At 45.7% G+C, this 55,747-nt stretch carries 63 protein-coding genes and 12 pseudogenes (1 of these 75 cut by a window edge); 14 read left to right on the top strand and 61 right to left on the bottom strand.

Annotated elements, in window-relative coordinates; all coding sequences use genetic code 11:
* Positions 1–37: 37 nt before the first annotated feature.
* Positions 38–319, bottom strand: a complete 282-nt coding sequence (locus JCM10519_RS26290) for a hypothetical protein (protein WP_347843097.1) — start codon at positions 317–319, stop codon at positions 38–40.
* Positions 320–803: 484 nt separating this feature from the next.
* Here JCM10519_RS26290 and JCM10519_RS26285 point away from each other — a divergent pair, with 484 nt between their 5' ends.
* Positions 804–1,076 carry a putative sulfate exporter family transporter gene (locus JCM10519_RS26285; protein ID WP_347843217.1) on the top strand — a complete coding sequence of 91 codons (273 nt, stop codon included), beginning with the start codon at positions 804–806 and terminating at the stop codon, positions 1,074–1,076.
* Here JCM10519_RS26285 and JCM10519_RS26280 read toward each other — a convergent pair.
* The gene (locus JCM10519_RS26280) at positions 1,062–1,472 is read right to left on the bottom strand and encodes an OST-HTH/LOTUS domain-containing protein (RefSeq protein ID WP_347843096.1); all 411 of its coding nucleotides are present in this window, start codon (positions 1,470–1,472) and stop codon (positions 1,062–1,064) included. The genes JCM10519_RS26285 and JCM10519_RS26280 overlap by 15 nt on opposite strands.
* Positions 1,473–1,524: 52 nt before the next feature.
* Entirely contained in the window at positions 1,525–1,956 is a 432-nt protein-coding gene (locus JCM10519_RS26275; RefSeq protein ID WP_347843095.1) for an NYN domain-containing protein, read from the bottom strand.
* A gap of 413 nt (positions 1,957–2,369) precedes the next feature.
* Here JCM10519_RS26275 and JCM10519_RS04375 point away from each other — a divergent pair, with 413 nt between their 5' ends.
* From JCM10519_RS04375 to JCM10519_RS04365, 3 genes and pseudogenes are all read left to right on the top strand, one after another.
* The gene (locus tag JCM10519_RS04375) at positions 2,370–2,567 is read left to right on the top strand and encodes a spore coat associated protein CotJA (RefSeq protein ID WP_347843094.1); all 198 of its coding nucleotides are present in this window, start codon (positions 2,370–2,372) and stop codon (positions 2,565–2,567) included.
* A gap of 3 nt (positions 2,568–2,570) precedes the next feature.
* Positions 2,571–2,864 (top strand): spore coat protein CotJB, encoded by a 294-nt coding sequence (locus tag JCM10519_RS04370; RefSeq protein WP_054738077.1) that lies wholly within the window; start codon positions 2,571–2,573, stop codon positions 2,862–2,864.
* Positions 2,864–3,486 (top strand): annotated as a pseudogene (locus JCM10519_RS04365) (manganese catalase family protein). Before JCM10519_RS04370 ends, JCM10519_RS04365 begins: the two are co-directional and overlap by 1 nt.
* Before the next feature lie 93 nt (positions 3,487–3,579).
* Here the strand turns inward: JCM10519_RS04365 and carB are convergent.
* The 10 genes and pseudogenes from carB to JCM10519_RS26255 all read right to left on the bottom strand — a co-directional run bounded on the left by carB (position 3,580) and on the right by JCM10519_RS26255 (position 13,025).
* Positions 3,580–6,773, bottom strand: a pseudogene (gene carB, locus JCM10519_RS04360) (carbamoyl-phosphate synthase large subunit).
* Positions 6,773–7,831 (bottom strand): annotated as a pseudogene (locus JCM10519_RS04355) (carbamoyl phosphate synthase small subunit). Before JCM10519_RS04355 ends, carB begins: the two co-directional pseudogenes overlap by 1 nt.
* Positions 7,832–8,139: 308 nt before the next feature.
* Positions 8,140–8,541 (bottom strand): hypothetical protein, encoded by a 402-nt coding sequence (locus tag JCM10519_RS04350; RefSeq protein ID WP_054738076.1) that lies wholly within the window; start codon positions 8,539–8,541, stop codon positions 8,140–8,142.
* Between the two features lie 452 nt (positions 8,542–8,993).
* Positions 8,994–9,842 (bottom strand): CbiQ family ECF transporter T component, encoded by an 849-nt coding sequence (locus JCM10519_RS04345; protein ID WP_054738075.1) that lies wholly within the window; start codon positions 9,840–9,842, stop codon positions 8,994–8,996.
* Positions 9,811–11,524: pseudogene (locus tag JCM10519_RS04340) on the bottom strand (ABC transporter ATP-binding protein). Before JCM10519_RS04340 ends, JCM10519_RS04345 begins: the two are co-directional and overlap by 32 nt.
* On the bottom strand, positions 11,521–11,973 hold the full coding sequence (locus JCM10519_RS04335) for an ECF-type riboflavin transporter substrate-binding protein (RefSeq protein ID WP_347843216.1): 453 nt from the start codon (positions 11,971–11,973) through the stop codon (positions 11,521–11,523). The pseudogene JCM10519_RS04340 and the gene JCM10519_RS04335 overlap by 4 nt, the downstream one beginning before the upstream one ends.
* Entirely contained in the window at positions 11,913–12,113 is a 201-nt protein-coding gene (locus tag JCM10519_RS26270; RefSeq protein WP_347843093.1) for an ECF transporter S component, read from the bottom strand. The genes JCM10519_RS04335 and JCM10519_RS26270 overlap by 61 nt, the downstream gene beginning before the upstream one ends.
* Positions 12,114–12,161: 48 nt before the next feature.
* Entirely contained in the window at positions 12,162–12,395 is a 234-nt protein-coding gene (locus tag JCM10519_RS26265) for an SAM hydroxide adenosyltransferase (RefSeq protein ID WP_347843092.1), read from the bottom strand.
* Positions 12,316–12,525, bottom strand: coding sequence for an SAM hydroxide adenosyltransferase (locus JCM10519_RS26260; RefSeq protein WP_347843091.1), 210 nt, complete (start codon positions 12,523–12,525; stop codon positions 12,316–12,318). The genes JCM10519_RS26265 and JCM10519_RS26260 overlap by 80 nt, the downstream gene beginning before the upstream one ends.
* A gap of 14 nt (positions 12,526–12,539) precedes the next feature.
* Positions 12,540–13,025, bottom strand: coding sequence for an SAM-dependent chlorinase/fluorinase (locus JCM10519_RS26255; RefSeq protein WP_347843090.1), 486 nt, complete (start codon positions 13,023–13,025; stop codon positions 12,540–12,542).
* A gap of 202 nt (positions 13,026–13,227) precedes the next feature.
* On the opposite strand from JCM10519_RS26255, the gene JCM10519_RS04325 reads away from it, so the two are divergent.
* A complete protein-coding gene (locus tag JCM10519_RS04325) occupies positions 13,228–13,446 on the top strand; it encodes a hypothetical protein (protein WP_054738074.1) in 219 nt (72 codons plus the stop codon).
* A gap of 89 nt (positions 13,447–13,535) precedes the next feature.
* Positions 13,536–14,799, top strand: a pseudogene (locus tag JCM10519_RS04320) (peptidoglycan-binding protein).
* 61 nt (positions 14,800–14,860) lie between these two features.
* On the opposite strand, the gene JCM10519_RS04315 reads toward JCM10519_RS04320, so the two are convergent.
* The 11 genes and pseudogenes from JCM10519_RS04315 to JCM10519_RS04270 form a co-directional block, all read right to left on the bottom strand.
* The gene (locus JCM10519_RS04315; RefSeq protein ID WP_054738073.1) at positions 14,861–15,763 is read right to left on the bottom strand and encodes a DUF368 domain-containing protein; all 903 of its coding nucleotides are present in this window, start codon (positions 15,761–15,763) and stop codon (positions 14,861–14,863) included.
* Positions 15,764–15,928: 165 nt separating this feature from the next.
* Positions 15,929–16,336 (bottom strand): SPOR domain-containing protein, encoded by a 408-nt coding sequence (locus tag JCM10519_RS26250; RefSeq protein ID WP_347843089.1) that lies wholly within the window; start codon positions 16,334–16,336, stop codon positions 15,929–15,931.
* A gap of 29 nt (positions 16,337–16,365) precedes the next feature.
* The gene (locus JCM10519_RS26245) at positions 16,366–16,605 is read right to left on the bottom strand and encodes an N-acetylmuramoyl-L-alanine amidase (RefSeq protein WP_347843088.1); all 240 of its coding nucleotides are present in this window, start codon (positions 16,603–16,605) and stop codon (positions 16,366–16,368) included.
* 185 nt (positions 16,606–16,790) lie between these two features.
* Positions 16,791–17,246, bottom strand: a complete 456-nt coding sequence (locus tag JCM10519_RS04305; protein WP_054738072.1) for an AsnC family transcriptional regulator — start codon at positions 17,244–17,246, stop codon at positions 16,791–16,793.
* 80 nt (positions 17,247–17,326) lie between these two features.
* Positions 17,327–18,611, bottom strand: a pseudogene (locus JCM10519_RS04300) (LL-diaminopimelate aminotransferase).
* 17 nt (positions 18,612–18,628) lie between these two features.
* Complete coding sequence (dapF, locus tag JCM10519_RS04295) at positions 18,629–19,441, bottom strand: diaminopimelate epimerase (RefSeq protein ID WP_054738071.1); 813 nt, start codon at positions 19,439–19,441, stop codon at positions 18,629–18,631.
* 15 nt (positions 19,442–19,456) lie between these two features.
* Positions 19,457–20,005 (bottom strand): ANTAR domain-containing protein, encoded by a 549-nt coding sequence (locus JCM10519_RS04290; protein ID WP_054738070.1) that lies wholly within the window; start codon positions 20,003–20,005, stop codon positions 19,457–19,459.
* Positions 20,006–20,039: 34 nt separating this feature from the next.
* Complete coding sequence (gene glnA, locus JCM10519_RS04285; protein WP_054738069.1) at positions 20,040–21,377, bottom strand: type I glutamate--ammonia ligase; 1,338 nt, start codon at positions 21,375–21,377, stop codon at positions 20,040–20,042.
* 158 nt (positions 21,378–21,535) lie between these two features.
* Positions 21,536–23,335, bottom strand: a complete 1,800-nt coding sequence (locus JCM10519_RS04280; RefSeq protein ID WP_347843087.1) for a heavy metal translocating P-type ATPase — start codon at positions 23,333–23,335, stop codon at positions 21,536–21,538.
* 86 nt (positions 23,336–23,421) lie between these two features.
* Positions 23,422–23,646, bottom strand: a complete 225-nt coding sequence (locus JCM10519_RS04275) for a cation transporter (protein WP_054738068.1) — start codon at positions 23,644–23,646, stop codon at positions 23,422–23,424.
* Positions 23,647–23,682: 36 nt separating this feature from the next.
* Positions 23,683–24,069, bottom strand: a complete 387-nt coding sequence (locus JCM10519_RS04270; protein ID WP_054738067.1) for a metalloregulator ArsR/SmtB family transcription factor — start codon at positions 24,067–24,069, stop codon at positions 23,683–23,685.
* Between the two features lie 380 nt (positions 24,070–24,449).
* Between JCM10519_RS04270 and JCM10519_RS04265 the strand changes: the two genes are divergently transcribed.
* The 4 genes from JCM10519_RS04265 (at position 24,450) to JCM10519_RS26235 (ending at position 26,876) form a co-directional block, all read left to right on the top strand.
* Complete coding sequence (locus tag JCM10519_RS04265) at positions 24,450–25,130, top strand: ATP-binding cassette domain-containing protein (RefSeq protein WP_347843086.1); 681 nt, start codon at positions 24,450–24,452, stop codon at positions 25,128–25,130.
* Between the two features lie 78 nt (positions 25,131–25,208).
* Positions 25,209–26,069: an ABC-2 family transporter protein gene (locus tag JCM10519_RS04260; protein ID WP_347843085.1), complete on the top strand. Its 861-nt coding sequence runs from the start codon at positions 25,209–25,211 to the stop codon at positions 26,067–26,069.
* Positions 26,070–26,082: 13 nt separating this feature from the next.
* Positions 26,083–26,517, top strand: a complete 435-nt coding sequence (locus tag JCM10519_RS26240) for an ABC-2 family transporter protein (protein ID WP_347843084.1) — start codon at positions 26,083–26,085, stop codon at positions 26,515–26,517.
* On the top strand, positions 26,514–26,876 hold the full coding sequence (locus tag JCM10519_RS26235) for an ABC-2 family transporter protein (RefSeq protein ID WP_347843083.1): 363 nt from the start codon (positions 26,514–26,516) through the stop codon (positions 26,874–26,876). Before JCM10519_RS26240 ends, JCM10519_RS26235 begins: the two co-directional genes overlap by 4 nt.
* A gap of 61 nt (positions 26,877–26,937) precedes the next feature.
* On the opposite strand, the gene JCM10519_RS04250 is transcribed toward JCM10519_RS26235, so the two are convergent.
* The 17 genes and pseudogenes from JCM10519_RS04250 to JCM10519_RS26210 form a co-directional block, all read right to left on the bottom strand.
* Complete coding sequence (locus JCM10519_RS04250) at positions 26,938–27,288, bottom strand: NifB/NifX family molybdenum-iron cluster-binding protein (protein ID WP_054738066.1); 351 nt, start codon at positions 27,286–27,288, stop codon at positions 26,938–26,940.
* 44 nt (positions 27,289–27,332) lie between these two features.
* Positions 27,333–28,697 (bottom strand): MATE family efflux transporter, encoded by a 1,365-nt coding sequence (locus JCM10519_RS04245; RefSeq protein WP_054738065.1) that lies wholly within the window; start codon positions 28,695–28,697, stop codon positions 27,333–27,335.
* Positions 28,698–28,718: 21 nt separating this feature from the next.
* Positions 28,719–29,408 carry a GH25 family lysozyme gene (locus JCM10519_RS04240; RefSeq protein WP_347843082.1) on the bottom strand — a complete coding sequence of 230 codons (690 nt, stop codon included), beginning with the start codon at positions 29,406–29,408 and terminating at the stop codon, positions 28,719–28,721.
* Positions 29,360–29,668 carry a hypothetical protein gene (locus tag JCM10519_RS26230; RefSeq protein ID WP_347843081.1) on the bottom strand — a complete coding sequence of 103 codons (309 nt, stop codon included), beginning with the start codon at positions 29,666–29,668 and terminating at the stop codon, positions 29,360–29,362. Before JCM10519_RS26230 ends, JCM10519_RS04240 begins: the two co-directional genes overlap by 49 nt.
* 76 nt (positions 29,669–29,744) lie before the next feature.
* Positions 29,745–29,942, bottom strand: coding sequence for a hypothetical protein (locus JCM10519_RS26225; protein ID WP_347843080.1), 198 nt, complete (start codon positions 29,940–29,942; stop codon positions 29,745–29,747).
* An 8-nt stretch (positions 29,943–29,950) separates the two neighbouring features.
* The gene (locus JCM10519_RS26220; protein WP_347843079.1) at positions 29,951–30,301 is read right to left on the bottom strand and encodes an AI-2E family transporter; all 351 of its coding nucleotides are present in this window, start codon (positions 30,299–30,301) and stop codon (positions 29,951–29,953) included.
* Entirely contained in the window at positions 30,244–30,873 is a 630-nt protein-coding gene (locus tag JCM10519_RS26215) for an AI-2E family transporter (protein WP_347843078.1), read from the bottom strand. The genes JCM10519_RS26220 and JCM10519_RS26215 overlap by 58 nt, the downstream gene beginning before the upstream one ends.
* 57 nt (positions 30,874–30,930) lie before the next feature.
* A pseudogene (hisC, locus tag JCM10519_RS04230) lies at positions 30,931–31,982 on the bottom strand (histidinol-phosphate transaminase).
* Positions 31,982–33,187: pseudogene (locus tag JCM10519_RS04225) on the bottom strand (pyridoxal phosphate-dependent aminotransferase). The pseudogenes hisC and JCM10519_RS04225 overlap by 1 nt, the downstream one beginning before the upstream one ends.
* An 81-nt stretch (positions 33,188–33,268) precedes the next feature.
* Positions 33,269–34,270: a PAS domain-containing protein gene (locus JCM10519_RS04220; RefSeq protein ID WP_054738064.1), complete on the bottom strand. Its 1,002-nt coding sequence runs from the start codon at positions 34,268–34,270 to the stop codon at positions 33,269–33,271.
* Between the two features lie 10 nt (positions 34,271–34,280).
* Positions 34,281–34,709 (bottom strand): EAL domain-containing protein, encoded by a 429-nt coding sequence (locus JCM10519_RS04215; protein WP_054738063.1) that lies wholly within the window; start codon positions 34,707–34,709, stop codon positions 34,281–34,283.
* Positions 34,690–35,403 (bottom strand): EAL domain-containing protein, encoded by a 714-nt coding sequence (locus JCM10519_RS04210; protein WP_054738062.1) that lies wholly within the window; start codon positions 35,401–35,403, stop codon positions 34,690–34,692. The genes JCM10519_RS04215 and JCM10519_RS04210 overlap by 20 nt, the downstream gene beginning before the upstream one ends.
* On the bottom strand, positions 35,390–35,875 hold the full coding sequence (locus JCM10519_RS04205) for a hypothetical protein (RefSeq protein WP_054738061.1): 486 nt from the start codon (positions 35,873–35,875) through the stop codon (positions 35,390–35,392). Before JCM10519_RS04205 ends, JCM10519_RS04210 begins: the two co-directional genes overlap by 14 nt.
* A gap of 32 nt (positions 35,876–35,907) precedes the next feature.
* Positions 35,908–36,243 (bottom strand): hypothetical protein, encoded by a 336-nt coding sequence (locus JCM10519_RS04200; protein ID WP_054738060.1) that lies wholly within the window; start codon positions 36,241–36,243, stop codon positions 35,908–35,910.
* 224 nt (positions 36,244–36,467) lie between these two features.
* A pseudogene (dapF, locus tag JCM10519_RS04195) lies at positions 36,468–37,326 on the bottom strand (diaminopimelate epimerase).
* Positions 37,323–38,071: pseudogene (locus tag JCM10519_RS04190) on the bottom strand (D-alanine--D-alanine ligase). The pseudogenes dapF (JCM10519_RS04195) and JCM10519_RS04190 overlap by 4 nt, the downstream one beginning before the upstream one ends.
* 17 nt (positions 38,072–38,088) lie before the next feature.
* Positions 38,089–38,343 (bottom strand): hypothetical protein, encoded by a 255-nt coding sequence (locus JCM10519_RS26210; protein WP_347843077.1) that lies wholly within the window; start codon positions 38,341–38,343, stop codon positions 38,089–38,091.
* Positions 38,344–38,487: 144 nt separating this feature from the next.
* Between JCM10519_RS26210 and JCM10519_RS04185 the strand changes: the two genes are divergently transcribed.
* From JCM10519_RS04185 to JCM10519_RS04175, 3 genes are read left to right on the top strand one after another with little or no spacing between them, the layout of a single operon-like run.
* Positions 38,488–39,411: an AraC family transcriptional regulator gene (locus JCM10519_RS04185; RefSeq protein WP_347843076.1), complete on the top strand. Its 924-nt coding sequence runs from the start codon at positions 38,488–38,490 to the stop codon at positions 39,409–39,411.
* Between the two features lie 34 nt (positions 39,412–39,445).
* Positions 39,446–40,045: a DUF4349 domain-containing protein gene (locus JCM10519_RS04180; RefSeq protein WP_054738059.1), complete on the top strand. Its 600-nt coding sequence runs from the start codon at positions 39,446–39,448 to the stop codon at positions 40,043–40,045.
* Positions 39,996–40,424 carry a DUF4349 domain-containing protein gene (locus tag JCM10519_RS04175; protein WP_054738058.1) on the top strand — a complete coding sequence of 143 codons (429 nt, stop codon included), beginning with the start codon at positions 39,996–39,998 and terminating at the stop codon, positions 40,422–40,424. The genes JCM10519_RS04180 and JCM10519_RS04175 overlap by 50 nt, the downstream gene beginning before the upstream one ends.
* Positions 40,425–40,515: 91 nt before the next feature.
* Here the strand turns inward: JCM10519_RS04175 and JCM10519_RS26205 are convergent, their stop codons facing one another.
* The 16 genes and pseudogenes from JCM10519_RS26205 to JCM10519_RS26185 form a co-directional block, all read right to left on the bottom strand.
* Entirely contained in the window at positions 40,516–40,869 is a 354-nt protein-coding gene (locus JCM10519_RS26205; RefSeq protein WP_347843075.1) for an O-antigen polymerase, read from the bottom strand.
* Positions 40,809–41,807 carry an O-antigen polymerase gene (locus JCM10519_RS04170; RefSeq protein WP_347843074.1) on the bottom strand — a complete coding sequence of 333 codons (999 nt, stop codon included), beginning with the start codon at positions 41,805–41,807 and terminating at the stop codon, positions 40,809–40,811. Before JCM10519_RS04170 ends, JCM10519_RS26205 begins: the two co-directional genes overlap by 61 nt.
* A gap of 98 nt (positions 41,808–41,905) precedes the next feature.
* On the bottom strand, positions 41,906–43,621 hold the full coding sequence (gene ptsP / locus JCM10519_RS04165; RefSeq protein ID WP_054738057.1) for a phosphoenolpyruvate--protein phosphotransferase: 1,716 nt from the start codon (positions 43,619–43,621) through the stop codon (positions 41,906–41,908).
* A 34-nt stretch (positions 43,622–43,655) separates the two neighbouring features.
* Positions 43,656–43,920 (bottom strand): annotated as a pseudogene (locus JCM10519_RS04160) (HPr family phosphocarrier protein).
* A 59-nt stretch (positions 43,921–43,979) separates the two neighbouring features.
* Positions 43,980–44,174 (bottom strand): hypothetical protein, encoded by a 195-nt coding sequence (locus tag JCM10519_RS04155; protein ID WP_054738056.1) that lies wholly within the window; start codon positions 44,172–44,174, stop codon positions 43,980–43,982.
* A 32-nt stretch (positions 44,175–44,206) separates the two neighbouring features.
* Entirely contained in the window at positions 44,207–45,286 is a 1,080-nt protein-coding gene (locus JCM10519_RS04150; RefSeq protein ID WP_054738055.1) for a CdaR family protein, read from the bottom strand.
* Complete coding sequence (gene cdaA, locus JCM10519_RS04145) at positions 45,264–46,136, bottom strand: diadenylate cyclase CdaA (RefSeq protein WP_054738190.1); 873 nt, start codon at positions 46,134–46,136, stop codon at positions 45,264–45,266. Before cdaA ends, JCM10519_RS04150 begins: the two co-directional genes overlap by 23 nt.
* Before the next feature lie 127 nt (positions 46,137–46,263).
* The gene (locus tag JCM10519_RS26200) at positions 46,264–46,788 is read right to left on the bottom strand and encodes a hypothetical protein (protein ID WP_347843073.1); all 525 of its coding nucleotides are present in this window, start codon (positions 46,786–46,788) and stop codon (positions 46,264–46,266) included.
* Complete coding sequence (locus JCM10519_RS26195; protein WP_347843072.1) at positions 46,709–47,212, bottom strand: hypothetical protein; 504 nt, start codon at positions 47,210–47,212, stop codon at positions 46,709–46,711. Before JCM10519_RS26195 ends, JCM10519_RS26200 begins: the two co-directional genes overlap by 80 nt.
* Positions 47,209–47,592, bottom strand: a complete 384-nt coding sequence (locus JCM10519_RS04135; protein ID WP_347843071.1) for a hypothetical protein — start codon at positions 47,590–47,592, stop codon at positions 47,209–47,211. The genes JCM10519_RS26195 and JCM10519_RS04135 overlap by 4 nt, the downstream gene beginning before the upstream one ends.
* A gap of 211 nt (positions 47,593–47,803) precedes the next feature.
* Complete coding sequence (locus JCM10519_RS04130) at positions 47,804–49,015, bottom strand: ABC transporter permease (protein ID WP_054738054.1); 1,212 nt, start codon at positions 49,013–49,015, stop codon at positions 47,804–47,806.
* Between the two features lie 33 nt (positions 49,016–49,048).
* Positions 49,049–50,239, bottom strand: a complete 1,191-nt coding sequence (locus tag JCM10519_RS04125; protein WP_054738053.1) for an ABC transporter permease — start codon at positions 50,237–50,239, stop codon at positions 49,049–49,051.
* Entirely contained in the window at positions 50,233–50,967 is a 735-nt protein-coding gene (locus tag JCM10519_RS04120) for an ABC transporter ATP-binding protein (protein WP_347843070.1), read from the bottom strand. The genes JCM10519_RS04125 and JCM10519_RS04120 overlap by 7 nt, the downstream gene beginning before the upstream one ends.
* 68 nt (positions 50,968–51,035) lie before the next feature.
* Positions 51,036–51,971, bottom strand: coding sequence for an efflux RND transporter periplasmic adaptor subunit (locus JCM10519_RS04115; RefSeq protein ID WP_347843069.1), 936 nt, complete (start codon positions 51,969–51,971; stop codon positions 51,036–51,038).
* Positions 51,946–52,269: a biotin/lipoyl-binding protein gene (locus tag JCM10519_RS26190; RefSeq protein WP_347843068.1), complete on the bottom strand. Its 324-nt coding sequence runs from the start codon at positions 52,267–52,269 to the stop codon at positions 51,946–51,948. Before JCM10519_RS26190 ends, JCM10519_RS04115 begins: the two co-directional genes overlap by 26 nt.
* Positions 52,244–52,426, bottom strand: coding sequence for a hypothetical protein (locus JCM10519_RS26185; RefSeq protein WP_347843067.1), 183 nt, complete (start codon positions 52,424–52,426; stop codon positions 52,244–52,246). The genes JCM10519_RS26190 and JCM10519_RS26185 overlap by 26 nt, the downstream gene beginning before the upstream one ends.
* A 313-nt stretch (positions 52,427–52,739) precedes the next feature.
* Between JCM10519_RS26185 and JCM10519_RS04110 the strand changes: the two genes are divergently transcribed.
* The gene (locus JCM10519_RS04110) at positions 52,740–53,375 is read left to right on the top strand and encodes a Fe-Mn family superoxide dismutase (protein ID WP_054738051.1); all 636 of its coding nucleotides are present in this window, start codon (positions 52,740–52,742) and stop codon (positions 53,373–53,375) included.
* Between the two features lie 163 nt (positions 53,376–53,538).
* Here the strand turns inward: JCM10519_RS04110 and JCM10519_RS26180 are convergent.
* The 4 genes and pseudogenes from JCM10519_RS26180 to JCM10519_RS04095 form a co-directional block, all read right to left on the bottom strand.
* Positions 53,539–54,102, bottom strand: a pseudogene (locus JCM10519_RS26180) (efflux RND transporter periplasmic adaptor subunit); the annotation flags it as partial.
* 10 nt (positions 54,103–54,112) lie between these two features.
* Positions 54,113–54,712 carry a biotin/lipoyl-binding protein gene (locus tag JCM10519_RS26175; protein ID WP_347843066.1) on the bottom strand — a complete coding sequence of 200 codons (600 nt, stop codon included), beginning with the start codon at positions 54,710–54,712 and terminating at the stop codon, positions 54,113–54,115.
* A gap of 26 nt (positions 54,713–54,738) precedes the next feature.
* Positions 54,739–55,419 (bottom strand): efflux RND transporter periplasmic adaptor subunit, encoded by a 681-nt coding sequence (locus JCM10519_RS04100; RefSeq protein ID WP_054738050.1) that lies wholly within the window; start codon positions 55,417–55,419, stop codon positions 54,739–54,741.
* A 61-nt stretch (positions 55,420–55,480) separates the two neighbouring features.
* Positions 55,481–55,747: the end of an ABC transporter transmembrane domain-containing protein gene (locus JCM10519_RS04095; RefSeq protein ID WP_054738049.1), read on the bottom strand. Its footprint extends 1,569 nt past the window's final position; only the last 267 of its 1,836 coding nucleotides appear in the window; its start codon lies off the right edge, out of view; it ends in the stop codon at positions 55,481–55,483.

Raw genomic sequence — 55,747 nt, 5'->3', positions numbered from 1 at the left:
TTAATAAATATAAATAATTTTATTTTATTGTTATTATCTAATATAATAAAGCCAAATCAAGAAGGAGGATTAACTCATGAAAAAAATACGCCCCAGGCGTTCTTCTCTGCCTTTTAATATCCGCTCCCGCATGGTTTTTAGGAAAAACCTTCCCAGTTGTCGGCGGCCCTGTTTTTGCCATTCTCATCGGCATGGCAATGGCACCCTTTGTAAAAGGGAAGGAAGCATTCCGGCCGGGAGTGGCTTTTGCTTCAAAAAAAATCCTGCAATACGCCGTGATTCTCCTGGCTTCTCCATGAATCTGGCCACAGTTCTTCAAAAGGGCAGGGAAGCCCTGCCCATCATCCTGGCAACCATCTCCACTTCCCTGGTGATTGCATACATCCTTTCTAAAACGCTGCGGCTGCCAGGTAAGACCGCCATTTTAATCGGCGTTGGCTCGTCCATCTGCGGAGGTTCGGCCATTGCCGCGACAGCTCCGGTTATTGACGCCGATGACAGTGAGATCGCCCAGTCCATATCTGTCATCTTTTTTTTCAACATCATAGCTGCTCTGCTTTTTCCTGCCTTAGGCTCGGCTTTGGGACTTTCTAATGAGGGCTTTGGCCTGTTTGCAGGAACTGCCATTAACGATACCTCTTCTGTGACGGCTGCTGCTTCCGCCTGGGATGGCATGCACGGCAGCAATACCCTGGAAGCGGCTACCATAGTAAAACTGACCAGAACCCTGGCCATCATTCCTATTACGCTGTTTTTGGCATGCTACAAAACCGGAAAAGAGAAAAAAAACTTCGGAACGCTCCATCTCCATTGGAAAAGTTTTTCCCTCCTTTGTACTCTTTTTCCTGCTGGCCTCCATAATCACTACGGCATTTCCCATACCAGCAGGTGTTACCGGTTCATTAAAAGACTTAAGCAAACTTTTTATCGTCATGGCTATGGGAGCCATTGGAACCAATACCGATTTAATTAAGCTGATACGGACAGGCAAAAAGCCCCTTTTATTAGGCTTTTGCTGCTGGCTTGGAATATCTGTGGTAAGCCTGGCCCTTCAAGTGATTTTAGGAATCTGGTAAAATAAGATGCAGGCATGCAGGCATTTTTTGCACCTTGCTCCTTGCATACATAAATAAGGCAGGCCAGGAAACATGGATTTCATTTTCCTGGCCTGCCTTATTTATTCTTCTTTTTTTCAGATACACTGTCTTATTATTGTTTTTATTCTCACGGACCTCTAATTGTGCAATGCTGTGGACAAATTTAGAGAAGGTGGAATACCCGTAATCCTTTACCTTGAAATCAGCAAATTTCCGGTGTATGCCATTCCCCAAAGCCGCCAGCTCCATACCGTTCTTTCCGCAGCCCTTTACCAGTCCCACTGCAAAATCATCCAGCTCCTGCTTTCTGGTACGGTTATCCTTCATCCGCACAGTTACCACATTATTGGATTTCTTAAGCTCAAAGCCTCCCATTTCCTCCAAAAATTTGGACAGGGAGCTATAGCCGTAGTTTCTTACATCAAAATCAGAGTATTTTTTTCACAAGGCGGTTGCCGATCTCTCCAAGGCCGGTTGCCTTATTCTTATCTTCATTCTCTAAAAGAATCGAAGTGATATCCTGCTCGATCACCTCTTTTCCTATGGCGCCTCCTCCTGTGCCTTCCTCTTCCTGGTCAAGGAGAACCTCCAGATTGGTGAAAACCGTGCAGGCCGCCCGGAAAGATTTGGGAGTCTTATCCTCCCCCATTCCGATGACTTCCTTCCCCGATTCCCGAAGCCTGCTGGCCAGGCGGGTGAAATCGCTGTCACTGGATACGATGCAGAATCCATCCACATTGTCCGTATAGAGCAAATCCATGGCATCAATGATAAGGCGGAATCGGTTGCATTCTTTCCTACTGTATTGGAGAATTGCTGGATGGGAGTGATTGAGTTCTCTAAGAGCTCCATTTTCCATTTTCCCATCTGGGAGCTTGTCCAATCCCCGTAAATTCTTTTGTAAGTAATGACGCCGTAGCGGGTCATTTCATCCAGAATGCTCGTAATATACTTTGCGGAAATATTATCCGAGTCAATCAATACTGCAAATTTCTTATCGCTCAATACTCTGCTCTCCCGTCTTAATTATTTTCTTTTTCTGTCAATTCGATCCTGCTTTACCATTATATTTCATTTTTCTATTTATTACAATATCAATACAGTGGATAAAATGGGAGAATTTTTGCAACGTATTTTAATTTATTTCAACCATACTAAAGAAGAAAGCTAAATGAACAGCTAAAATACCTTACAGGTATTCCTTTACACCCGGTAAAGCAGGGTGCACTGTGCCCTGAAAGAACGGGCAGGAAAGAAGAAAGGAGTGTTTTTATGAATTCAATTAACTCATGTGGATGTGACACATCAAATGCCAATTCTGCAACACCTTCAAAAACGGTTCAACTGGCTATTGCTACGATTCCCATGCAGCCCTGGGAACAGCCTTATGATCCGCAGACAGCTTTAAAGCATGGGACCATTTTTCCAAGCCTTAATCTGCCTTTTTATGTTACAGGAGGTGAACAGTAATGGCTGATCAAAAAAACTCTTTTAAAGCAGATCACAGAAGTAAGCTTCACTGTTAATGATTTAACATTATATTTAGATACTCATCCATTGGATGAAAATGCATTAACAGCCTTTAAGCAGGCTATGGATCAAAGAAAACAGCTTTTAAAAACCTATGCGGAAAACTTTGAGCCTCTTACCATAAACTGTGTCTGCCCTGATACCAACAACAAAACAGAAACCAATACAAAATATCCGGGACAAAAGCATTTTACCTGGACAGACGGCCCGCTGCCCTGGGAAGGAGGTAACGTATAATGTGGAATTACGAAAAAAAGACTGCAGTTCCCTGTAAATATCAAAGAAACATGCCCGAAAACAGCCTCTCTCATTATCAGCCAGTTTGGCGGACCTGATGGTGAGCTGGCAGCTTCCATGCGTTATCTTTCCCAAAGATATTCCATGCCATGCAAGGAAGTGGGGGGACTTTTAACAGACATTGGTACAGAAGAGCTTGGACATCTGGAGATGATCTGCTCTATCATTTACCAGCTGACGAAAAATCTGACCGTGGAACAGGCAAAGACAGCAGGGTTTGATGCCTATTATATCGACCATACAACAGCCCTTTGGCCCACTGCTGCGGCCGGAGTTCCGTTTAATGCCTGCGAATTCCAGTCCAAGGGCGATGCAATTACCGATTTGATCGAGGACTTAGCAGCTGAGCAAAAGGCAAGGACAACCTATGACAACCTCATCCGGATCATACCGAATCCTGATGTAAGGGAACCATTAAAATTCCTTCGGGAAAGGGAAATCGTCCACTTCCAGCGGTTTGGTGAAGCCATTGAAAAAAATCAAATCCAATTTAAATCCTAAAAACTTTTATTATTATAACCCGGAATTTGACAAACAATTTGTTAAGACCCCTATGCAATAAGCAAAAAGAGCTGGAACAGGTTTCTATCCTGTTCCAGCTTTTTTTATTTTTTGTCAAGCGGATATTCGCAATCTGCGGCCCTGAATGATTCGGTTAAATCCGGGCAATATCAACCAGTGTCAGTTCTTTTGCTTTATTCTCCATACTGGTCACTAAGGCTGCCGCCGTATCCAGAGAGGTCAAAACCGTAACACCGGTCTCTATTGCATTTCTGCGGATCACAAATCCATCTCTGCTTCTGTCCGCTCCCTGCGTCGGAGTATCAATGATAAGATCGATCTCATGGCCCAGGATCAGGTCCAGAAGGTTTGGTGATTCCTGTTCCAGCTTACGGACCATAAAAGCCTTTATCCCATGGCTGTTAAGCGCCCTGGCCGTACCTGATGTGGAAAATATCTTATAGCCCTGGGCCTGGAACCTTCTTGCAATGTCGATGATCTCTTCCTTATCGGAATCCTTCACGGTTATGATCATGTTCTTATGCTTTGGGAGCTTGATCCCTGCCCCTGCAAACGCCTTGTAAAGAGCCTCATTAAAGGTCTTTGCTATCCCTAAGCACTCTCCGGTGGATTTCATCTCCGGTCCAAGGCTTACATCGGCGCCCCGGATCTTTTCAAAGGAGAATACAGGCATTTTTACAGCGATATAATCTGCCGGCCGAGCAAGTCCGGTTCATACCCCAGCTCCCTGATGGTGTGCCCGCATATGACCTGGGTTGCTAAAGGAACAATGGGGATCCCTGTCACTTTGCTGATATAAGGCACAGTACGGGAAGACCGGGGATTTACCTCAATAACATATACTTCCTCCCCGCTTACAATGAATTGAATGTTGATCATGCCCTTAACATGTAAGGCTTTAGAAAGCCTTCTTGTATATTCCACCAGCTTTTCCTTTACGGTTTCACTTATGCTCTGGGCCGGATATATGGAAATGCTGTCACCGGAGTGCACGCCGGCTCTTTCCATATGCTCCATGATTCCGGGAATCAGAATATTCTCACCGTCGCAAACCGCATCCACTTCAATTTCCTTGCCCGGGATATATTTATCCACCAAAATGGGGTGTTCCTGTGCGATCTGGTTGATGATCCCAATAAATTCATCGATATCCTGGTCAGAAATGGCAATCTGCATGCCCTGGCCCCCTAGCACATAGGAGGGCCTTACCAGTACCGGATATCCAAGCTCTCCTGCCGCCCTCTTGGCTTCTTCTGCCGTAAATACTGTCTGGCCTGCTGGCCTTGGAATCCTGCATTCTTCCAGAATCTTATCAAACAGCTCCCGATCCTCTGCCGCATCCACATCCTCTGCAGCCGTTCCCAGAATGGGGACTCCCATATTGATCAGGGCTTCCGTCAGCTTAATGGCCGTCTGGCCGCCGAACTGGACCACCGCTCCGTCAGGCTTTTCAATGTCAACAATGCTCTCCACATCTTCCGGGGTAAGGGGTTCAAAATACAGCTTATCCGCAATATCAAAGTCAGTGCTCACGGTCTCCGGATTGTTATTGACTATAATCGTCTCATAGCCTTCCCTTCTAAAGCTCCATGTGCTGTGAACCGAACAGAAGTCAAATTCAATTCCCTGTCCGATGCGGATGGGACCGGAGCCAAGAACCAGCACTTTCTTTTTTCCAGAGGTTTTTACCACCTCATTCTCACTTCCAAAACAGGAATAATAGTAAGGGGTTTCAGCGGCAAATTCGGCTGCGCAGGTATCCACCATTTTGAATGCTGCCGCAATGCCGTTATCCTTTCTCATCCGGCGGATTTCCTGCCAGGGTATTCCTGTCAGCTTTGAAATGACCGTATCCGGAAATTTAATCCTCTTTGCTTCCTTTAATAAATCCAGGGTAAGAGGCCCTTTCTTAAGGCTTCTTCCATTTCCACAAGAATTGCCAGCTTATCAATAAACCATATATCAATTTTTGTAATATCATGAATCCTTTCATAGGAAAAGCCTCTTCTTAATGCTTCGGCAATGACCCATACCCTTCTGTCGTCTACACGGGAAAGGGTCTCTGCCAGTTCCTCATCCGTAAGCCCTGTAAAATCATAGGACATCAGGCTGTCCACATTCTGTTCCAGGGAACGGATAGCCTTCATGAGACCGCCCTCAAAATTAGTACAGATGCTCATGACCTCTCCGGTGGCCTTCATCTGGGTCCCCAGATTCCTCTTGGCGCTTAAGAATTTGTCAAAGGGAAGGCGGGGCATCTTGACCACGCAGTAATCTAACATCGGCTCAAAGCTGGCGTAGGTCTTCTTTGTTACCGCATTCTTTATTTCATCCAGGTTATATCCCAGAGCGATCTTGGCCGCAACCTTTGCTATTGGGTAACCGGTTGCCTTGGAGGCCAGGGCCGAGGAACGGCTGACCCTGGGATTTACCTCGATGACGCAGTACTCAAAGCTTTCCGGGTGAAGGGCATACTGTACATTACAGCCTCCTGTGATTCCCAGCTCGCTGATGATCCTTAAGGCAGAGGTGCGCAGCATCTGGTATTCCTTATCCCCTAAGGTCTGGGAAGGAGCCACCACAATGCTGTCGCCGGTATGAACGCCTACCGGGTCGATGTTTTCCATATTGCATACGGTGATCACGTTGCCTGCACCGTCACGCATCACCTCGTACTCAATCTCCTTCCAGCCTGCGATGCAGCGTTCCACAAGAACCTGTCCAACGCGGGATAAACGGAGACCATTTTCCAGGATCTCCCGGCACTGCCCCGGATTTTCAGCAATGCCTCCCCCGGAACCTCCCAGGGTATAGGCTGGCCGAAGCACCACAGGATATCCAATCTTTTCCGCCACCTTAAGGCCGTCTTCCACATGTTCTACTATATCAGAGGGAGCCACCGGTTCGCCGATCTTTTCCATGGTCTCTTTAAACAGCTCCCGGTCCTCCGCCTTCTTAATGGTAAGGGCTGTGGTTCCGATCAGGCGCACCTTATGCTCTTTTAAAAATCCCTTATCATCCAGTTCCATGGCAAGGTTTAAGCCTGCCTGGCCTCCGAGGGTGGGAAGGACACTGTCCGGTCTTTCCTTTAAAATAAGCTGTTCCACCACCTCTATGGTCAGAGGTTCAATGTAGACCTTATCCGCAATGTCCTTATCCGTCATGATGGTTGCCGGGTTGGAATTTAGCAGGACTACTTCGATTCCCTCTTCTTTTAAGGAACGGCAGGCCTGGGTTCCGGCATAATCAAATTCTGCTGCCTGGCCGATGACAATAGGGCCGGAGCCAAGAACGAGCACTTTTTTTAATATCCAGATTCTTTGGCATTATTTTCCTACCTCCATCATTTTAATAAACCGGTCAAATAAGTAGCTGGAATCCTGGGGTCCCGGACATGCCTCCGGATGGTACTGTACGGTAAATATATTTTTATCCGTATATTTCAGTCCCTCATTGGTCCCATCGTTTACGTTGACAAAGGCAGGAACAGCCACTGCCGGATCAATGGTATCCACATCAACCACATAGCCATGATTCTGGGAGGATATGTATACCCGCCCGGTTTCCAAATCCTTTACCGGATGATTTCCGCCCCTGTGGCCGTATTTCAGCTTATGGGTATCCGCTCCGGCAGCAAGGGCCATAAGCTGGTGTCCCAGGCAGATGGCAAAAACAGGTACATTGGATTCGTATATTTTCTTTATCTCTTCAATGATTTCCACGCATTCCTTGGGATCACCAGGCCCGTTGGACAGCATAATTCCATCAGGGCGGCTGGAGAGAATCTCTTCTGCTTTCGCAGATGCAGGGTAAACCGTCACTTCACAGCCTCTCTCCTGTAAGGAGCGGGCAATATTTTTCTTTGCCCCAAGGTCCAGAAGGGCTACTTTTTTTTCCGTCGCCGGGAAGAACATATTTTTCCCTGCAGGTGGCTTTCCCTACCACACCGGTCACAGAATATGTTTTCATACGCAAAATGACTTCGTCAAGGTCAAAACCTTCATCGGTCGTGATCATGCCGTTCATAGTACCTTTTTCTCTTAGAATTTTTGTAAGGGCTCTTGTATCGATACCACTGATACCTGGAATGTTATGTTCTTTTAAGAAATGCTGAAGGGTATCCCCGCTTCTAAAGTTGCTGGGAATTCTAGATAATTCTCTGACAATGTAGCCATCCGGCCATGGTTTTAATGATTCCATATCTTCATACATATCCCGTAATTACCAATCAGGGGATATGTCATCACAACCGCCTGCCCCGCATAGGAGGGGTCGGTGAGGACTTCTAAATAACCTGTCATGGAAGTATTAAATACGATCTCACTGATCACTTCCCGGGTTGAACCAATGCTCGATCCTGTAAATACAGTACCGTCTTCCAGTATTAAAAAAAGCTTTCATACGCAAAGTCCTGTCCTTTCTCTGTTATTGCCATGGTGTCCGGGCATAAAGGTATACCGTAGGGTATTTCTCTGGTATCTGCCCAAATTGTATAGATTATACATGATTACGCGACATTTTTCAACTGTTTTTTTCACGCTTTAGGTCGCTTTAAAAAAAGTCACAAAATTTAATAAAAAGCGTATAGCCTATTTCTTAGACTTTACGCTTTTTATATAATACAATTCAACTGGTTCTGATATTTGTTATGTTTTTATAATAAATCCTCAAAAAATATGGTGTCATATAATTGTTATAGCCAATGCTTATGCGTAACCGCTACGCTTGTTTGGGCAAAATATTTTTTTACTTCCAAAACTGTTATTAACGTTTCTATTTGATCGTTATTCTTTGTAAACTCCTTTTTGCTATAATGCTCCAAACTGGCGACACGATACGTAAGATCTTCAATTTTACGTGATGTGACATCCTGCTTGATTTCCAGAACTTCTATTCTGTCGGACAACTTATTGATATCAGATTTCATATTAATGATATCTGTCTTCATATCATTAATGTCTGACTTCATATTATTAATGTTTGTCTTCATATCATTAATGTCCGTCTTCATATCTTGTATATCAGTCCTTATGGGATTAACTTTTTCGTCCATTAATGCTGCTATGGCCTGTAAATCTTCATTGGTCAATGCCATGATATCACACTCCTTCATAATTATTTTATTACACACCAAGATTATATTTTTCCAATAATAATGTTGTCTTTATTATACCACATTTGATAACGCAAAGTCTATTCAATTTCACGAAGCTGTCGAAACTTCTTTGGTGGAATAAAGGAATATCTGACTAAATCAATTTTTTTAAAGACCAACAATCCTTTTAAAATTCTTTTTACCGTTATCCTACACCTAATGGCTTTGACATATTCCGGTTGTGTCAGACACACATCAATGTCATGTTCAAAATAAGCAGCAAAATTCCCAAGCTGCGACCCTACTTGCTCACAGCGTGCCCCGCTCCGCCGACCATAGCCTCATAGCTGCTATCCCAGCTTGTCAGAAGGGGCAAGCCCCTTCTGACATAAGTGAATCCCGACCGCCACTTATGCCTTCCCGACATTGAAGTGGGGACTTACTTGATGAGGTTAAAATGGATTATAAAATCTCCCTTTATTTATGTAAGATAATAAAATGGTCATTCCCAAAATCAGAAATGCAGAAATAACGGTTAAATAGTCCAGCTTTGAAAAAGGTTTTTCACTGTAAAACGTGCGTTTTTCCTTTTCACCAAAACGGCGAAGTTCCATAGCAGTAGAGATTGTCTCTATTCTGTCCAGGCTGGATAAAATCAAAGGCAAAACAATATTCGCCGCGCCTTTGATTCTTTCTCTCAGCTTACCTTTTTCAGATATTTCATATCCTCTTGCCATCTGGGATGAGGATATGCTGAAATACTCTTCCTGTATGTCCGGAATATATCTTAATGCCAGAGATACGGCATAGCTTATCTTATAGCTTACTCCGATTTTCGATAAACTTCCTGCAAATTCTGACGGATCAGTGGTCAATAAAAATACTACGACCAACGGAATCGTTGCAAAATATTTTAAACACAGATTTATCAGATAAAATAATTCCTCCAGCGTAAGATAGAATCTTCCGAAACCTTCAATTATTACGGTCTTGCTTCCGTATAAAATCTCCCCATAGGAAGGCTGAAAAACATATACTGCCAAAATATTCAACACAGAAAAAAACAGGATAAATTTAATAACAAAGGATATATCTTCCCAGTGTATATCGGAAATTTTAATTAAAGCAAGAGAACATATGCTTATAAAAATAATAAGCCTTGTATCATATGTAAGCATTGAGGAAACTGAAACAATCAAAAAAAACAACATTTTTGATGTTCCGCTTAAATGATGTATGATTGTGTTACCCGGATGATAGCCTAATGTTTTATTGCCTGTCACTGCGCATCCTCCTGTCATAGCTGATAAATTTCCGGACAAACTCCACAGGATTTTTCAAATTCATTTTTTTCCCCCAATGTAAATAAGCTTGTCTCTTTCAGACTTGCCTTCTTAATTAAATCTCTGTCCGTCAGAACGGAAATCGGATCAGTATCTGCAATTACCTTGGAATTTGCCATAACTATGGTTCTGTCAGTATATTCTATCATTAAATGCATATCATGTGTAATCATTATAATCGTCTTGCCCATGGCATTTAATTCTTCTAAAAATGCCATGATATCCGAATAATTTTTGTAATCCTGACCCGCTGTCGGCTCATCCAGAATGAGAAAATCCGGCTCCAAAACCAGAATGGAAGCTATGGTCACCCTCTTTTTTTGTCCGTAACTCAATGCAGCTATGGGCCATTTACGATAGCTGTACAGTCCGCACACCTGTAATACACTGTTAACTTTTTGTTCTATTGTATCTTCATCTGCTCCCCGAAGGCGGAGCCCTAATGCCACCTCATCAAAGATCATCTTTTTACTTATCATCTGATTGGGATTTTGCATGACAAAACCAACTTTATCTGCCCGTTCTTTTATGGAATCAGAGCTTATATCATTGGATTCAAGCAAAATTCTCCCGGAATCCGGAGTTATAAATTTGCATATTGCCTTTGCCAGCGTAGTTTTACCTGCCCCATTTTCTCCGACAATGCTTATCATTTCCCCTTTCTTAAATGATAAGCTGATATTATCCAAATTTATCTTTTCCTTATTGTAACTGAAGTTTATATTTTCCAAAACAAGAGAAGCTTCATATTGATTCTCTTCCGGCTTTTTTTCAACGCTTTCCGCAAACTGCTCCAGCCTGCCTGCTATATTCCCATCCAGTGCAGCACGATCCATGCGTACCCTTTCCATGGACTTTATATCTACTCCTGCATACTTCATAGCTGTAATATACAAAGGTTCCCTTAATCCGTGTTTTTTTAAGATATCCGATTTCAGCAATTCCTCTTCTGCCATATTGGCAATTATTTCTCCATCATAAAATACTACAATTCTGTCAACAGGTCTGTACAAAACATCTTCCAGCCTGTGTTCCACTATAATGACCGTTGAACCGCCTTTTTTATGAATGGTATCTATTATTTCTATTGCCTCCTGTCCGCTTTGGGGGTCAAGAGCTGCCAAAGGTTCGTCAAAAAGCAAAACAGGGCTTTCGTCTATTAATATTCCGGCCATTGTAACTCTCTGCTTTTGACCTCCTGAAAGATCCTGGGGACGTGACGACAGAAAATTATCAATATTAACCTCTTTTGCCCAATGCCGGACCCTGTCTTTCATTTCCTGCTGAGCCACATTATCATTTTCCAGTGAAAAAGCTATATCCTCGCCTACCGTTAATCCTATAAACTGTGAATCAGTATCCTGAAGAACTGTTCCTGTAAGAAATGACAGGTCAAAAAGGGAATAGCCAGGCAGACTTTTCCCTTTTATAAGCACTTCACCAGTCAATGTGCCTTCCTCCTTATTTGGAATAAGACCATTGATGCATTTGATAATCGTTGATTTTCCACTTCCTGACGGACCTATTACAAGCACCTTTTCCCCTTCATATATGTCCAGGTTTATATTTTTCAATGTAGGTTCTGCCTGAGATAAGTATTTAAATGTAAAATCCCTGAATGAAATAATAGGTTCTTTCATGTGTACTCCTCATTTTTCTTTGTGAATCCTTTGCTCATTAATCTTTTTTTAAGACTTCCTTCCTTTGTTTTTGTGGAAGCGTAGGCTTTCATCAGGATTCCGCCAACCACTGCCGTGACTACAGTATTAACGACACCTGAAATAATACCCTGCAGATATACTTTGTTTGCAGGCTCAGAATATACTAAAATATCCAGGGTTGGAGCAAGGATTCCCCATACTGCCATATTGGTTATGGCCTCACATATCACAAAAAAGATCAATTCCTTTTTACCAAAAATCCCATGCTCAATGTCAATTTTTTTACCGATCAGGCCATAAATCACGCCCATGATACCGGAACACACAACCCAGGACCACCATGCCGAACCATATGTAGTAAAATCCTTTAATGCATGTCCGATAAGTGCAATGAGTCCGCCTGCAACAGGTCCGAATATGGTAGCCATAAGTGCCACAAAGGATGGGTCAACTCCATGTTTGTATTGGGAATCCCCGTAGGAATCACAAGAAATCTTCCCAGGATCACAAAGACAGCCGCTCCTATTCCAATGGCCACAACGGTTCTTACTGAAAATTTATTTTTCATTTTACCCTCCATTCCGCCGCTAATGTCTGCAGCATTTGCCGGTTTTTATCAGTCCTCTTCATATATAACTCTCGGAGCCTTTCTAATCTCTATGGTCCAGTCTTCCCCTGTTCCTATATGGTATAGATTGGAAAAAGAGTCCTGGTTTACTGCCACGCCTATATTTACAAGAGAATTGATGTAAACCAATGGTTCGCCGACTTTAACATCTGCAAAACTTTTTGCAAATAAAATTATATTCTGGTACACTTTTTTTATCTTTATGGTATATCTTAACCTCAAGATTATCACCATGCTTTATACCGATATTTTTTATATACTCAATTGGAATATTCGTCCAGATCGATCCAAATCTGACATCTAAAACATCGATACTTCCAAAGGCCGACTTTCCGTCTTGTCTTGCATCCACCAGCTTTAATCTTTCTATACTTCTATAGGAATTATTTTACCCAGATCTTCAAAAGCAACCTCCCCTCCTGCAAGCCGGGCTCCGTTATATGCATAGATATCTCTTCCATGGAATGTGTGGCTCTCCTCTGAATATGGCAGCCTGCTTTTCACCTCATCAATGGCTCTGACTTCTGTAAGTCCATCATAATGCATAATGTGAGTCAATGTTCCATTGTCAGGAGTGATAATATAGTGATTTGACTTTGTCTTAACTGCAATTGACCTTCTGTCCGAGCCTACTCCAGGATCTACAACAGATACAAACACCGTATTCTCCGGCCAGTATTTAACAGTCTGATACAGTCTGTAGCTCGCCACCCAAATATCGTATGGCGGGATCTCATGGGTCAAATCCGATACAACTATTTTGTCATTTACAGAATACGCAACTCCATACATCGTAGATACAGCGCCATCCCCCTGTCCAAAATCTGTTTGTAATACCAAATTATTTACCATAACGTCACCTCTTGTTTTGTAATATATCCTCTGGATTTTACATGATGTACATAAAAAGCGATACCTTTAGATATATTATACATTCTTTTTCAGCATAGTAAAGAATTATCACAACTAAAAAAAAGCACAAAATACATGGCTGTTTTTTTCAAAAGTATACTTTCGGGACAAAACGCACAGACTAAAGCTGAGGTGATAAAATATGATTGATAACAGCGAACTGCCCATTGGGTTTACCATGGAGTTAGCACAGCACTCGGATATTCTGACACGGTTTGCCGGCCTTACGGAACATGAGAGAGACAGGATTGTAGACGGGGCAAGAACCATTGAAAGCCGGGATGAAATGCGTAACTATGTGGAGTCCATGTTTCAAGAACCAAAATCATCCTTTTTTTTAAAAAGCTTCCCGCAGGATTAAATTTTATATTTAACCTGCGGGAGCTTTTGTAATTATTCCCTTTATCCCTTAATATATTTAATAATAATCAATTCATTAAGGGGCATTCTATGAAAAAATACATGACAGTTGTGGCACAGGAAACCGCTGCTTCCGGCGCTCTTCAGGTCGATGTGGTTTCCGAGGAAAATAACTTTCCCATCCGGGACGCAGAAGTTTCCATTTCTTACAAAGGAGATCCTGACAGTACGGTGGAACATCTTACCACTAATTCATCCGGCCAGACGGAGCAGGTCAACCTTGCCGCTCCTCCCATTGACTATAGCTTATCCCCCGGCCTTGCCCAGCCTTACTCCGAATACACACTCTTTATCCGGGCCCAGGGCTTTGAGCCCGTCGCCATCTCCGGCACGGAAATCCTTCCGGATACCACAGCCATACAGCCGGTGCGCATGATTCCCATTGAGGACGAAGTATCTCCGGACGTTCCCATTGTTATCCCGGACCACACCCTATATGGTGAATATCCTCCTAAAATTGCAGAAGCCGAAGTAAAACCTACGGCAGAGACGGGAGAAATCGTTTTAAGCCGTGTGGTAGTTCCTCAGACAATCGTGGTTCACGACGGAGTTCCAACCGACCCGACAGCTAAAAATTATTACGTTCCTTACCGTGATTATATTAAAAACGTGGCTTCCAGCGAAATTTACGCCACCTGGCCCCGTGCTTCCATAACCGCCAATGTACTGGCAATTATGAGTTTTACCTTAAACCGGGTTTATACGGAATGGTATAGGAACCAGGGTTATGATTTCACCATAACATCTTCCACAGCCTTTGACCATAAATGGATTTATGGACGAAACATTTATGACAGCATTTCCCAGGTTGTGGATGAAATCTTCAACAGTTACTTATCCCGCCCCGGCATCAGGCAGCCAATACTTACCCAGTACTGTGACGGCAACAGTCCAGTGCCCCAACTGGATGTCCCAGTGGGGAAGCTGCACCCTTGGAGAACAGGGCTATTCCGCCATTGAAATACTGCGGCATTATTATGGAAGCAATATGTATATCAACACCGCCGAACAGGTATCCGGGATCCCCTCATCCTTCCCCGGTTATAATTTAACCATCGGTGCCAGCGGAGATAAGGTCCAGCAGGTACAGGAACAGCTTGATACAATCGCTACCGTCTATACCGCGATTCCCCGTATCACAGCCGACGGAATCTACGGTCCTGCCACCGCCGAAGCAGTCCGGCAGTTCCAGTCCATTTTCAGGCTTCCCGTAACCGGCATCATTGATTTTGCCACATGGTACAGGATTTCCCACATTTATGTAGGGATCACACGAATCGCAGAGTATTCATAAAAAAGGAGAAAGGTCTTGTTGCACTAAAAAGACCTTTCTCCTTTTATTTTCCTGTCCTTTGCTATCCTTCTCCCCCCAGCAGCTCGGCCGCCACATATCCAAGTAAAGCCAGAGCGATTCCTCCCAAAAGCTCATACAGCTTCACTCTTTCCCACGGCATATCCCACAAGATGACAAAAGGAGAGGAAAATACCAGACCTATAATAACCCGGTACATTTGGTGTTCATGGCGGGTAAGCAGACGTTCCACCACCTTGGCAAACAGAAAAACGCCTATGAAAAGACCAGTTACGTAAGGCGCCAGCACCACTCCATTGGACAAAAGGCTTTGGAAATCAAAGGTAGAAAGGGCTCTTATGCAGGCATTATTTGTTTGCAGTATGGGTTCGTAAAAACCCAGCATCATCATAATCATGGACCCACTCACCCCCGGAACCACCATGGTGGCCGCAGCTACCAGGCCCACGAAAAACAGCGTGATTACCCAGAATTTTTCAGAAGAAAGATAAGCCGCGCCGGAAGCCATATTCATTCCCTCCCCGCTGCTGCCGGAAGTAATGGTTGTTTCAGCGATAAAGGTGATGAGAATGACCGCGCCGCAGGTAAGAACAGCCGTTAATATCCCTTTCCTTCTGTCTGCCCGGTCTTTTGAAAATGATTTTTGAAACAAGGAAGGAAGCCCGCCGCCGATCATGCCTAAAAAGGCCATTTTGGTCTGGAGCGGATATGTATGAAAAAGATATTCAAATGCCAGAGAAAGAAAAACAATGCCGGCCACTGCCCCCACCCCATAGGGAAGGAGAACCCGAATGCTTTTTAAAGGCTCCTTAAACAGCTGCGTTACCGCATGAATAATCTTATCATACACTCCCATGGTAATGGCCAGCATTCCCCCGCTGATGCCGGGAAGTATGTTAGCCACACCAATGATAACACCCTTTAAAAGTTCACTGATATACTCCAAGCAATTCCTCCTGAATTTTATATATATGGTATATCCTATGCCTTTTTAACCGCTTCTAATACATCTTTCCCCTGGTTCCAGCCATTACTGACAGTTCTTTAAACGGACGTCAAAAAGCCGCAGGGCGTTGCTTTTTCCAAAAGCCTGCTTCCCTGCGGCCGGATTTCATGACACAGCCGGTCTTTTTACCATGAACGTATTATATCCGAACCGCCTGAGAGTCTGCTCCATGCGCACCGCATTATCAATATTCCGGAAGGCTCCTACACGAACCTTATAAAGTCCGTCTTCATAGACTACAAATGCCGGGAACCCCTGGGCCTTTAAATTATTAACCTCATTTTCGGCCAGAGTGTGAACCCGGAATGCTCCTGTCTGCACCTGATAATATTCGGGACGTGTATCTTCCTGTTCTTTTATGGAATTCAGGATACCATCTGCAATGGCCTGGGCAATATCCTGAAAATTCTGATCAAACAAATCATTATCCATTTCGTTATCAATAAATCCAACTTCCACCATAACTGTTGGAAATTTTGTCCGCCTGAGAATTACCAGACCCGGACGTTCCACTGTGCCTAAATTGGCGAATCCAGTTTTATTTAAGCTTCGCCTATGTTTTTGGCCAGCATGCCCGGTGCCCCTTTATCTTCAAATACAATAACCTCTATTCCGGAACCGGTACCTGGAACCGGCATGGCATTTCTGTGAATGGAAACAAGGAAGTCTGCTTCCGTTTCGTTGGCCATGGTGGCCTTCTCAAGGGGCGTATTATAGGTATCGTCAGTTCTGGTATACCTGACATCAATTCCGTTGTCTGCAAGAATTCTTCCCACAGCCATCGCAAGCCTTAAGTTATCATCTTTTTCCTGCCGTCCGCCATAGGACGCACCTGGTCCGTGCCGCCGTGACCGGCATCTATTACTACGATCATTCTCTCAGCCAAAAGAAAAACTCCCTTCACATACTTCTATTATATAAAGTATGTAAAAGCAGCCTTCTCGGTACCACTTTTTTTGTACCACATTTATTCTTTTTCTCCTAATTCCGCCATTACATCCATATCTCTTGGCCCTACCGGAGTAGAAAATACGATCTGGGTGCTGGTCTTTCCATATTTCTGCAGCTGCCCAATAAAAATGTCCAGCTCCATGGTACTTGGAAAGGCCACCTTGACCAGCATGGAGTATTCTCCTGTGACGCAGTTGCACTCCAGCACATTGGAAATGGACTCCATTTCCCCATAAAACCGGATCTTATCCGCCGGAGAAACATCAAGACTTACAAATGCGGTAATGTGATATCCCAGCTTCCTTGAATCCACCGCAGCATGATATCCGGTGATGATTTTTTCCCGCTCCAGCTTTTCAATTCTGGCGGAAACTGCGGGAGAAGACAGAAAGGTGGTTTCCGCTATATTCTTTAGGGATGCCCGGGCATTCTCTTGTAATGTCTTCACTATTTTCTTATCGATGTCATCCATTTCTTCCTCCCAAAAAGAAGAAAAGCGTCAGTACCGCCAGGGCACCGAACGCTTTTGTTCTTTTAAATCAAACTCCACTTTTATGGATCTTTCTTAAATTTATCATAACCAATCATCAAAAACTTGTCAATGCTTATTTTTTTAAGGGATGGCATTTTCTTAATCCGGTCAATGGCCTCCAGGGTATTCTCATAGGTGCCAAATGCGGTCAAACGGAAGTATCCTTCGCCGCTTGGCCCAAATCCGCTTCCAGGAGTTCCCACCACGCCGGCCTCTTCAAGGAGGCGGTCAAAAAAATTCCCAGGAGGTCATTCCCGCCGGTACCTTTAACCAGATATATGGGGCGTTGACGCCGCCGTAAACCTGGCAGCCAGCTTCCTTTAGTCCCATGTAAATGACTTTTGCATTTCTCATGTAATAGGCCACCTGTTCCTTTAGCTGGGCTTTTCCCTCGGCCGAATAGACCGCTGCCCCTGCCTTCTGAACGATGTAGGGGGCACCGTTAAATTTGGTTCCATGACGTCTGGCCCATAGAGAATGAAGGGAAACCCCTCCCCTTTTCAAGGCCTTTGGAATGACGGTAAAGCCCAGGCGGACCCCGGTAAAGCCTGCATTTTTGGAAAAGGAACGAAATTCGATGGCACAGGTGTTCGCACCTTCGATCTCAAAGATGGAATGGGGCACATCATCCTGAGCGATATAAGCTTCATAGGCAGCATCATAAAGGATCACTGCGCCATTGGCATTGGCATAATCCACCCATACCTTTAACTGGTCCCTTGTCAGGGTCGTACCGGTGGGATTGCCTGGAACGCATAAGTAAATGAGATCCGGTGTCTCTTCAGGAAGCTCCGGCACAAAATGGTTCTCAGCCGTACAGGGCATATAAATCACATTGCTCCACTTACCTGCCTCTTCCTCATATACCCCTGTTCTTCCTGCCATGGCATTGGAATCCACATAAACCGGATAAACCGGGTCACAGACTGCGATACGGCAGCTTTCATCAAAGATCTCCTGGATATTTCCGCAATCGCTCTTTGCCCCATCCGAAACAAAAATCTCATCAGGGGATATGTCACAGCCTCTGGCAATGTAATCTTCCTTTGCAATGATTTCCCTTAAAAATCCATAGCCCAGGTCCGGCGCATAGCCATGAAAGGTCTCCTTATGCCCCATCTCATCCACAGCTTCATGAAGAGCGTTTATAATGACTGGCGCAATGGGCTGGGTCACATCGCCGATTCCCAGCCTGATGATCTTCTTTTGGGGATTTGCCTCAGTAAAGGCATTTACCTTTTTTGCAATGGTAGAAAAAAGATAGCTTCCCGGAAGCTTTAAGTAGTTTTCATTGATTTTTACCATAGGTTCCTCCTGTTACCTTAAAGATTATTTATGTCGAATTTTCCCTCAAACACCTCTACTGCCGGTCCGGTCATGAACACATGGCCGCTTCCTTCCCGGTCCCAGTGTATGGTCAGATTGCCGCCTTTTAATTCCACCTCCACAGTGTGGGAGGTGCGGCCGCTTAAGGCAGAGGCAACCGCGCTGGCAGTGGCCCCTGTCCCGCAGGCCCAGGTTTCCCCGCTCCCCCGCTCCCACACCCGCATGCGGATGTAATTCCGGTTCACCACCTGGATAAATTCCGAATTCGTCCGTTCCGGGAAGCGTTCATGGTTTTCAAAAGCAGGTCCAATGGCCTCTAAATCCAGGCCGTCAATGTGATCCATATAGTAAATGGCATGGGGATTTCCCATGGAAATGCCGATGAACTCATAGTCCTTTCCGTCAATGCAGATGGGCTCCGGTACCTGACTGGTGATCTCCGGCACTCCCATGTCCACCGTGATCTGAACAGCCCTGCCATTCTCAGGCTTAACCTTTAAGTGCTTGATCCCTGCCCCTGTCTCCACATCGAATTCCGTCTTTTCCACCAGATGATGATCGTAAACATATTTTCCCACGCAACGGATGCCATTGCCGCACATCTGGCTCTCCGTGCCGTCGGAGTTGAACATCCTCATGCGGCAGTCCGCTGTTTCTGACGGGTAGATAAGGATCAGCCCATCAGATCCAATGCCAAAATGGCGGTCGCTGACCTTTTTCGCAAGCTCCTCCGGAGCTTCCACGGATTCTTCAAAACAATTGATATATACGTAGTCGTTACCGATTCCCTGCATCTTTGTAAATTTCATCATTCTCTCCCATAACTATCGATTGATCAGGCTCATGATCATCTGGGCGGTTTCCACCATATTGGTTCCGCTGTCCATGCTGCATTTCTGGATGTACCGGTAGGCATCCGTCTCAGACATATGGTTCCGTTCCATCAAAAGCTCCTTTGCCTCTCTGATCAATTCTTTCTCTTCGCCGCTCCGCTCTTTTGGCTGGCTTTTTAACTTCTTCCGCCTTTTGGCAAGGGATTCCACCATCATTTCCAGGGTGCTTACCAGGTCCTGTACCTTTAAAGGATGGCCAAGACAGACCACACCTTCAGGCGCTCTGCCGCTCCACTGGCTGGGGGACACCAAAAGAAGCATCTGCATGCCTTTTGGAAGACATTCGTAAAGCTCGTAAAATACCATATCTGCAAACCTGCAGCCACATACAACGATTCCACTGCCCAGCTCGTCGGCGCTGTTTACCGCCTGGGCACCGGAGGTGCAGACCGCTGCTACCGTAAAGCCGTTTCTCACAAGAATATTTTTAATATTTTTTGCATCCTCTTCTCTGGAAAATGCCACTATCACATTGGTCAAACACTCTCACCTCCAGATAATCGTACCAGAAACATTAATATTTATACAGGTATTCTTCTACTTCCCAATCTGTTACCTGGGCCCGGAACAGATGCCACTCGGTTTCCTTGGCTTCCAGGTATTTGGTAAAGATGTGTTCGCCCAGCACTTTTTTCATAAAATCGTCCTTACGGAAGGCTTCGATGGCTTCTCCCAGGGTCTCCGGCAGATGCTCAATTCCCTTTTCCAAAATCTCCTCCGGCAGCATGGCGAAAATGTTCCTGTCAACGCTCTCCGGCGGAGTCATCTCCTTTTCGATCCCATCAAGGCCGGCAGCCAGACAAGCGGCTAAAGCCAGGTATGGGTTGACGGCAGGATCCGGGCAGCGAAGCTCGATCCTTGTTCCTGCTCCTCTGGAAGCCGGGATGCGGATTAAGGGGCTTCTGTTTGCCTTGGCTGACCATGCAATGTAAACCGGGGCATCGTATCCGGGAACAAGACGCTTATAGGAATTGACCAGCGGATTGGTGAGTATGGTCATCCCTTTCATATGATAAAGGATTCCGGCTATGAACTGGTAGGCAACCCTGCTTAAGCCAAGCTCATCGGATGAGTCCTCAAACATATTGCTGCCCTTTAAATCAGACAGGGACATGTTGATGTGCATTCCGGAGCCATTGACGCCTGCCTTGGGCTTTGGCATAAAGGTAGCGTGAAGTCCGTGGCGCTTGGCAATGGACTTTACCGCCATTTTAAAAGTCATGATGTTATCCGCTGTCACCATGCCCTCTGCATACTGAAAATCGATTTCGTGCTGCCCCGGCGATATTTCATGGTGGGAAGCCTCGATCATGAATCCCATTTCTTCCAGATTCAGCACCATGTCCCGGCGGACATTCTCAGCCAGGTCAATGGGCGCCACATCAAAATAGCTTGCCGTTTCATGGGTATCCGTTGTGGGACGTCCCTCTTCATCCGTATGGAAAAGAAAGAATTCACATTCTGGTCCCGCATGGAATTCAAATCCCATGTCTTTTGCTTTCTTTATCACCTTTTTGAGCACGAATCTGGGGTCGCCTTCAAAAGGCGTCCTGTCCGGACTATATACATCGCACATCAGGCGGGCAACCTTCCCCTGCTGGGGACGCCACGGAAAGATCTCAAAAGTATCAAGATCCGGGTAAAGATACATATCGGATTCTTCTATTCTCACAAAGCCTTCAATGGAAGAACCGTCAAACATGCAGCGGTTATCAAGAGCCTTCCCAAGCATGCTTTTTGTAATGGCAACATTCTTAAGCATACCGAAAATATCAGTGAACTGAAGACGGATAAATTCCACATCCTCTTCTTCTACTATCCGGAATATATCTTCTTTGCTGTACTTGCTCATAATGCTATCTCCCTTCTTAAAAAACCATAAAAACCCCGCTTTCCTGTAACAGGAAAAAAAAGGGTAGGCGAATACAGTCTCACATCAATGGACCATCTTCGCACCACCCCGTCATATGTGTAAAATATAACAGCTAGAAAAAAAATTTGTCAATATTTTTATTTATTACTTTGATATGCTAAAGCCCGGATGGCATTTAAAATAGCAAGTACCGAGACGCCTACGTCTCCAAATACGGCTGCCCACATAGTCGCAATTCCTGCCGCCGACAACAGAAGAATGAGCACTTTCACACCAATGGCAAAAATGATATTCTGCTTAACAATTCTGGCGGTTTTTCTTGCGATTGCAATGGCATCAATAATCTTTGACGGTTCATCTGTCATGATCACCACATCCGCGGCTTCTACTGCCGCATCGGAGCCGATTCCTCCCATGGCGATTCCCACATCTGCCCGGGCAAGGACCGGAGCGTCATTGATACCGTCGCCTACAAAGGCCAGGTTAAGCCCTTCCTGTTTCCTTGATAACAGCTCTTCTACCTTTCCAACCTTATCACCGGGAAGCAGTCCTCCGTGAACCTCGTCAAGACCCAGCCTTTCTCCAACCGCCTGACCAACCTCCGGCTTATCACCGGTCAGCATCACCAGCTTCCTGACTCCGGCCGCCTTTAATCCTTTTAAGGCCATGGGCACATCTTCGCGAATGGTGTCGGAAATGGTAATGGAGCCAAGATAGCGCCCTCCATCCGCCACATAAAGAGATGTTCCTGTTACAGGCCCCTGGTCAGTGATTGCAATTCCCTGCTGCTCCATAAGCCTTGCATTGCCGATATAAAGTTCATGCTCTCTGTCATCCTCTTTAATCTCTGCTCTGATGCCATATCCTGCAATTTCTTCCACACTGTCGATAAAACTCTCATCAACAGGTTTTCCATAGGCTTCCTTCACCGATAAGGCAATGGGATGGTTGGAATGAAACTCACCATAAGCCGCCAGCCTTAAAAGCTCTTCCTTTGTTCCTTCCACAGGGTCTACATCTGTAACCTTAAATTTCCCTGTTGTAAGGGTTCCTGTCTTGTCAAAGACAACTGTCTCCAAAGAAGCCATGGCTTCCAGGTAATTGCTTCCCTTCATAAGAATTCCATGTCTGGAGGCAGCGCCCAGACCTCCAAAAAAGCTTAGAGGCACGGAAATCACCAGCGCACAGGGACAGGAAACAACCAGGAAGCTGCAGGCACGGTAAATCCAGGTTCCCCATTCACCGCCAAATACAAGCGGAGGAATCACTGCCAGGATAAGCGCCAGGCCTACCACCACCGGTGTATAGATTTTTGCGAACCTGGTAATAAAGTTTTCGGCCTTTGCCTTTCTAAAGCTGGCATTTTCCACCAGCTCCAGAATCTTTGCAACCGTAGAGTCATCAAAGATCTTTGTTACCTCAACCTCCAAAACACCGTTTAAGTTGATGGAACCGCTGAATATCGCATCCTTTTCCTTCACTTCCACAGGCATGGATTCTCCGGTCAGGGCCTTGGTATCCAGCCCTCCGTTCCCCTTTACAACGATGCCGTCAAGGGGTACCTTTTCTCCCGGCTTTATTACGATCCTATCCCCAACAGACACTTCATAAGGGTCTACTTTCTCTTCTTTCCCATCCCTAAGAAGGTTGGCATATTCCGGATTAATATCCATAAGCTCGGTGATTGACTTTCTGGACTTGTTTACCGCGTAGTCATTAAAGAGTTCACCCACCTGGTAAAACAGCATAACTCCTACCGCTTCTTCCAAAGCCCCGATACCGATAGCGCCGAAGGTTGCCACTGACATGAGAAAGTTTTCATCGAAAATCTGGCCGTTTTTAATATTCCGAAGTGCTCTTAAAGGAATATCATATCCTGCTGCCAGATAAGAGATCAAAAAGAGCATCCAATACCCGGCGGTTTTTTTCTTCCACAAACATTCCTGCTGCAAAAAACAAGGCGCTGACTACAAGTCTTATTGCCATCTGTTTCTGTTTCTTTGTCATAGCCTCTCCTTTTCTCTTACCGCAATACCTTAAATTCTGCTTCCGGCTCAATTTTATTTGATATCTTTCTTGCCGCTTCCATAATTTCATCTGATCTGTTTTCTTCGACTTCCATGGTCATCCGCTGGGTCATAAAGCTTAAGGATGCGCTTTCCACACCGTCTAATTTTTTTACCTCTTCTTCAATCTTGGCTGCACAGTTGGCACAGCATAAACCTTCCAGCTTAACAATCTTTTTCATAACCTATACTCTCCTTTTTCATTTATTATTATTATCTTAATCACTCATTGATATGCTCCATCCCTGGGCCAGAATCGATTCGATATGGCCGTCGGCAAGGGAGTAAAATACGGTCTTTCCTTCTCTGCGGAACTTCACCAGACGCATCTGCTTCAAGATCCGAAGCTGATGGGAAATGGCTGACTGCCCCATTTTCAGAAGATTGGCAATATCGCACACGCACATCTCCGACTGACTGAGTACGTAGAGGATTTTTATCCTGGTAGCATCACCAAACACTTTGAAAAAATCCGCCAGATCAAGAAGCTCCTGATCCTGGGGCATGGCCTTTAACACCTGATTTACCACGTTTTCATGAACGCAGATAAAATCGCATTGGTCGATTTCATAATCCTGAATGTTTTTTTTGTTATCCTGCTCCATTTGGTACCTCCTTAATCCTAATATTATTATATGAACAACTGTTCATATGTTTATATTATCACTTTTTCATGATTTGTCAAGCATTTTTTTCTGCCCACTTGACAGCCTTTAACGGCGGTGGTAGACTAAAGTTCCTTTTCCAATCTAATCTCACATCTGATATTCAGGAAAAGAGAATATTGATACCACGGTAGAGTCCCCGGAAACGGATAATTTCTGATTTCGGAGAGCAGCGTTTTCATTGGTTGATCCAATGGCGCTCACCGCTTGGCAAGATATTGGGATCCTCTGACTGGTCATGACAAGTTTCTTATTTTAATAAGAACTGCCCGCTGCCGGAAAGAACGGATTCACAAATATTACTACCAGGAGGAACCTATATGATTCAAGTGGAACACATGAACAAGACCTTTAAGGTCTCAAGAAGAAGTGCCGGCTTTTCAGAAGCTTTAAAGGCCCTTTTTCACAGAGAGGCGGAAATCATCCACGCTCTTTACGATATTTCCTTTACCATAGGAGACGGAGAAATGGTAGGCTATATCGGACCTAACGGAGCAGGTAAAAGCTCCACCATCAAAATTCTAAGCGGAATACTCACACCGGATAACGGCACCTGCCTGATCAATGGCCGTATCCCATGGAAGGAACGCAGGGAGCATGTAAAGGACATTGGCGTTGTGTTCGGCCAGCGCAGCCAGCTTTGGTGGGATGTCCCCATCCTTGATTCCTTTGAACTGCTCCGCGACATCTACGAAATCCCCACAAACCAATACCAGGAAACCCTTGATGAGCTGACCGGGCTTTTATCCTTAGGTGAGCTTTTGCGCACTCCGGCCAGGCAGCTGTCATTGGGCCAGCGGATGCGCTGTGAGATCGCAGCCTCCCTTCTCCACAGGCCTAAAATCCTGTTTCTGGATGAGCCACCATTGGTCTGGATGCAGTATCCAAGCTTGCAGTCCGGGACTTCATCCGAAAGCAGAACCGGGAACACAAGACTACGGTCCTTCTTACAACCCATGATATGCAGGACATTGACGCTCTGGCAGACAGGGTCCTCTTAATTGGGAGAGGACGGCTGCTTTTGGACGGTACTCTTTCCGATTTAAAATCCCACCGTCCCAGGGAAGAGGCCACACTGGATGAGATCATTGCCGCCCTTTACCGGGATTACCGGATATAGGAGGAAAAATTATGAAAAAAATACTGGTCTTTTTTTCCGCATCCGTTTTATCCACGGACTTCAATACCGGGCAGCCGCCCTTTCCGGCATTGTCACCCAGTTCATATGGGGAACCATGGAGCTTCTTTTATTCCGGGCCTTTTATGAAGCTGCACCGGAAAGCTTTCCCATGGAATTCCAGGCACTTTCCACCTACATATGGCTCCAGCAGGCATTTCTGGCCCTTTACATGACCTGGTTCTGGGAAGCTGAGCTGTTTCAATCCATTACCACCGGAAATGTAGCCTACGAGCTATGCCGCCCTGTCCGCCTTTACCATATGTGGTTTACCAGGAGTCTTGCGGTCCGCCTTTCCAAGGCAGTCCTGCGGTGCATGCCTATCCTTTTGTTCGCCTGGCTGCTGCCGGCTCCTTACGGCCTTGCACTTCCCGGAAACATCCACACATGGTTTTTTTACCCTTTTGTCCATGACCCTGGGGCTTCTTTTTGTGGTTGCCTTTGGTATGGTGGTATACATGTCCGTTTTTTTTACACCATTTCCTCCCAGGGAATCAAACTGATCGTCACCTCCCTTTCCGAGTTTTTAAGCGGTGCGGCCATCCCTCTTCCTTTCCTGCCGGACGGGATCAGGGAATTTGTGAACTTTTTGCCTTTTGCATCGGCCCAGAATGTTCCTTTCCGGATATTCGGCGGCGACTTGAAAGGATATGATATGTATGCAAGCCTTCTGGGACAGGTATTCTGGCTGGCAGTGTTCCTTGTTATCGGTCAGGTCATGGAACGGGGTGCCTTAAAGCGCCTTGTGATCCAGGGCGGTTGAAAGGAGGGATACCATGAATTCAATCCGGTTATATGAAAAATATCTTCTCATACACTTAAAAAGCATGATGCAGCATAAGGCTTCTTTCCTTTTAACCACCATAGGACAGTTTTTAATATCCTTTAATATATTTCTTGGAGTCCGCTTTATGATGGACCGTTTTAAAGAAGTAAAGGGCTTTTCCTACGGAGAGGTTCTGCTCTGTTTTTCCATTACGCTTATGGCCTATACGATTGCTGAGGCCATCTTCCGAAGCCTGGACACCTTTGAAACCATCATCGGGAACGGAGAATTTGACCGCATCCTTCTCCGGCCAAGAGGCAGCCTGTTTCTGGTCCTATGCAGCAAAATAGAGCTGACCAGAATCGGCCGGCTTTTACAGGCCGCTGTTATGCTTGCCTATGGCCTGAATTTCAGTTCCATCACCTGGAACCTGTCCGGGTTGTGACCGTTATCCTTATGATCACAGGAGGGGTGGCGGTGTTCGCAGCCATTTATCTGATTTTTGCCTCCATATGCTTTTTCACCCTGGAGGGACTGGAGTTTATGAATGTATTTACTGACGGAGCAAGAGAATATGGGAAATATCCCATTGGCATCTATGGGAAAACTCTTCTGACCATCTGTACTTACCTGGTTCCCTTTGCCCTGTTTCAGTATTATCCCTTTTATATCTTACGGGAAAGGCGTCTGATCCCCGGTACAGCCTTCTTCCTCTGGCCGCCTGTCTCTTTTTGGTTCCTGCCGGCCTTTTGTGGAAGTTTGGACTGTCCCGTTACCAGTCAACCGGTTCTTAATCAGAAATGAAAAGACCGTGGAGCAAACGGAATCTTCTGATTCCGTTTGCTCCACAGTCTTTCTTTAAGGTTTAGTGTCCGTGTTTTCCATGATGGCTGCAGCACGCTTCCAGGTTATAATTTAAGCTTCCGTCCAATAAAGCTTCCACCGCAGGATCCGCAGCGCCGGATACTCCGGGATATAACCGGATTCCTGCCTTGCTTAAAGAGGTTCTGGCGCCCTCTCCGATTCCGCCGCAAATCACGGCATCAGCGCCCAGCCCTTTTAAGAACTCCGCCAATGCACCATGTCCGCTTCCCTCTGTATCAACTACCTCCGCGGATGCTATCTTTTTCTCTTCTATCTGGTAAACCTTAAAATGCTCTGTTTTTCCAAAATGCTGGAATATTTCCCCGCTGTCATAAGTTACTGCAATCTTCATAAATACGACCTCCATTTCCAGGATTCATTATTTCCTGCCATGTGTCAACAGTTTTCCGTCTCTTTTTTTCTAATGACCCGTTCAAACACCAGTAAAGTCACGGTCAGTGACACGGCTACGCTGATAAAATCCGAAACAGGCTCTATATAAAATATTTTTTCAATACTAAACCAGACCGGTATAAGAGCGGCACCGCCTAGAAATATCACCTTCCTGAACATGGAAAGGGAAATTGCGACTTTTGCGGCTCCCATTCCCACAAATCCGTCTACGACCGCATACTGCAGGGCCAGAGGTATGATGCCCATGGTATAAATCTTAATAGCCCATACCGTCAGATTCACGTAAGCCTCATTTTTAGTAAAGATGAGTACAAAATACTCAGGAACCGTATGAGCCAGGATAAACATTATGGTGGTAAATCCAAGAGCCAGACCTGAAATATGAAGGCTTGCCTTTTTAATCCTGTCAGGCCTTCCCGCTCCGTAATTATACCCTAATATGGTCTGGGTCCCGCCGGTGATCCCTCCAAGAGGCATGGTAACCATCAGCATAAAGCTTTGTACGATGGTCATGCAGGTGAGAAGCATGTCTCCCTGGCCCTCTCCGCCGTAATGCTGGATCATCATGTTTAAGAATATGATTAAAATATTATCAAATGCAATGATGAGAAAAGGACTTAAGCCCAGCAGCAGAACCCGTTTCATGATCTGCCAGTCATAACCGCCAAAGGTGATCCGGATAGGGGGCTTATTTCCAAACAGGAACCGGAGCACATAGATGCAGGAAGCCATCTGAGACAGAACCGTGGCGATTGCAGCTCCCCGTACCTCCAGGCCAAACACAAACATAAACACCGGGTCCAGAATGATATTGCATACGGCCCCTAAAAGAACCGACTTCATACCAGTTTTTGCAAAGCCCTGACAGATGATGAACTGGTTCATCCCTGTTGACAAAAGAGCAAAAATAGTGCCCAACAGGCATATGCTAAGGTAATCATTGGCATAAGAAAAAGTCGCTTCGCTGGCTCCAAACCACATCAAAAGCCTTTCTTTTACCATAAAGGCAGAAACGGTGATCACCACCGACAGAACCGTTAAAAGCAAAAAACAGTTTGCCAGGATCTGACTGGCCGCCCGCTGGTTTTTCTCCCCCATGCGGATGCTCATTAAAGGAGAGCCTCCTACGCCTACTAAAAAAGCAACAGAGGAGATCATGGTCACAATGGGGCCGCAGATTCCTACCCCTGCCAATGAAATCTCACCTGTTCCGGCGATATTCCCTATGTACATTCGGTCTACAATGCTGTAAAAAACACTTACAAACTGGGCCAGCATGGAGGGAATTGCCAACCTCCACACCAATCCTCTGATTTCATCTGTATCTAAATTATTTTCTGTCTTCACGTCAAAACTCCATTAATCCTGTCATTGTACCATGGCTCCGTCAGAGCCAAAGGTGTAGGTAACTCCGTCTATATCCATGGTCGTATCATGAATCATGATGCCATTGGAATCAAGATAATACCAGGTGCCTCCCACCTGGATCCAACCGGTCTGTTTTACATAATTTTTGGTATAATACCGGTTTCCGTCAATACTTTTCCAGCCTTCCGAAGGAATCAGGGCGCTGTAATCCGCAAAGGAGAACTCAATGGTAACATCTCCATCGATCCCTTCCACTCTTCCCTGGTCCGTGCACTGCCAGATGGTACGGTTCTTATAGTTGTTTACAGAGCCATATCTGGCATACCAGACATCATAGGGTATCTGTTTCATATCAATGTAATTGGTCAGCCATTTGTTGTTGGCATAGACCACCGGCCGGTATCCTGCATCCGAAATGGTCTTGCAGAATGCATTGATATTGTCCGTAATCTGCTGCTTTGATAAACGATTATCAAGAAGGTGCTGGGATTCCACATCATATGCAATGGGATAGGAAATCTGGTAATCCTTCACCATCCGAAGGACATACCTGGCTTCCTCTATTGCAGTCTGGGTATCAAGAGCCTGGGTGTAGAAAAACACACCGGTCTTTAGCCCGCCTTCCGCTGCTCCTTTCATATTTATGGAATAATAGGGATCCATGTCATTGAGATAACCGATCCGCACCATGCAAAGGAAATTCCATCCTGTGCCACCTTCTTCCAATCGATCCCAACCTTTGACTCATTCTGGCGGTTCTGATACTTTGATACGGTAATTCCCTTTTCCAGAGCGCCTTCAATAGGGATACCGGAGGCATCCACATATTGTCCGTTTTCCAGCTTCCATGCCTCCGAAGAAAATCCGTCCTTGGGTACTGCGGTTGCTTTTAAGGTCATAATACCGGCTGTAAGGCATAACGCGATTCTCAGCTTTGTATTCTTTTTCATCGTTTCCTCTTTCCTGCCCATGCTTTCCAGGTATACGGGCATACCCCCATGGTGTTTCCTCCATCAATGATAAAATTTAATCCGGTCCCTTGCGGAACGCATTAATATCATGGATCAGTGTTTTTATGCTGCCAATAAAAGAATTAAAGGCCCCGAACTCATACATATTTAAAAACAGCATGCCAACAGGTACTGCCAGAATCATCCCGGCAATCCCGCTTATCTTAAAGCCCAGGTATAAAAACAGCAGCGTCATAAGAGGATCAAGCCCCATAGTGTCGCCTACGATCTTGGCTGAATGACCTGCCTTAAGACCAGGGTCAGAACATAGATAACCAGCAGGCCCACACCAAAGGCATACTCACCTGCAACCAGGCGGATCAATGCCCATGGAATCAGAATAGTACCGGTTCCTAAAATCGGCAGAAAATCAAGAATGGCTATAATAACTGCAAGAAGCAGAGCATAATTCACTCCCAGTACCAGAAATCCCACCGCTAATACGGAGGCAATGACAAACATGATCTTAAACTGGGCAAGAAAATAACCGCCCACAAGACGCCTGGCATCTTTTTTCAGATACTGGTAATATTTGGTTCCTCCATCCGGTATATACCGGCGAAGCACTTCCATAATCCTATCTCTGTCCACAATGAACAGATAGGATGAAAAAAATCGTCACAATGGTATAAACCAGTGCTGCTGGAATGCTCTTTACCATATTTCCCGCCACCGTTACCGTAGGAGAGGCGATTTTCTGAACCATCACATTTAAATATTCGCCCATATGGGTAAAAAAACTGGTTCACAGAGTCCTGAATGTTCTGGGGAAGGAACTGCAAAAGCCCCTCCACTTCCAAAAGCAGCTTCTGGATCTCGATCCAGGCAGCTTCATAATACTTGGGAATATCTCTTGCAAATCCGGCGGTTTCGGAAATAAGCTTGGAAACCAGGAAATAAAGCACCGTTATAATAACCGCAAGCACCGCAACCACGATCAGCACAGAGCTGTGCTTCCTTACGATCTTTAAACGTTTCTCTAAGAAACGCACCAAAGGATTGGCAATCACCGCAATGACCCAGCCAATGACAAAGGGAAGGAAGAAATTTAAAAGCTTCGGTCCCCACACGCATATTAAATATACAAATAAAATCGGTATCACAATATTAAGAATCAGTCTGCAATATTTTCTAACTTGTTCCATTTTAATCACCCGCTTATATGATACTCCCCAAAAGCCTTCCTGACAAATGAATAAATTCTAAAGATATTCTTTCAAAAAACGGTATAACGCCTCCATCTCTTCATCCGTTCCTATGGAAATACGCAGGTAATTGTCAAGCCTTGGCTGCTTAAAATACCGGACAAAAATATTGTTTTCCCGAAGAGCCTTGTATATCTCCTCTGCCCTGCGTTCTCTATGAGTGGCAAAGATAAAGTTTGCCATGGAATCCGGGAAGGAAAAACCCAATTCCCCAAGCCTTTTTTTGGCCTGCTCTCTCGTGTTTATGATCTTTTCCAGGGTTTCCTTAAAATACGTTTCATCTTCAAGGGCTTTTGCACCCAGAACCAGGGAAGGAATATTCATGGTATAGGAATTATAGGAATACTTCACATCGTTTAATGCGCGGATCAGGTCCGGATGCCCGTAAGCACAGCCAATTCTCATTCCTGCCATGGAACGGGATTTGCTGAAGGTCTGCACCACAAGAAGATTTTCATATTTTTCAGTCAGCCTTAATGCACTTTCTCCGCCGAAATCAATATAGGCTTCATCCACAATTATCACTGATTCCTGGTTATGGGCTATGATATCCTCTACTTCAGAAAGAGGCATAAAAAGGCCGGTAGGCGCATTGGGGTTTGGAAATATGATTCCCCCATTTTCCCTGTAATAATCTTCCTTCCGGATACAAAATTCCTCATCAAGGCAGGTGTTTCATATGGAATCCGGAATAAATCCGCCCACACCTTATAAAAGGAATAACTCACATCAGGAAAGAGGACAGGCTTGCCGGAATTAAAAAAGGTCATAAAAGCAACTGCGAGCACATCATCAGAACCTACTCCTACGAAAATCCTGTCCTCTTCCACCTCGTAAGCTTTTGAAAGGGCTTTAACAAGAACTGTGGCTGCCGGATCCGGATATTTGCGAAACAAGCCGCAGTCCATCCGGGCCAAAGCCTGGCTGACGTTTTTAGACGGCGGATATGGGTTTTCGTTGGTATTCAGCTTAATTAACTTTTCTCCCTTGGGCTGCTCTCCCGGCACATAGGGAGCAACCCTGCGGATGTTTGCTTCCCATGGCTTCATTATGCTTCCTCCCCTTTTTCTATCAGGCCATACTCTTCTGCAATTTTCTTAAATGCCGGCAAAGAGCGTTTGATCTGCTCATAGGACACGCAATAAGCGATCCTTACATAGCCCGGACATGCAAAGGAAGTTCCAGGCACCAAAAGCACCCTGTGCTCTTTGCAGAACTGACAGAATTCCTTATCATCCACCGGTGTCTTTACAAATAAGTAAAAGGCTCCCTCCGGCTTGATGCAGTCAAACCCATATTCTTTTAAGCTGTTATAGAGAAGCTCCCGATTCCTGTTATAGGCTTGCAGATTTACCTGTTCATCCACGCAGCGGACGATTACCCGCTGCATAAGGGAAGGCGCGTTGACACAGCCCAGCACGCGGTTGGCAACGGCTGCAGCAGCTATGACCTTTGGAGAATCCTCACTTCATCGGGAATTACCAGATATCCGATCCGTTCCCCAGGCAGGGACAAAGATTTACTGTAAGAATAGCAGACTATTGTATTATGATAAAACGGTGTCACATAGGGAACCTCCACCCCATCATAAGCCAGCTCCCGGTAAGGTTCATCAGAAATCAGCACGATCTGGGTGCCAAGCTCTGTTTCCTTCTTCTTAAGGATGCCTGCGATCTGGCGGAGAGTCTCTGCAGAATAAACTACGCCCGTAGGATTATTGGGAGTATTAATGATCACTGCCTTTGTCCTGGGGGTGATCCGTGTCTCAAACTCCTTTAAATCAGGCTGAAAGCTGGACCTATCGGGAGGTACAACCGTAAGCACGCCGTCATAATTGCGGACATAGGAACCATATTCCATAAAATACGGCGCAAACACCAGCACTTCATCGCCGGGATCCAATATGGTTTTTAATACCACATTCATGCCGCTGGCCGCCCCAACGGTCATAAGAATATTTTCCAGACGAAAATGAGTCCCAAACCGTCTGTTTAAGGACTGGGCAACTGCAGCTCTTGTATCCTCGAATCCTGCATTGCTCATGTATCCATGGATTAAAGTGGTTTCCTCTTCCCTGATAATGTCAAGAATGGCCTGGTTTACCGCCGGCGGAGCCGGTACATTGGGATTTCCAAGGCTGAAATCATAGACATTCTCTCTGCCATACACGGCAGCCATCTTTTTTTCCTTCCTCAAACATGGCACGGATGGCGGAATTGTTTTCTACAAGGGGTCTCATCTTGTCTGCTATCATAATCTTATTCCTTTCCCTGAAGTGATTTTATCTTCGTGCTCTTGCGCTCATTATATCACAGGTGCCGGAAGTGGTCTATTCTTATTTCACGCTTCCCCTGTCTGTAAGCTTCCTGGACTGTACAAGAGCTGATCTTGCCTTATCACGGCAATCTTCAAAATCTTTATCCTGCGCCTCTATTATAGCAAAAGCAGCATTAATCGAGAACAAATGCTCTGTCTCATTTCCCGAAAGTTCCTGGGTCAAAGCTTTCGCCACCCGCTTAAGCTTATGCTCCATATCATTGCTCCGGATATTTTTGCACAGTACCATTGCTTCATATACACCGTTTAAGCAGATGATATCATCTTCTCTGAAAAAGCGTTTCAGGCATTCCACATAAGGGGCAAAAAGGGGCTTTACCGTCTTCCCTCCTCCACATCCTTCTCCCGGTCCCAAAATCTCAAATAAAACCAGGGCCGAAGGCTGGAAGCGGCGGCGCATCACATAGGTCTCCATCATGGAAACAGCAGCATGACGGTCAGGAAGCTTCTCAAAAGAAATATCCCTTCCGGAAAGCTTCAGCATATCTCCCAGAATTTTCTGGGAGTCCTCCAGTTTCTGACGCTGCTCCATCTGTTCCGTGGCATCCCTTACTGCTCCATAGTACAGACGGTGTTCATCCTGCTCCCTCAAAAAGAATACGCGCAAATGTACCCACATCAGTTTCCCGCTTAGGCGGTACTGCCGGAAAATGCCTTCGCCTCCCCGGATTGGGTTGTTGTATGCCTTTTCAAAAATGCTCAAAACCCAGTCCCTGTCATCTATATAAACTCGGTTTAATAAAAACCATCTGTGTTCTTCCATATCAATGGGATTATCCCCTGTAATGTGGTAATATTCCTGATTTACCCGAAGAACCTCGCACTGGTCCTCATACACTTCATACAGGGCGATTGCCCCCAGCATGTTATTTAACATCGCCTCGCTGGTGATGTTTTCATTAAACAGGTCCTCCAGTTTCAGCTGTCCTAACTGGCGGGCCTGGATCCCCCCGTAATCCACCTGATCCTCCTGCATTAAAAGCTGTTCCGCCTCTTCCACGGGAAGCGGCTTATAATAATAATATCCCTGCCCGTAAATACAGCCGATATTTCTTAAAAAAGTCCACCTGGTCCTTTCTTTCGACCCCTTCGGCGATGATCTTCATCTGCATGACCCTTGCCATTCTCACAATGGTCTCTAAAATCCCCATTCCCCGGCTCTGGCTGTTTTCATTCATATCCAGGAATTTGGTGTCGATCTTAATAACATCAACATTGACATCCTTTAGCATGTTAAGAGAAGAATAGCCGCTTCCAAAATCATCCATAAACACCGGGAAGCCTGCCCTGCGCAGATCCTCAAGAACCCTCTGCATCTTATCATCATCCTCTGCATAGGCGCTTTCCGTAATCTCGATTTCCAAGTATCTTGGATCAATCTCGTATCTGCTTACCAGCTCCTTGAATTTTTCCACAACATCAATGGCATAGATGTCCATGCGGGACATATTGATGGAAATGGGAATCAGTTTTTTTCCCGGCCTTTGCCCAGCTGTTTAACTGCCTGCAAACCATCTCCCAGATATAAATGTCCAGATAGGTAATAAACCCGTTCTGCTCTAAAAGCGGTATGAACTCTGCGGGTGAGATAAGCCCCCGAAGCGGATGCCGCCATCTGACCAGGGATTCCAGGCCGATGATCTTGCCTGTAAGCATGTTGCACTGGGGCTGGACGTAAAAAATAAATTCTCTCTTTTCCAGGGCGCTCTGAATTTCTGAGAGAAGGATCTGGTCCTTTTCCATTTTCTGTTTCATGCCAGGATCGTACCAGCCTATTCTCTTGGCATAATTCCCCTTTACGGAGTTTAAGGCGATTGCCGCCCTGTCATACATCATGCTGACCGAAAGCCTCCGGTCCTCAATCCGGTAAACGCCAAAAGCCGGAAGAAATCCTGCATTGCCGCCGTACTGTCTGGCATAATGATTAATCTCACCTTCCAGGTTTTTTAGTATGGAAATGTCTTCCGGAAGGATGATGATAAAGTCATCTCCGCCCATATACCCTGCCAGGGAACCATACAGCAGCTCCAGGGATTTTAAATATTTTCCGATTTTAATCAGGAACCGGTCCCCTTCCTCTTCCCCATACCATTCATTAAAAAGCTTAAAATGCTCAATATCAATGGCCACCATAAAATATCTTGTGCCGGATTGTTTTTTTCAAAAGCTGGTCCGCTTTCTCAAAAAAAGGGCCGTAACGGAAAAGTCCTGTTAAGGAATCCGTTTCTTCCCGCTTCTCCTGAAGCTTTTTCTGGGCTTCCACTTCCTGCTTCTTCCTGCTGTCAATATCCTGGACATAACTCATGATGATTGGATCCGCACAATCCCCGCACCGGAACAAAACGGCAATCACACTGATCCAGCAGTAGTTCCCGCCCACCAGCAGCCTGCGGAATTCACCCTTAATGATCCTTCCGCCTGCATGAAGACGGTCTAACAGGGTAGCCCTGTTCCAGAATGCCAAAAATTCCTCCCTGTCTTCCGGGTGAATTAAAAAATCCGCCGCATCCTGGAACATGGAGTCTAGCTGTCCTTCCAGCTCTGGAATCCTGAATTTATCTTTCTGATGAAACAGGATCCTATAAGAGTTTGTGGCAATGTTCAATTCAAAAAGCTCATCATAAACGGTGTTATCCGTCAGATGATAAAAAAAAGATTCTTATTCTTCTCATCCACCGGCTTGAACATGATGAGCCTGCAGCCTTTGTGTCCAGGCCAGTCAATCATACCAGAGGATACATCCATCCAAAGCTCTGAGGCAGAATTATAAAATATCACATGCCCGGACTTTTCCCCTGTACCCGGACAATCTTTACAGGGTCCCAGTCCTTTCCCAACCCCCTGATAACAGTACATTCCCTCTCTTAAATCCGGATAGTATGACTTAGCCGCTTCATTGAGATAAATGATCCTGTAATCCTGGTCAACTATGTAAATACCGGCTTCACCCGTTTCAGCCGACGTAAGATTCATAAGCCCCCGCCTCTCCTGCATCACATTATCTGCGCACCATATAAATTATTGTAATATTATAGTATGAAAACGCTGTTTCCGTCAACAGGTTCAGACCCACATCATGAAAACAGGAAAATGCAAAAGGCACAACAACCTTCCGTTTGTCTCAGACAAAGCGGTTCCCGCCTGCTTTGAAATAACGGTTGATTGCCGTGCCCATTTTGCCAGCCTGTTATATTTTATTACCTGAGTGCGCGCAGCTGCTCCGTCATCTCATGAGAAAGGGTGAATCTTCCTACGTAACCAACTTCCCCTGTCATCAGCACGCTGCCATCCTTTTCAATTTCCACTTCAAGCACGCCTCCCGGCATGTGTACATACATCTTAGTCCGTAAGCCCCATACGGTATGCCGCACCAGCGGCCGCACAGCCGCTGGTTCCCGAGGCCAGGGTATATCCGGCTCCCCGTTCGTAAATCTCAATTTCAATATTGGTCCTGTCCACAACCTTCAAAAGCTCCGTATTTATTTTTTTCCGGAAATAATCGGCTGTTTCCGAATGCTTTCCGATCCGGCAGGCCAGTTCCTTTGATATATCGTTGAGCCAGATGACGCAGTGAGGATTGCCTATAGAAACACAGGTGACCCGGTAAGGGATGCTTCCAAACATCATGGTTTCATTTAATACCTCTCTCCTTGGCCCTGTTACAGGAATTTCGTCACTGTAAAAGTTTAATTTTCCCATGGATACCTTTATTTTGGTTCCGCTCTCATTTAAGTACTGGATCGTCTGCTGCCCGCTTAATGTATTGACAATAAAGCGGTTTTTCTGCACATATCCGGCATCCTTTAAGTATTTCCCAAAGATCCGGACTCCGTTGCCGCTTAACTCCGCTTCGCTTCCGTCGGGATTTAAAATCTTAAGTTCCAGCTTATCCTGACCAAGGACAGGCCCTACCAAAAGCCCGTCAGACCCTACTCCGAAATTCCGGTTGCAGATTAAGCGGACACTTTCCTCTGTCAGCTCCAATTCATTTTTATTGGGGTCAAAAATCAGATAATCGTTGCCCAGTCCATGATATTTTTCCAACGTGATATTCATGATAAAGCTCCTTTCCCGTGCCTTGCAATATCCTCACATAATTCATAATATGAAATTCCGGCAGCCTTAGCCTCCTGGGGAAGAAGGCTGAAAGGCGTCATTCCCGGCAGTGTATTGGCTCCAGACAGTAAAGGCTGCCATCTTCCTCCATGATGAAATCCACCCTGGAATAATACCCCAGTCCCAAAGCGCCATGGACCTTCAAAGCCATCAGGCTCATGGCCTCCTCCTCGTTCTTTGTCAGCCTTGCCGGACAGATTTCTTCCGTCATGCCTGCCTGATACTTATTTTCATAATCATAAAACCCTGCCTTAGGTATGATCTCAATTGCAGGAAGGGCTTTTTCTCCCAGGATCCCAACAGAAAATTCCCTGCCAGTAATTTTTACTTCCGCCAATATCCGGTCTTCATAGGCAAAGGCAGAACAAAGGGCCTCTTCCCACTGTTCTTCCTTATCCACCATGGCAACACCTACGCTGGATCCGCAGCCGCATGGCTTTACCACACAGGGGAAAGAAAACGGCTCCAAAGGCTCCCCTCTTGTATAAAGGCGCCAATCCGGAGTTGGTATGCCGGAGGCTCTCATCAGGAGCTTTGCCAAAGGCTTATCCATGGCTTTTAAGCACCCTTCGTAACCAGTTCCTGTATAGGAAATGCCATAGGCATCAAAAACGGCCTGCATCTGCCCGTTTTCTCCGGCGCCTCCGTGTAATGCCAGAAATACTACGTCAGCCTGCCTGCAAATTTCAATGACCCGGTTTCCTATATAGCCTTCTCCCTTCCGCTCTTTGGCAGAAGGTCAAGTTTGGGAACCGTTCTTCCGATCTCCCAGGAAAGGTCTGTACCATCTTTAAGGCTTTTAAAACAGACCCCTTCCCCGTCCTCAACTCCCAGGTAAGAATCCAGCAGGTAAACCTCATGTCCATTCCTCATCAATGCGTTTGTGATCATGGCCCCTGAGGATAATGAGACTTCTCTTTCCGGGCTGAAACCGCCCGCTAATACTACTATTTTCATTCTTGTCTTCCTTCTATCCATCCACTTTTGTTTTATATATTTAATTATATACAGCACTATTTATCATTTCCATCAATATAATGCTTTTTTTATTGCAAATTATGTTATATTATAAAAAGCAGTGGGCAGAAAGGATAAGATTAAATGGATAACTACGAAAAGCGGGGATATTTAAACAGCGATTTCCGTCTGTTTCATCTGACCGATACAAAAAAACAGGATTTTGAATACCATTATCATGATTTCGATAAAATCATCATTTTCATCCGGGGATCCGTAACCTACCGGATCGAAGGCTGTGCTTATAAACTGAATCCCTATGACATCATACTGGTCCGCCATAACGATATTCACAAGCCTGACATTGACCCGTCAGTGCCTTATGAAAGGATCATCGTCTATCTTTCCCCAGGATTTTTACTGGCTTACCGGTCTGACAGCTATGATTTGAGCACCTGCTTCCAAAAATCAAAAGAGCTGCATTCCCACGTCCTGCGGATTCATTCCATGGAAAAAAGCGGCCTGTACCGCACATTGTCGAACCTGGAATATGCCTGCACCCATGACGGCTATGCCAGGGATCTGTACTGTCAGGTGGTGTTTCTGGAATTCATGATCCAGTTGAACAGGGCTTCTTTAGCTAACCGGGTACAGTATCTTCCTCCTTCCACCGGTGACCGGCGTATTTTAGGAATTATGGACTATATAAACAGTCACTTGATGGAAGATATAACCGTGGACGCCATTGCAGAATCATGCTATATCAGCCGTTATCACCTGATGCACTTATTCAAAGGGGAGACCGGTTATACTTTGTTTGACTATATCACGGAAAAGCGCCTTCTTTTGGCAAGGGACCTTTTAAAAACCGGAATGCCAGTTACCGAAGCCTGTTTTAGCAGCGGCTTTAAAAACTATTCAACCTTTTTCAGGGCCTATAAAAAAACATTTTCACCTTTCCCCTTCAGAAGCTGTAAAAGAGCATGGAAATATATAAGTTTTTTCTTAAGCTTCTCCGCCTTTGTTGAAATGGTCCAGGCACCATGCTATTCTAAGGATATCACTTGATTCCTAGAAATATGATGATAAAAGGAGGGGTTCAATGAGAAAAAGAAAATGGGGATTCGTCCTGTCTCTTCTGGTAATTCTCTGCCTAAGCGCATGCTCCAATAAGTCCGCAGCAGTGGCTCAGAACGCTGTATCGGATTATGGGCCTGCCATGACTGCAGAGACCAATGTCCCGGTCAGTCCAGACAGCCAGTATGAAAATGGGGAAGAAGAAAAAGCTGTTACATCACTGGCCGGCGAAACCGGAAGCGGCCAGGTGCTTCCGGCCGGAAGGAAACTCATAAGGAACATATCCATGAACGTGGAAACAGATGGATTTGAAACACTGCTTCATAACCTCCAGACCAGGATCACCCAGCTTGGCGGATATGTAGAACAATCCGACATGACAGGCAGCCGCTTAGACAGCCTTGGAAAACCGGTGCCAAGGTATGCCAATATGACCATCCGGATTCCCGTGAACCAGATTGACAGCTTTATAAGCACAGTGGAAACCAATGGCAATATCACCGATAAATCTGAATCCACCCAAGATGTTACGCTGCAGTACAGCGATCTGGAAAGCAGAAAAAAAGTCCCTGGAAGTGGAGCAGGAAAAGCTGTGGGAATTCCTCCAAAAAGCGGAGTCAATTGATACGGTCATCACCCTCCAGCAGCGGCTTTCCGAGATACGCTACCAGTTGGAATCCATGGAATACCAGCTTAAGCTATACGACAATCAGGTGAATTACGGCACGGTTTCCCTAAGCATCTGGGAAGTCACCACATTTACCCCCACTGCCCCGGAATCAGCCGGTACCCGCATAAGAAATGGATTCGCAGGCAATCTTAAGCTTTTTAAGTCCGTCTTGTTAAATCTTACGATCAGTGCCATTACAACCAGTCCATTCTGGCTGCCAATTGCCGCAGCAGCCTCTGCCATTTTCTTTTACCGGCGGCGCAAAAAGAAAAAGCGCCTTGCCATCTCCCCTCCCATGGAGGAAAAGGAGCCTTCCGGCACACCAAGGGCCTGATTTCAATTCATACATAACAAAAAGCTCCCGGAAAAACTGGTGTGCTGCCGTCAAGCAGAACACCAGTTTTTTCCGGGAGCTTTTTATATAGTCAGCCATGTGTTCCATTATTATTCCACGAACAAAAAGCAAACAAAACTCCCGTCATTCCAAAGTAAAACCAGGTGGAAGGATTACTGAACCAGGTGGTGAAAAAGGAAAGAATCATATACATGGCAAACTGGGCATAGAACAGATAGCCAATGGGATTGCGGATACGCTTTACCATCCGCATCAGGAAAAACGCAACTCCACCCAGAATACATCCAAATAACAGGACACCCACAATGCCAAAATCATAAAACGAATCATAAAACAGGGTGACCGTGGTCAATTCCTCTTTTGTCACATAGATGGGGAAATCCACAAGAGCCGGGACAAGGAATTTAAGCCCTGTAAGCGCCATAAGGGAAAGAGCATCCGAAGGCCAAAAGTATGGGACGGAAGCCACTCTACCAGGCAGTTAAAATTGTCGTAATTGTTTGCAATGTACATATAAGGCTGAGTGATGAATATGGGCATCTGGCTGTTTTTCATCTGAAAAATGCCGTTTAAATAGGAAACATCATGGCCTCTTGCAATGGTTAGAATCACATAAATGGGGATCATACCAATCATCAGGCCCACCCCATACGCGATCTTCAGCCTGTGCTCCATAGCAATATAAGTAAGAACCGCCAAACCAACAGACAGGATCAGCTGGAAACGGGACACGCACAAAATCGGAATCATGCATGCAATGACGTCCATAAGCACGGCCAGAATGAGCCTTAAGCCGTTTCTCCCCTGTTCAATGCAAAAATAAAGGACCGACAGCGCAGGCACCAGCACACAGGATACGGTAAAATAGTGAATTCCTGTTATATGAAACGCAGAGTAAGCATGAGGCACTCCTTTCACAAAGAAGGGAACGAACCCCAGCACCACCGCCTCAACAATAAAACCGGCAAGGGATACAAAGGTCACAAAAACCATGGACAGAAAAAGAGGTCTTTCATAGCCCTTAAAACTGAACCAGCTGGAACGCTGTCCTCCTGATTCACCCTGCAGCTTTGCGAAAAATTCAAAGGTGACCCAAAATCCCAGGAATGCTACCAGAAAACAAAGCCACGTAATAATATTCCAGTCAAATGAAAGTTCTGAGAGCTTTAAACAGGCAATGCCTTCCCCTCCTACCCAGAACAGGGAAAACACACCCCTTAAGTGAATGATATTCTCGGTCCGGCCGTAATCCCGCCAGTACAGGAAAAGAGCTGCCAGTATTAAAATAATACCAGACAGCCAGTAAAAGCCTGCTCTTGCAAATAAATAAGACGCTCCATAGCTGATCAGATAAACACTCATCGTAACATATCCCCTTTGGCAAATAATCGAAACGCCGCCTTATATGGAAAAAGCAGCCGCCGCCCTGGCGACAGCCGCATTTCCCCTTTTTCAGTCCACTATATACGGCTAATGAACTCTCTCATATAGTCTTCTACTTCTTTTGCAGTGGAATAGGACATTGCCTGTTCTGCCACTGCCTGCAGTTCCTTTGTGCTGTAACCGGTAATCAGCTTTCTGGCGTTTAAGATAGCAGACGCACTCATGCTGAACTCATTTAAGCCAAATGCCAGAAGCAGGGGAATGAGCATGGGATCGCTTGCAGCCTCCCCGCACATACCGACCATAATCCCTTCTTTCCGCCCGCATTCAATGACATGGCGGATGCTTCTTAAAACCGCAGGATTTAACGGGGAATACAGATAGGATACCTTATCGTTTCCTCTGTCCACAGACATGGTGTACTGGGTTAAGTCATTGGTTCCGATGCTGAAGAAATCAACTTCCTTTGCAAACACATCCGCCATTAAGGAGGCGGCAGCTGTTTCCACCATGATTCCCACTTGTATATCTTTTTTATAGGCAATTCCTTTTTTATCAAATTCCTTTTTAAGCTCTTCAACAAGCGCCTTTGCTTCTCTGAACTCCTCTAAGCAGGTCACCATGGGAACCATGATGCGGATGTTGCCAAAAGCACTGGCTCTTAAAAGAGCCCGCAGCTGAGGCTTGTACACATCTTCCTTCCGGTCCAGGCAGAAACGGATCGCCCTGTATCCCAAAAATGGATTTTCATCCTTTTCAAGGCCCATATATGGAATTTCCTTATCTCCTCCGATATCCAGAGTGCGGATGATCACAGGCTTGCCGTTCATGGCAGCCGCAACCTTCCGATAAGCTTCAAACTGCTCGTCCTCTGTGGGCATTGAGGTACGGTCCATAAACAAAAATTCTGTTCTGAACAATCCGATCCCTTCCCCGTCATAATGAAGGACCTTTTCCACATCCTCAGGCTTTCCGATATTGCCGACCAATTCAATGGCAACCCCATCCTTTGTCACGGTTGGCTTGCCGATGTATTGCTCCAGCTCCTTCTTTTCCTTTAAAAAGGCTTCCTTCTTTGCGGCATATTCTGTCTTTAATGAATCTTCCGGATTCACAATGACAATTCCTTTCGATCCATCTAATATCACATCATCCCCATCGGACACCTGGCTTAAAAATCCCTCAAGGGCAACCACTGCCGGAATCTCCAAAGCTCTGGCAAGAATGGCGCTGTGGGATGTCTTTCCTCCCAGTTCCGTAACAATACCGGTTACCTTGTTCGGATCGATCCCGGCTGTCATGGAAGGCGTTAAATCTCTTGCAATGATCACGCTTCCCTCCGGAAGATCGGAAATATTCACAGAATTTACCCCCATAAGTATCTTCTGCATGCGGGTCTTGATATCATGCATGTCCGTGGCTCTCTGCTGCATGAGCTCATCTCCCATGGATGCGAACATATTGGCATAGGAATTGCATACATTTTCAATGGCATATTCGCTGTTGACATTCTCCCCTGTGATAGAATTCTCAATCTCACCTGTCAACATTGGATCGGAAAGGAGCAGCAGATGACCGTTTAAAATCTCCGCTTCCTTTTCTCCCACTTTTGTTGCCAGATCCTGTGCCAAAAGGCCGGTCTCTTCCATAGCCTGCTTGACTGCCGCCTGAAAGCGGGCCTTTTCAGCCTCCGGATCTGTTATTTCCTCTCTCGTGATCTTAAGCTCTGCTTCTTCTACGTTAACGGCCTTCCCAATACCGATTCCCGCAGATGCACTTGTTCCTTTAAACATAATTAGCCTCCTTATTAATTATTAGATAATTAATCTATTCGCCAAGACCGTCTTCAACAGCCTTGACCATGGTCGCCAGAGCCTCCTCCTCATCTGCTCCCTCACAGACAAAAGTAATCTCATCCCCGCTTTTTACGCAGGCACCCAATACGCTAAGCACGCTTTTCGCATTGGCAGTGGTGTTTTTTAAATTGAAAACTCACCGAAGAATTAAAGTTCATGGCTTCCTTACAAAGAATCCCTGCCGGCCTTAAGTGCAGGCCGGTAGGATTCTTTATAACAACTTTAGCACTGACCATACTGAATTTCCTCCCTCCATTCTTCCATCATTTTCCCTTTTGGGAAAAGAAAGACTTTATCATTGCGACTCAGGAACTTCCGCAGAAGTGGCTGTGGTGCTGCTTTCAACCGTTCCGGGACCCGGATCTTTATGGGCAACCATCACATTGAAAGGCGTATAACCAACCACCTCAAACCCTGCCGAAACCTCAAATGTCACCATTCCGGGATGGGGGCCAGCCTCCTGGTCCGATACGTCGAGAACTGCATTCAAGTTCTTTTCTGTCAGGGCGTCTAAATCTTCCTTCAGCCTTTTACCGTAACATCAGAAGTTTCTTTATCAAAACTGTAATCGTAATCAGCTTCTGCACCCTTCTTATCCAGATTCTTCAAATTCAAAGTGAATACTCTGGTAGTCAGTGGTTCTACCTTCAGCTTCACGGTTACATTCTTATATTCATCCCCTGCAACAGAGGTGCTTGGCGGCAGATACTGGCTTAGATCCAGCTGAACCACCTTGTCAGAAGTGGCGCCGTCAATATTCAGCTTATCCGAGGAAACAGACAAGCTGGTCAGGGTGGCAAGAACTGACTTGGTGCCTACCACCGGTACGGATTTGATGCTGCATTCCAGTCCCGTATACCGGTATCCTTTTGCCACTTCTCCTGAAACCTCAAAGTTGATGGAAAGATTCTTAGCCTTCAGCACGGATACATTATATTCGATCTCGTGCCTGTTGACAGTTACTTTATTTGCCATGTCCGGCATCTCGTTGCCGTTGGCATCGTAAAAGACCGGAGAGGCCACGGCATTGATATCCGCATTGGCATTATCCACATTGATCTCTATTCCCATATGGTTGATCTGGCCGATCTGGGACTCAGGGCCTTCCACAGTCACAGAATCCGGCAGCAGTGTGACCATGCCCAGGGCATAGCCTTCCTCCGGGGCTCCTTTTATCCGGAACTGAAGATCAAACTTCTTGCGCTGAAGCTCTTCCGTATCGATCCGGATCACCATTGGCTTAGCCGTAATGGTGTCGCCCTTGACCAGGTTTTCCTTATCTCTATTAATCTCCACGGTGATGGGAATTGCTCCTGTCACGTTGTAATCCTTTAAATCAACATAGGCATGAAAGTCCGAGGCCTTCACCAGGGAACGGTCTCTTGTTCTCACCTGGTAGCTGACTGTCACCGTATCCTTTCCCACAATTTCATAGGTCAAATTGGCAGCCTCCAGCACGTCCTCATTGCGCACTTCTATCGCAACCACCTGGGAATCGTCAATAATGGGATTGGAAATGTTGACAACTGCCATCCATACTGCAAAGGCAAGCACCAGGGACGCAACCTTCAGTCCAAGATTATTTAACAGCTTTTCCTTCATTCTTCCGCCTTCCCTTCAAAATCCTGAATCTGCTTCCTTCCTCTGCCTCCCGTTTTACACCTGCAAGGACTGACCGGAGCATATCCGCATCCGCGATCCGTTTAAGGCCGCCTTCCAAAGCCACAGTCACACGCCCGGTTTCTTCCGATACCACAATGGTAATGCTGTCGCTGACTTCGCTGACGCCTACTGCGGCCCTGTGCCTTGTACCCAGGTCCTTGCTGATGGACATATTATCGGACAGAGGCAGGTAGCAGGTAGCCGCTGCCACACGATTCCCCCGAATTACCACCGCTCCGTCGTGCAGCGGCGTATTATGCTCAAAAATATTGATAAGAAGCTGGCTGCTGACAACTCCTCCTACTTCTATTCCGGTACGCTCGATCTCTTTTAAAGAGTCTCCCCGTTCAATTACCATGAGCGCTCCGGTCTTGACCCTTGCCATCTCAAAAGTAGCCTTCACCAGCTCATTGATCGTTTTATCCGTAAAACTGGAATTGTCCCTGCCATCATCAAAGGTCAGGATCCCTGTAAAGGGATTCTTGCTTCCCAGTTGCTCTAAAGCCTTTCGAAGTTCAGGCTGGAAGATCACAATCGCCATGGTCACTGCCGGTGTAGCGATTTTATTGAGAATCCAAAAAATATTATCCAGCCGGAATACATATGCAAAGACATAGAAAACAAGGATCACGATGATTCCCTTTAAAAGCGTCCATGCCCTTGTATTCATGATCCAGGTCAGCAGTTCATACAGCAGAACGGCTATAATAATAATTTCAACTAAATTTGTTTTCGATATCCTGGGCAGGAAAGATACCCAGGAGTACATTCCGTCTAAAAAATCTGCTATTGTCTCCACCTCCCTTTTATCTTTACCTTATTATTGCCTATGCGAACCGGGCAGGATCCCTCCCAGCCTTAGAGCCCGCCCCGCTTTATCGGGCACCGGGTGTAAAAATATGCCCGTAAGGTGCTTCCTACCTCTGCGGCCTTTGGAGCTTTCTGGCATTGATTTTCTGAACTTTCACATCAGGCGCGCTGACTGTCAGCTTTGGAACGGCCTTGACATAGTAATAATAATCATCATCTTCAAATTGTACGTATTCTGTCCGGGAATAATCCACTGCAAAGACAAAAAATATATAAATTCCTGCAATCACAATGGAAATCAGGATTCCTGCCAGAAGCCCGATAACCGACACCGATACATCCGCAGCAATATCTCCGATAAAAATTACGCCCAGCTGGGCAATGGTGCCTGCCACAATGGCAATGATCCAGGAGTAATCCACAGATAAGCTCCGGGTGACCGCCACCACCACAAGAGAAAGGGCAAACGCCGTAACCATCACAAGCATCAGCTTATTGGACATCAGGCTCTTCATAAGCTGCATGAATTTCACCACCTCGTCCACCGACATATCATTGGTCAGGACTCCTGCATTCTGCTTTACATATAAAAGCGCATAATAAATAAATACACCGCAGCTTACCGGTATCACAGACACAACGCTCCCTGACAGCCCTACGATCAGCGGGATCGCATAAGGGATTTTTAAAAGAAAAAAATACAGGGGTCAGCACCAGCAGATAGCTGTCACCCGGCTGGAATCCATAATAAAGAAGTCCTACCACCAAAATAAAAACAGCCATGACCAGAGTGATTTCAATGGAAATTCCCGAAAGATGGACAAGCATAAAGCTTGCCGCCAGAAAGGAGATGGCTCCATAGGGCAAAAAGGAGCACACCAGAGCCAGCACCAGTGGAATATAGCCTGCCGTCAGCTTTGACATAAAACCGATATTTTTATTCATCAGGGCAAATGCCAGAAGGCTGAATATAAACTTGATCACAGGCGTTATATAAATCTCAAACCTGGCATAAAACTCTTTCAATCGTTCTTTAAATACAAGAAGGCCCATCATGATGTCCGTCCTCCCTTTGTTCTTTTTAAAGGTCTTGTATTTCCCTCGTACCGCTTGTCCAGCCGTTTTAGTTTGGCCAAATATACTTTTGTTCCACGGCTGGCATATTCGTACTTCTTCATATATATAGCAGCGCTGATTCCCAGGTAAATTACCAGTCCGATGAGATAAATTATTCCAATCCGCAATCCGGCTGCCGTCAGGCCCTTTAACTCCATGGTATTCATCCATCGTTCCATATCATATAATCCCCATAAAGCCAGACATAAAACAAAACTCAGCGTATAGCTGAAAAAAAGAGCGGATAAGCTTACTACTGATGTAATCGCTTTTAAAGTACCGGTTAATGGGAAATATCCTTTTTCCTTCGTGTTTTTCAAACATTGCAAGGCTTGTCATGATCTTTATTTTCTCTTCACTAAGCATACAGTTTCCTCACTAAACCATAAGATATCACCCTATTATAGCATAGAACCTTTTACTTGGCGAGTATAATACGGAATTTTTATTTTTTTATAGTATTCCAGGATAAAAATCCGTAAAACGCAATTTCCTGGAAAAGAAAGAGCGCAGCGGGTCTGCTGCGCTCTTTTATTCATACCTCAGGGCGTCAATAGGATCTGCCTTTGCCGCCTTGGAGCCGGATAAATGCCAAAAAAACAAGCCTACCAAAGCCGAAAATCCTACCGCCACCAGGATGACCGCCGGCTTTATGACCACCTTCATGCCAAACAGCGCTCCTCCAGCCAGCACTAGACCTCCGCCTGACGCAACGCCCAGGATTCCTCCCAGGGCGGAAAGAATGGCTGATTCCGTTAAAAACTGGATTAAGACATCCCTTGTTTTAGCGCCTAAAGCCTTACGGATGCCGATTTCCCGGGTCCGCTCCGTAACGGATACCAGCATGATGTTCATGATTCCGATTCCGCCAACTAAAAGAGAGATGGCTGCGATTCCTCCCACAGCAGCAGATAAGCCGCCCATGATTGCATCCGCACTTCCCATTTCACTTGACACAGAATAGAAGGTGACATCCTCCTTGTTCCGTTTCTTGGTCTTTGCAAGGTAGGAAGTCATCATGTCAGAAAACCCTTTCATATCAGTTCCTTCTTTTGCATAGAGACGAATACCGTAAATGTTGTCATTGGGCCAGGTCAATAAGGAATCCGGCACATATCCAGCCCTGGTAGCACTGGTTCCCGCCATCATCGCCTCAAAAGGATTCTGGTCTGCCCTGTAGACTCCAACTACATTGTAATCGTCCGTATTGCCATAAATGGTGGTGCGGAACGACTTTCCAATGCAATTTTCCGTGCCGAAAAGATCCTTTGCCCCCTTTGCCTCCAGTACAACGTTGTTCTTTCTTCCTTTTACATCGGCTTCGTTTAAATTACGTCCGTAGATCATATTGATCTTCTGGACCTGGGGATAATTGGAAAGAATTCCTTCAAACTGGTATTTGACCTTATTGCGTCCAAAAACGGCTTCTGCATTTGTTGAAGCATTGCTGTCAATGTAGCTGATTTCGTCTCCGAACACCTCTTTCAGCCGGTCCAGTTCATCAAGGGTAAAGTAATCGCTTTCCCTCATATCTTCTCCGTCCTTTGGCCAGACGTAGACATAGGCCAGGGTTACTCCTGCATTTTTATAAAGATCGGATACCATAAACCGCATGGTATCACCAATGGACACGATGGCAATGACAGACCCAATGCCTATGATGATCCCAAGCATGGTCAGAAAGGACCGCATCTTATTTGCCTTAATGGCGTGAATCGCCATATTCATATTTTCAAGCAGCATGATGTTTTCCCCTCCTATTCATACCTTAAAGCTTCAATAGGGTCTTTTTTTCGCTGCTTTGGAAGCCGGATAAAGACCAAAGAAAATACCAACAAGAGCCGAGAAACCAACTGCCAGGAACACCACAGAGGGTCTGATGACCACGGTCATCTGAAAGGCAGCTCCCCCTGCTTTCACAAGGGCCACTCCAAGAACGATGCCGATAATCCCTCCACAGGCCGACATAAAAGCGGATTCCGTCAAAAACTGGATCATGATGTCTCTTGTCCTCGCGCCCAGGGCCTTCCGAATTCCGATCTCCCTGGTCCGCTCCGTAACAGAGACCATCATAATATTCATGATTCCGATTCCGCCTACCAGCAAAGAGATGGCGGCAATTCCACCCACGGCTGCCGCCATGGCGGAAAGGCTGGTATCCACGGTCCCCATTTGTTCTACCACTGACATGGTCCGGATCTCTGATTCCGGACGGCCCTTTAATTTTGCCACGTACCGGGTAAGTTCTGCTAAGAATGCTTTCATGTCCACTCCGTCCCGGACGTAAAAATTAAGACCTGAAAAGTAATCATTGGATTTTGTAAGGACCGTATATGGCAGAAACCCTGACTGAGTCTGCCCGTTTCCCATAAGCATGGCCATCATGGGTGAGATATCCTTATGATAGACTCCCACAACCATGTATTCCTGGGTATTCTTATTTATGGTCATTCGGAAGGTCCTGCCCACGCAGTCAGCCGTACCGAACAGCTGTATTGCCCCTTTATCCTCCAGAACCACGTGATTTGCAGCTCCTTTTACATCCGCCTTATTGAGGGCCCTGCCGTAAATAATATCTAATGGCTGCACTTCCGTATAATTGGAATCAATTCCCTGGAACTGATACTTTACCTTTTTGCGCCCATTGACGGCCTCTGCATCGGCGCTGGCATCGCTGTCAATATACTGGATCTTATCCTGGTACACTTCCCTGACCCGGTCCATTTCATCTCTGGTAAAATAATCCGACATGCGGAAATCTGTTACTTCCCAGGATACCATGATAACGGCCCGGTTATAGCCCACATCCTTATAGGCATCGGTAAATAAGTTTCTCATGCTGTCTCCCACAGATACAATCGCGATCACAGCTCCAATGCCAATGATGATTCCCAGCATGGTCAAAAAGGATCTCATCTTATTAGACCGTATGGCGTGAAGCGCCATACTCATATTTTCTATCAGCATGGCGCCTCCTCTTTCTCCATTGTTACGTCTTCTTCCTGTACCTGATCTGGGGGAACATTAGGCAGATCGCTGACCAGCTCTCCATCCCGGAACCGTATGATCCGCCCTGCAAATGCCGCAATATTCTCTTCATGGGTTACCAGCACCACAGTGGCACCTTCCCTGTGAAGCTGGGAGAACAGCTCCATGATCTCTACCGAAGATGCGGTATCCAGATTACCCGTAGGTTCGTCAGCCATGATCAGAGGAGGCTCATTAGCCAGTGCCCTGGCAATGGCCACTCTCTGCCGCTGTCCGCCGGATAGTTCATTGGGCATATGTTCATACCGTTTTCCAAGCCCTACCCGTTCCAAAAGACTTAAGGCACGCTCTTCCCTTGTTTTTCTGGAAATATGGGCATAGGTCATGGGAAGCTCCACATTCTTTAATGCAGAAGTCCTGGAAATCAGGTTAAAGGACTGGAATACAAATCCTATCTTGCGGTTCCTGATCGCCGATAAGTCATCAGCAGAAAGCTCTGCCGTATCAATGCCGTCAAGATAATAATGACCCATGGTGGGCCGGTCCAGGCAGCCTAAGATATTCATAAGCGTTGATTTTCCAGAGCCTGACTGACCCATGATGGCTACAAATTCTCCTCGTTTAATGGTTAAGTTTATCCGCTTTAACCCCAGCACCTTAATGGAGCCGGTATCGTAAACCTTCACCACATCCACCAGCTTTATCAAATCTTCCTGATATTCTCTGTCACACAGGCGGGAAGCTTATCTTTCTTTTTCCACATACTGCCTCCCTCTTACTGAACGGTTGGAATCACGGTTACTGTCATTCCTTCTGTAAGCATAGAAGACGGAGCGTCGATCACCTGCAGCCCTTCTGTTAAGGCCCCTTCTTCCTCTGGAATGATTTCCGCCTGAATGTCACTTTCCACTCCGGTCTTCACCGGAATGAATGTTACGATATTATCCTTTACACAAGCAATGGCCGTGCTTCCATCCGGCTGCTGGATAACAGCGGAAATCGGAACAACCCATACATTCTCCGCCTTTTGCAGTTCAATCTTTGCCTTGGCGGTAATGCCTGCGATCAGTTTGGTGTTCTGGTCTATAATCCGTATGGTGGTAGGAATGACTCTTTCCGTGGAACCATTTCCCTTCTCCTCTCCGGTTGGAGAAATGACGGTCACCTCGCCTCTTGCGGTTTCACCGTTTAAAATATCAGCACTGATTTCCACCGGCTGTCCGATGGCAACCTTTCCGATGGAATACTCGCTTACATTGATCCTCATCTCCAGCACATCCAGATTATTGATGATAAACATTGGTTTATCATCATCGGTTTTATCCGCAAAACGGCCCACCTTGCAGTTGACCCTTACAACGGTTCCTGCAATAGGGCTGATAACCTTTGTATTATTAAGTGCTTCCTTCTTCTGTTCCAGTTCAAAAGCCTCTTTTTCGATCTGCAGGGCATAGGACTCATTTGCCACAGGTCTTCCGTTCTTTAACGTGTATGTACTTATTTCCCTCTGAGCGTCATTCATGGTATTAGAAGCAGTTTCGAGCTCCACCTGGGAAGCACTTCCTCCCTGGAAAAGAGCCAGTGTCCGGTTATAATTGGACTTTGCTGTATCAAAATCCTGCTTTGCCTTTGCATATCCGTTCTCAGCCTCCAGCTGCTTATCCTGATAGGTGCTGACAGCCAGATCATAGGCATTTTGGGCAATGTCCACTTCCTTTTTTTGCATCCTTGTCATCAAGCATTGCCAAAACCTGTCCTTTTTCCACCTTATCCCCTTCCTTTACCGGAAGCTCCAGGATCTCCGCATGAAGGTTGGAAACAACTTCCACGCTGTCTGTTCCCTGGACAGGGCCGCTGACCGAAAGCATTTCAACCACCTCTCCCTTTGCCAGAGGGGAAACAGTTACCGGCAAAGCTGCGCTGCCGCCTCCTGCCAGAACTTTAATGGCAATAAAAAGGCCCCAATGGCCGACGCTCCAATGGTTATGATCTTCCTCTTCCTGCTCCATTTTTTTCCGAGGGCCTTTTTTCTTCTTTTTTTCCGCCCTTTTCCTCTTTCATCAGGCTTTGCAGCTCTTTGTCAAACGTTTCATCAGACATTGGCTCCATTGGCTCCATTTCCGCCGCTCCGCCTGTTTCTTCCACATTGCGCTTAAATCTATTCATGCACGTGTCCCTCCTGTACTTGGTGCCACTTCTTTTTTTCTTTCTATTATAACGGGCTGATATAACTTTTTTTTAAGTATAAAATTCTTATAAATTTCTAAACTTTTCTATTTTATGGTGTTTTTTATGATAATGGCGCCATAAATAAAGCCTTTTTGGTAATTTTCGATACAATCCCCGGCTGCTGCATAGAAGAAATAAACGGATATTTTTCAGACAAACATGGAAATAAAAAACGAAAAGTGGCTTTTATTCCTCACGAGCCTATATTTTCTGAATATATTTATACAAATGAACAAAAAAGGAATTATCAATGAATGAGCATTATCCATTTGTAAATCCGCCCCTTCCTTATGCTTACGATGCCCTGGAGCCGTGCATCGATGCATTGACAATGTGCCTCCATCATGACAGGCACTTACAAACCTATGTGAACAACCTTAACGCAACACTCAAAGACTGTCCGGACTTACAGGACTGGCCGCTGGAAAAGCTGATCTGCAAGGCAGACTGCCTGAAAAAGGATGTTCAGAAGTCCATCAGGAATAATGGAGGCGGCGTTTACAATCATATCTTCTATTTTAATGGCATGTCAGACTCTGAAACCCGCTGTCAGGCAGGCATGCTCTATGACGCCCTTGTGGAAGAGTTTGGATGTGTGGAAGCTTTTTACCATGAATTTGAGGAAATGGCCCTGTCTGTTTTTGGTTCCGGATATGCTTGGCTGACTGTGGACCAAAACGGCAAGCTTAAAATCATAACCACGGCAAATCAGGATACCCCTATTGTCCAGAATCTTTGCCCGGTACTTACCATCGATGTTTGGGAACACGCCTATTATTTAAAGCATTATAATGAAAGGATCGCATACATTTATAACTGGTTCCAGGTGGTAGACTGGGAATGCGCCAATATGCATTACCTGGAATGCATGAAATGCCGGAACTAAGTCCCGGTCCTCCTTCTTTTCTAACGGGAAACGGAGCCTGTTTACAATGAAACGCACCGCCTCATGCATGTCTGGCCGAATATAAGCCAGGCATGCATGAGGCGGTGCGTTTCTTATGTTTTATTCTTTTTGATTTACAAAAATTCCTGTTCCTGATTTAAGTCTACTTTACTGTTAACACCTGTACCCTTTCTCCGTCTTCCAGAGAACTGCTGCTCTGCATTACCACTTCATCCCCTTCGGATAGTCCCTGGGATACCTCATAATAAGCATTCTTTTTCTTTCCTTTCGTGACCGCTGTCCTGACTGCGGTTCCATTGGAAACCTTATACACAAAAGTACCGGAGTCATCGGATTGGATGCATTTAGCAGGAATGTATACAGAACTGTTTTCCTTGTTTTCAGACACCCTTAGATCTGCCGTCAGGCCGATATAGCTGACCTTGCTTGCCTCTTCCAGCTGTACGGTCACCGTGAACATCCCTGTGGAAGCATTGCTGACTGCGGATATTTCGGAAATAGTTCCCTGGCAGCTCTCACCTAATGGCTGAAGGCTGACATTCATGGGCATTCCTGTTTTCAGCTGGTCTATGTCCATGTCAGCCACCTGGATCTTTACTTTCTTGCCGCTGTCGTCAATAACCGCCATTGCCTTCACCTGGGGGGAAACCATTTGGCCCACTTCCACATAAACACTTGTTATCATTCCGGTTATGGGCGATGTGACCGTACAGTCATCATATTTTTTTCTGCACTATATCCAGTGCAGCCTTGGCACTGTCCATCTGGGCCTTTGTGACCTCGTAATTGCCTGTCTGCCCGTTTCTTGCGGCCTGGAGCTGTACGGACGCTGAATCCATCTGCGCCCTGGCTCCTTCATACTCTGCCTGGGAAACAGCTCCGCCGGCAAACAGGGCTTCCATTCGGCTAAAATTATCTCTGGCTGTGTTAAAGGCAATTTCCGCCGGCCTTACGCTTGTATTTTGCTGGCTTGCCTTCTCTGCATTTTTAAAAGCTGCCTCCGCTGCCTGGTAGCCTGCCTTTGCCTGTTCCAGCTGAAGCCCTGCATCCTGATTATCTACCTGGAACAAAACGTCTCCTGCATTTACCCTGTCCCCTTCCTTTACCGGGATCTCTAAAATCTTTCCATTGCTGTTTGGCATTACATCAACGCTGCTGAGCGCTTCCACGGTTCCCTGCCACACCATGGTGGACAAGTCCTTTCCTGATTTCGCTGCTGCGACTGTTACCTCGGTCTGTTTGCCCTCACCTGCACAGCCGGTAAGAAGGCCCACCAGCATTGCCATTGTCATTAAACCTGTGAACAATTTTTTCATCTATTCTGACCTCCTGTAAGCCCAATTCATTTCAGATGTATTTTAACTGATGCGTTCATGCCAAATACAAGGGGAAGATCTTCTTCATTTTCAATCGTCACCTTAATTGGTATTAACTGTGTCACTTTTGTATATTCTCCGCTGGTGTTAAAGCTGGTATTATTGGAAAAATAGGTCTGAGTGGCAGGATCGATCTCCGTCACCTGTCCCTTAAAGGTTTTTCCAGGATAAGCATCTATCTTCACATCCACCCGCTGTCCTAAGCGGACCTTCATGATATCCGTTTCTTCCACATTTACCCCTATGTAAAGATCCGAGGTATCGGCTACCAGCGCCAGTTCTGATCCCAGGGCCACCGTCTGATTTATGGCTCCGTCATTTTTTACTACAGTTCCTGTAATGGGGGAACTAATATAAGGAAGAATCTCCTGCCGTCCCAGCACCTGATCCTGTTCTACCAGGTCCCCATTTTCCACATCCCATGACAAAAGCTTTCCACTGGTTACCGCTTTTACGGAATAGAGCTTTGCCGTTACTTTTGCATTATTTGTTTTAAAGTAAGAGACGCTTGAATTATAGATATAATATCCAGCCCCGCATCCGGCAAGCACCAGCAGGACCAGGAGGGGAGCTATGATCTTTTTTAGTTTTCCTGTTCCTGTCTTTATTTCCTGATCCTCAACATTTATATGTTTGTTTTCCTGCATATTTCTTTCTCTCCGTTCTGTTATTTTTGCAAAGGCAAGGAGCCAAGGTCAAGGGTATTGACTAATCTGCAAACTGGCTGTGATACAGATCTGCATAAAATCCTTTCTTCTCTAACAGCGATTCATGATTTCCCTGTTCTATGATATCGCCATCCTTCATTACCAGGATCAGGTCTGCATCCCGGATGGTGGAAAGGCGGTGGGCGATCACAAAGCTGGTCCTGCCCTGCATCAATTTACCCATGGCCTTTTGGATCAGCACTTCTGTTCTCGTGTCAATGGAGCTGGTGGCTTCATCCAGGATCAAAATTCTGGGATCCGCCAAAAT

The sequence above is a fragment of the Clostridium sp. NkU-1 genome (assembly GCA_001312405.1).
This window is presented reverse-complemented; position numbering and strand designations above follow the sequence as displayed.

Bases quoted from the DNA above. Each gene is read 5' to 3' on its own strand.
- JCM10519_RS26225 (WP_347843080.1), bottom strand. From the start codon at position 29,942: ATGGGGCTTGATCCTCTTATGACGCTGCTGTTTTTATACCTGGGCTTT.
- JCM10519_RS26190 (WP_347843068.1), bottom strand. From the start codon at position 52,269: ATGGAGCAGGAAGAGGAAGATCATAACCATTGGAGCGTCGGCCATTGG.
- JCM10519_RS26220 (WP_347843079.1), bottom strand. From the start codon at position 30,301: ATGGAAGTGCTTCGCCGGTATATACCGGATGGAGGAACCAAATATTAC.
- JCM10519_RS04215 (WP_054738063.1), bottom strand. From the start codon at position 34,709: ATGGACATCTATGCCATTGATGTTGTGGAAAAATTCAAGGAGCTGGTA.
- JCM10519_RS04180 (WP_054738059.1), top strand. From the start codon at position 39,446: ATGAGAAAAAGAAAATGGGGATTCGTCCTGTCTCTTCTGGTAATTCTC.
- JCM10519_RS04275 (WP_054738068.1), bottom strand. From the start codon at position 23,646: ATGAAAAAGATTGTTAAGCTGGAAGGTTTATGCTGTGCCAACTGTGCA.
- JCM10519_RS04200 (WP_054738060.1), bottom strand. From the start codon at position 36,243: ATGAATCTTACGTCGGCTGAAACGGGTGAAGCCGGTATTTACATAGTT.
- JCM10519_RS26275 (WP_347843095.1), bottom strand. From the start codon at position 1,956: ATGGAAAATGGAGCTCTTAGAGAACTCAATCACTCCCATCCAGCAATT.
- JCM10519_RS04110 (WP_054738051.1), top strand. From the start codon at position 52,740: ATGAATGAGCATTATCCATTTGTAAATCCGCCCCTTCCTTATGCTTAC.
- JCM10519_RS04265 (WP_347843086.1), top strand. From the start codon at position 24,450: ATGATTCAAGTGGAACACATGAACAAGACCTTTAAGGTCTCAAGAAGA.
- JCM10519_RS26230 (WP_347843081.1), bottom strand. From the start codon at position 29,668: ATGAAAAAGAATACAAAGCTGAGAATCGCGTTATGCCTTACAGCCGGT.
- JCM10519_RS04210 (WP_054738062.1), bottom strand. From the start codon at position 35,403: ATGGTGGCCATTGATATTGAGCATTTTAAGCTTTTTAATGAATGGTAT.
- glnA (WP_054738069.1), bottom strand. From the start codon at position 21,377: ATGAGCAAGTACAGCAAAGAAGATATATTCCGGATAGTAGAAGAAGAG.
- JCM10519_RS26175 (WP_347843066.1), bottom strand. From the start codon at position 54,712: ATGAAAAAATTGTTCACAGGTTTAATGACAATGGCAATGCTGGTGGGC.
- JCM10519_RS26255 (WP_347843090.1), bottom strand. From the start codon at position 13,025: ATGGTAAATAATTTGGTATTACAAACAGATTTTGGACAGGGGGATGGC.
- JCM10519_RS26245 (WP_347843088.1), bottom strand. From the start codon at position 16,605: ATGGCTGTGGGAAGAATTCTTGCAGACAACGGAATTGATGTCAGGTAT.
- JCM10519_RS26280 (WP_347843096.1), bottom strand. From the start codon at position 1,472: ATGGGAGGCTTTGAGCTTAAGAAATCCAATAATGTGGTAACTGTGCGG.
- JCM10519_RS04240 (WP_347843082.1), bottom strand. From the start codon at position 29,408: ATGGTGCGGATCGGTTATCTCAATGACATGGATCCCTATTATTCCATA.
- JCM10519_RS04185 (WP_347843076.1), top strand. From the start codon at position 38,488: ATGGATAACTACGAAAAGCGGGGATATTTAAACAGCGATTTCCGTCTG.
- JCM10519_RS04260 (WP_347843085.1), top strand. From the start codon at position 25,209: ATGAGATCATTGCCGCCCTTTACCGGGATTACCGGATATAGGAGGAAA.
- JCM10519_RS04325 (WP_054738074.1), top strand. From the start codon at position 13,228: ATGATTGATAACAGCGAACTGCCCATTGGGTTTACCATGGAGTTAGCA.
- JCM10519_RS26210 (WP_347843077.1), bottom strand. From the start codon at position 38,343: ATGAAAATAGTAGTATTAGCGGGCGGTTTCAGCCCGGAAAGAGAAGTC.
- JCM10519_RS04250 (WP_054738066.1), bottom strand. From the start codon at position 27,288: ATGAAGATTGCAGTAACTTATGACAGCGGGGAAATATTCCAGCATTTT.
- JCM10519_RS26240 (WP_347843084.1), top strand. From the start codon at position 26,083: ATGAATTCAATCCGGTTATATGAAAAATATCTTCTCATACACTTAAAA.
- JCM10519_RS04305 (WP_054738072.1), bottom strand. From the start codon at position 17,246: ATGGATGACATCGATAAGAAAATAGTGAAGACATTACAAGAGAATGCC.
- JCM10519_RS04350 (WP_054738076.1), bottom strand. From the start codon at position 8,541: ATGGCATTGACCAATGAAGATTTACAGGCCATAGCAGCATTAATGGAC.
- JCM10519_RS04375 (WP_347843094.1), top strand. From the start codon at position 2,370: ATGAATTCAATTAACTCATGTGGATGTGACACATCAAATGCCAATTCT.
- JCM10519_RS26185 (WP_347843067.1), bottom strand. From the start codon at position 52,426: ATGAATAGATTTAAGCGCAATGTGGAAGAAACAGGCGGAGCGGCGGAA.
- JCM10519_RS04150 (WP_054738055.1), bottom strand. From the start codon at position 45,286: ATGAAGGAAAAGCTGTTAAATAATCTTGGACTGAAGGTTGCGTCCCTG.
- JCM10519_RS26205 (WP_347843075.1), bottom strand. From the start codon at position 40,869: ATGGCGCTTACAGGGCTTAAATTCCTTGTCCCGGCTCTTGTGGATTTC.
- JCM10519_RS04100 (WP_054738050.1), bottom strand. From the start codon at position 55,419: ATGCAGGAAAACAAACATATAAATGTTGAGGATCAGGAAATAAAGACA.
- ptsP (WP_054738057.1), bottom strand. From the start codon at position 43,621: ATGTTTAAAGGAACAAGTGCATCTGCGGGAATCGGTATTGGGAAGGCC.
- JCM10519_RS04170 (WP_347843074.1), bottom strand. From the start codon at position 41,807: ATGAGTGTTTATCTGATCAGCTATGGAGCGTCTTATTTATTTGCAAGA.
- JCM10519_RS04345 (WP_054738075.1), bottom strand. From the start codon at position 9,842: ATGACAGGAGGATGCGCAGTGACAGGCAATAAAACATTAGGCTATCAT.
- JCM10519_RS04125 (WP_054738053.1), bottom strand. From the start codon at position 50,239: ATGCTGATAGAAAATATGAGTATGGCGCTTCACGCCATACGGTCTAAT.
- JCM10519_RS26215 (WP_347843078.1), bottom strand. From the start codon at position 30,873: ATGGAACAAGTTAGAAAATATTGCAGACTGATTCTTAATATTGTGATA.
- JCM10519_RS26195 (WP_347843072.1), bottom strand. From the start codon at position 47,212: ATGATGGGCCTTCTTGTATTTAAAGAACGATTGAAAGAGTTTTATGCC.
- JCM10519_RS04335 (WP_347843216.1), bottom strand. From the start codon at position 11,973: ATGGCTACCATATTCGGACCTGTTGCAGGCGGACTCATTGCACTTATC.
- JCM10519_RS04130 (WP_054738054.1), bottom strand. From the start codon at position 49,015: ATGCTGCTTGAAAATATGAATATGGCGATTCACGCCATTAAGGCAAAT.
- dapF (WP_054738071.1), bottom strand. From the start codon at position 19,441: ATGAAATTTACAAAGATGCAGGGAATCGGTAACGACTACGTATATATC.
- JCM10519_RS04270 (WP_054738067.1), bottom strand. From the start codon at position 24,069: ATGGAGCAGGATAACAAAAAAAACATTCAGGATTATGAAATCGACCAA.
- JCM10519_RS26270 (WP_347843093.1), bottom strand. From the start codon at position 12,113: ATGAAAAATAAATTTTCAGTAAGAACCGTTGTGGCCATTGGAATAGGA.